The organism is Pseudomonas sp. Sample_22 (genome assembly GCF_004307635.1).
In the GTDB taxonomy this organism is placed as follows: Bacteria; Pseudomonadota; Gammaproteobacteria; order Pseudomonadales; family Pseudomonadaceae; genus Aquipseudomonas.
The window spans coordinates 1-57671 of record NZ_RCNY01000049.1 but is presented as its reverse complement, the minus strand read 5'-3'; the positions used below and the strand labels follow the sequence as shown (position 1 = coordinate 57671).

Annotated in this window: 49 protein-coding genes and 2 pseudogenes (1 of these 51 running past the window's edge); 28 read left to right on the top strand and 23 right to left on the bottom strand. The window is 58.9% G+C overall.

Features of this window, described 5'->3' with window-relative positions:
- Both D8U73_RS12800 and D8U73_RS12795 read left to right on the top strand, forming a co-directional pair.
- A protein-coding gene (locus D8U73_RS12800) for a fumarylacetoacetate hydrolase family protein (RefSeq protein ID WP_130904662.1) crosses the window boundary here: on the top strand, positions 1 to 123 show its end. The gene continues 1059 nt to the left of window position 1, outside the view; 123 of the gene's 1182 nt are visible here — the last part of the coding sequence; the start codon falls outside the window, past its left edge; it ends in the stop codon at positions 121 to 123.
- Between the two features lie 48 nt (positions 124 to 171).
- Positions 172 to 1959: an IlvD/Edd family dehydratase gene (locus D8U73_RS12795; RefSeq protein WP_130904661.1), complete on the top strand. Its 1788-nt coding sequence runs from the start codon at positions 172 to 174 to the stop codon at positions 1957 to 1959.
- A 53-nt stretch (positions 1960 to 2012) separates the two neighbouring features.
- On the opposite strand, the gene D8U73_RS12790 is transcribed toward D8U73_RS12795, so the two are convergent.
- Together D8U73_RS12790 and D8U73_RS12785 are read right to left on the bottom strand one after the other, a co-directional pair.
- Positions 2013 to 3011 (bottom strand): bile acid:sodium symporter family protein, encoded by a 999-nt coding sequence (locus D8U73_RS12790; RefSeq protein WP_130904660.1) that lies wholly within the window; start codon positions 3009 to 3011, stop codon positions 2013 to 2015.
- Positions 3012 to 3156: 145 nt separating this feature from the next.
- Positions 3157 to 4017 (bottom strand): hypothetical protein, encoded by an 861-nt coding sequence (locus D8U73_RS12785; protein ID WP_130904659.1) that lies wholly within the window; start codon positions 4015 to 4017, stop codon positions 3157 to 3159.
- Positions 4018 to 4410: 393 nt separating this feature from the next.
- On the opposite strand from D8U73_RS12785, the gene D8U73_RS12780 reads away from it, so the two are divergent.
- The 7 genes from D8U73_RS12780 to katG all read left to right on the top strand — a co-directional run bounded on the left by D8U73_RS12780 (position 4411) and on the right by katG (position 15292).
- Positions 4411 to 4893, top strand: coding sequence for a hypothetical protein (locus D8U73_RS12780; RefSeq protein ID WP_056853348.1), 483 nt, complete (start codon positions 4411 to 4413; stop codon positions 4891 to 4893).
- Positions 4894 to 5176: 283 nt separating this feature from the next.
- The gene (locus D8U73_RS12775; RefSeq protein ID WP_130904658.1) at positions 5177 to 9280 is read left to right on the top strand and encodes a bifunctional nitrate reductase/sulfite reductase flavoprotein subunit alpha; all 4104 of its coding nucleotides are present in this window, start codon (positions 5177 to 5179) and stop codon (positions 9278 to 9280) included.
- Positions 9281 to 9463: 183 nt separating this feature from the next.
- Positions 9464 to 10315 (top strand): putative selenate ABC transporter substrate-binding protein, encoded by an 852-nt coding sequence (locus tag D8U73_RS12770; protein ID WP_130904657.1) that lies wholly within the window; start codon positions 9464 to 9466, stop codon positions 10313 to 10315.
- Positions 10312 to 11109: an ATP-binding cassette domain-containing protein gene (locus tag D8U73_RS12765; protein WP_130904656.1), complete on the top strand. Its 798-nt coding sequence runs from the start codon at positions 10312 to 10314 to the stop codon at positions 11107 to 11109. The genes D8U73_RS12770 and D8U73_RS12765 overlap by 4 nt, the downstream gene beginning before the upstream one ends.
- Positions 11103 to 11930 (top strand): ABC transporter permease, encoded by an 828-nt coding sequence (locus D8U73_RS12760; RefSeq protein ID WP_130904655.1) that lies wholly within the window; start codon positions 11103 to 11105, stop codon positions 11928 to 11930. The genes D8U73_RS12765 and D8U73_RS12760 overlap by 7 nt, the downstream gene beginning before the upstream one ends.
- Complete coding sequence (gene phnE, locus D8U73_RS12755; protein ID WP_130904654.1) at positions 11927 to 12694, top strand: phosphonate ABC transporter, permease protein PhnE; 768 nt, start codon at positions 11927 to 11929, stop codon at positions 12692 to 12694. The genes D8U73_RS12760 and phnE overlap by 4 nt, the downstream gene beginning before the upstream one ends.
- A 342-nt stretch (positions 12695 to 13036) precedes the next feature.
- The gene (katG, locus tag D8U73_RS12750) at positions 13037 to 15292 is read left to right on the top strand and encodes a catalase/peroxidase HPI (RefSeq protein WP_130904653.1); all 2256 of its coding nucleotides are present in this window, start codon (positions 13037 to 13039) and stop codon (positions 15290 to 15292) included.
- Between the two features lie 79 nt (positions 15293 to 15371).
- Here the strand turns inward: katG and D8U73_RS12745 are convergent.
- The 3 genes and pseudogenes from D8U73_RS12745 to D8U73_RS12735 form a co-directional block, all read right to left on the bottom strand.
- A pseudogene (locus D8U73_RS12745) lies at positions 15372 to 15731 on the bottom strand (hypothetical protein).
- 462 nt (positions 15732 to 16193) lie between these two features.
- A complete protein-coding gene (locus D8U73_RS12740) occupies positions 16194 to 16589 on the bottom strand; it encodes a hypothetical protein (RefSeq protein ID WP_130904652.1) in 396 nt (131 codons plus the stop codon).
- A 316-nt stretch (positions 16590 to 16905) separates the two neighbouring features.
- Positions 16906 to 17193: a barstar family protein gene (locus tag D8U73_RS12735; RefSeq protein ID WP_130904651.1), complete on the bottom strand. Its 288-nt coding sequence runs from the start codon at positions 17191 to 17193 to the stop codon at positions 16906 to 16908.
- A 124-nt stretch (positions 17194 to 17317) separates the two neighbouring features.
- Between D8U73_RS12735 and D8U73_RS12730 the strand changes: the two are divergent.
- From D8U73_RS12730 to D8U73_RS12720, 3 genes and pseudogenes are all read left to right on the top strand, one after another.
- Positions 17318 to 17722: pseudogene (locus D8U73_RS12730) on the top strand (transposase); the annotation flags it as partial.
- 312 nt (positions 17723 to 18034) lie between these two features.
- A complete protein-coding gene (locus D8U73_RS12725; protein ID WP_130904650.1) occupies positions 18035 to 19726 on the top strand; it encodes a molecular chaperone HscC in 1692 nt (563 codons plus the stop codon).
- 6 nt (positions 19727 to 19732) lie between these two features.
- On the top strand, positions 19733 to 21100 hold the full coding sequence (locus D8U73_RS12720) for a J domain-containing protein (RefSeq protein WP_130904649.1): 1368 nt from the start codon (positions 19733 to 19735) through the stop codon (positions 21098 to 21100).
- A gap of 120 nt (positions 21101 to 21220) precedes the next feature.
- Here D8U73_RS12720 and D8U73_RS12715 read toward each other — a convergent pair whose 3' ends face one another.
- Positions 21221 to 21370, bottom strand: coding sequence for a hypothetical protein (locus D8U73_RS12715; protein ID WP_241668513.1), 150 nt, complete (start codon positions 21368 to 21370; stop codon positions 21221 to 21223).
- 309 nt (positions 21371 to 21679) lie between these two features.
- On the opposite strand from D8U73_RS12715, the gene D8U73_RS12710 reads away from it, so the two are divergent.
- Positions 21680 to 23860, top strand: coding sequence for a TonB-dependent siderophore receptor (locus tag D8U73_RS12710; protein ID WP_056853330.1), 2181 nt, complete (start codon positions 21680 to 21682; stop codon positions 23858 to 23860).
- Positions 23861 to 24074: 214 nt separating this feature from the next.
- Positions 24075 to 24518, top strand: coding sequence for a GNAT family N-acetyltransferase (locus D8U73_RS12705; RefSeq protein ID WP_130904648.1), 444 nt, complete (start codon positions 24075 to 24077; stop codon positions 24516 to 24518).
- Positions 24519 to 24617: 99 nt separating this feature from the next.
- Here the strand turns inward: D8U73_RS12705 and D8U73_RS29170 are convergent, their stop codons facing one another.
- Positions 24618 to 24764 (bottom strand): hypothetical protein, encoded by a 147-nt coding sequence (locus D8U73_RS29170; RefSeq protein ID WP_177434465.1) that lies wholly within the window; start codon positions 24762 to 24764, stop codon positions 24618 to 24620.
- Positions 24765 to 25431: 667 nt separating this feature from the next.
- Here D8U73_RS29170 and D8U73_RS12700 point away from each other — a divergent pair.
- Positions 25432 to 26262: a type 1 glutamine amidotransferase domain-containing protein gene (locus tag D8U73_RS12700; RefSeq protein WP_130904647.1), complete on the top strand. Its 831-nt coding sequence runs from the start codon at positions 25432 to 25434 to the stop codon at positions 26260 to 26262.
- A gap of 173 nt (positions 26263 to 26435) precedes the next feature.
- On the opposite strand, the gene D8U73_RS12695 is transcribed toward D8U73_RS12700, so the two are convergent.
- From D8U73_RS12695 to D8U73_RS12665, 7 genes are read right to left on the bottom strand one after another with little or no spacing between them, the layout of a single operon-like run.
- Complete coding sequence (locus tag D8U73_RS12695) at positions 26436 to 27803, bottom strand: ATP-binding protein (RefSeq protein WP_130904646.1); 1368 nt, start codon at positions 27801 to 27803, stop codon at positions 26436 to 26438.
- Positions 27800 to 28462 (bottom strand): response regulator, encoded by a 663-nt coding sequence (locus tag D8U73_RS12690; RefSeq protein WP_056853326.1) that lies wholly within the window; start codon positions 28460 to 28462, stop codon positions 27800 to 27802. Before D8U73_RS12690 ends, D8U73_RS12695 begins: the two co-directional genes overlap by 4 nt.
- A gap of 11 nt (positions 28463 to 28473) precedes the next feature.
- Complete coding sequence (locus tag D8U73_RS12685) at positions 28474 to 29118, bottom strand: tetratricopeptide repeat protein (RefSeq protein WP_130904645.1); 645 nt, start codon at positions 29116 to 29118, stop codon at positions 28474 to 28476.
- On the bottom strand, positions 29115 to 29924 hold the full coding sequence (locus D8U73_RS12680; protein ID WP_130904644.1) for an SDR family oxidoreductase: 810 nt from the start codon (positions 29922 to 29924) through the stop codon (positions 29115 to 29117). Before D8U73_RS12680 ends, D8U73_RS12685 begins: the two co-directional genes overlap by 4 nt.
- On the bottom strand, positions 29911 to 30585 hold the full coding sequence (locus tag D8U73_RS12675; RefSeq protein ID WP_130904643.1) for an iron-containing redox enzyme family protein: 675 nt from the start codon (positions 30583 to 30585) through the stop codon (positions 29911 to 29913). The genes D8U73_RS12680 and D8U73_RS12675 overlap by 14 nt, the downstream gene beginning before the upstream one ends.
- Positions 30582 to 32063, bottom strand: coding sequence for an AMP-binding protein (locus D8U73_RS12670; RefSeq protein WP_130904642.1), 1482 nt, complete (start codon positions 32061 to 32063; stop codon positions 30582 to 30584). Before D8U73_RS12670 ends, D8U73_RS12675 begins: the two co-directional genes overlap by 4 nt.
- The gene (locus tag D8U73_RS12665) at positions 32053 to 32730 is read right to left on the bottom strand and encodes a thermostable hemolysin (protein WP_130904641.1); all 678 of its coding nucleotides are present in this window, start codon (positions 32728 to 32730) and stop codon (positions 32053 to 32055) included. The genes D8U73_RS12670 and D8U73_RS12665 overlap by 11 nt, the downstream gene beginning before the upstream one ends.
- A gap of 199 nt (positions 32731 to 32929) precedes the next feature.
- Between D8U73_RS12665 and D8U73_RS12660 the strand changes: the two genes are divergently transcribed.
- Positions 32930 to 33472, top strand: coding sequence for a cytochrome b (locus D8U73_RS12660; protein ID WP_130904640.1), 543 nt, complete (start codon positions 32930 to 32932; stop codon positions 33470 to 33472).
- Between the two features lie 98 nt (positions 33473 to 33570).
- Here the strand turns inward: D8U73_RS12660 and D8U73_RS12655 are convergent, their stop codons facing one another.
- Both D8U73_RS12655 and D8U73_RS12650 read right to left on the bottom strand, forming a co-directional pair.
- Positions 33571 to 34401 (bottom strand): alpha/beta hydrolase, encoded by an 831-nt coding sequence (locus tag D8U73_RS12655; RefSeq protein WP_056853319.1) that lies wholly within the window; start codon positions 34399 to 34401, stop codon positions 33571 to 33573.
- A gap of 176 nt (positions 34402 to 34577) precedes the next feature.
- Positions 34578 to 35276 carry a TetR/AcrR family transcriptional regulator gene (locus tag D8U73_RS12650; RefSeq protein WP_130904639.1) on the bottom strand — a complete coding sequence of 233 codons (699 nt, stop codon included), beginning with the start codon at positions 35274 to 35276 and terminating at the stop codon, positions 34578 to 34580.
- 168 nt (positions 35277 to 35444) lie between these two features.
- Here D8U73_RS12650 and D8U73_RS12645 point away from each other — a divergent pair, with 168 nt between their 5' ends.
- Positions 35445 to 35873 (top strand): hypothetical protein, encoded by a 429-nt coding sequence (locus tag D8U73_RS12645; protein WP_056853317.1) that lies wholly within the window; start codon positions 35445 to 35447, stop codon positions 35871 to 35873.
- Here D8U73_RS12645 and D8U73_RS12640 read toward each other — a convergent pair.
- Both D8U73_RS12640 and D8U73_RS12635 read right to left on the bottom strand, forming a co-directional pair.
- Positions 35840 to 36811 carry an AEC family transporter gene (locus D8U73_RS12640; protein ID WP_241667856.1) on the bottom strand — a complete coding sequence of 324 codons (972 nt, stop codon included), beginning with the start codon at positions 36809 to 36811 and terminating at the stop codon, positions 35840 to 35842. The genes D8U73_RS12645 and D8U73_RS12640 overlap by 34 nt on opposite strands.
- An 87-nt stretch (positions 36812 to 36898) precedes the next feature.
- Entirely contained in the window at positions 36899 to 37909 is a 1011-nt protein-coding gene (locus D8U73_RS12635; protein ID WP_206663021.1) for a mandelate racemase/muconate lactonizing enzyme family protein, read from the bottom strand.
- A 359-nt stretch (positions 37910 to 38268) separates the two neighbouring features.
- Between D8U73_RS12635 and D8U73_RS12630 the strand changes: the two genes are divergently transcribed.
- Together D8U73_RS12630 and D8U73_RS12625 are read left to right on the top strand one after the other, a co-directional pair.
- Positions 38269 to 39003, top strand: a complete 735-nt coding sequence (locus D8U73_RS12630; RefSeq protein WP_130904637.1) for a FadR/GntR family transcriptional regulator — start codon at positions 38269 to 38271, stop codon at positions 39001 to 39003.
- A 325-nt stretch (positions 39004 to 39328) separates the two neighbouring features.
- Positions 39329 to 39523, top strand: a complete 195-nt coding sequence (locus D8U73_RS12625) for a hypothetical protein (RefSeq protein WP_130904636.1) — start codon at positions 39329 to 39331, stop codon at positions 39521 to 39523.
- Positions 39524 to 39639: 116 nt separating this feature from the next.
- Here the strand turns inward: D8U73_RS12625 and D8U73_RS12620 are convergent, their stop codons facing one another.
- The 4 genes from D8U73_RS12620 to D8U73_RS12605 form a co-directional block, all read right to left on the bottom strand.
- Positions 39640 to 41298, bottom strand: coding sequence for an arylsulfatase (locus tag D8U73_RS12620; RefSeq protein WP_056853312.1), 1659 nt, complete (start codon positions 41296 to 41298; stop codon positions 39640 to 39642).
- A gap of 344 nt (positions 41299 to 41642) precedes the next feature.
- Complete coding sequence (locus tag D8U73_RS12615; RefSeq protein WP_056853311.1) at positions 41643 to 43355, bottom strand: arylsulfatase; 1713 nt, start codon at positions 43353 to 43355, stop codon at positions 41643 to 41645.
- Positions 43356 to 43632: 277 nt separating this feature from the next.
- Complete coding sequence (locus D8U73_RS12610) at positions 43633 to 44079, bottom strand: hypothetical protein (protein WP_130904635.1); 447 nt, start codon at positions 44077 to 44079, stop codon at positions 43633 to 43635.
- 191 nt (positions 44080 to 44270) lie between these two features.
- On the bottom strand, positions 44271 to 45230 hold the full coding sequence (locus D8U73_RS12605) for a LysR family transcriptional regulator (protein WP_130904634.1): 960 nt from the start codon (positions 45228 to 45230) through the stop codon (positions 44271 to 44273).
- A gap of 153 nt (positions 45231 to 45383) precedes the next feature.
- Between D8U73_RS12605 and D8U73_RS12600 the strand changes: the two genes are divergently transcribed.
- From D8U73_RS12600 to D8U73_RS12585, 4 genes are all read left to right on the top strand, one after another.
- A complete protein-coding gene (locus D8U73_RS12600) occupies positions 45384 to 47420 on the top strand; it encodes an alkyl sulfatase dimerization domain-containing protein (RefSeq protein WP_130904633.1) in 2037 nt (678 codons plus the stop codon).
- A 275-nt stretch (positions 47421 to 47695) separates the two neighbouring features.
- Positions 47696 to 48964 carry an outer membrane protein transport protein gene (locus tag D8U73_RS12595; protein WP_130904632.1) on the top strand — a complete coding sequence of 423 codons (1269 nt, stop codon included), beginning with the start codon at positions 47696 to 47698 and terminating at the stop codon, positions 48962 to 48964.
- 57 nt (positions 48965 to 49021) lie between these two features.
- Complete coding sequence (locus tag D8U73_RS12590; RefSeq protein WP_056853503.1) at positions 49022 to 49450, top strand: hypothetical protein; 429 nt, start codon at positions 49022 to 49024, stop codon at positions 49448 to 49450.
- 14 nt (positions 49451 to 49464) lie between these two features.
- The gene (locus D8U73_RS12585) at positions 49465 to 49923 is read left to right on the top strand and encodes a glycine zipper 2TM domain-containing protein (protein WP_056853306.1); all 459 of its coding nucleotides are present in this window, start codon (positions 49465 to 49467) and stop codon (positions 49921 to 49923) included.
- A 16-nt stretch (positions 49924 to 49939) separates the two neighbouring features.
- Here D8U73_RS12585 and D8U73_RS12580 read toward each other — a convergent pair whose 3' ends face one another.
- Positions 49940 to 50815, bottom strand: a complete 876-nt coding sequence (locus D8U73_RS12580; protein WP_130904631.1) for a LysR substrate-binding domain-containing protein — start codon at positions 50813 to 50815, stop codon at positions 49940 to 49942.
- Positions 50816 to 50979: 164 nt separating this feature from the next.
- Here D8U73_RS12580 and D8U73_RS12575 point away from each other — a divergent pair, with 164 nt between their 5' ends.
- The 5 genes from D8U73_RS12575 to D8U73_RS12555 all read left to right on the top strand — a co-directional run.
- A complete protein-coding gene (locus D8U73_RS12575) occupies positions 50980 to 52371 on the top strand; it encodes an FAD-dependent oxidoreductase (RefSeq protein WP_130904725.1) in 1392 nt (463 codons plus the stop codon).
- Positions 52372 to 52617: 246 nt separating this feature from the next.
- Positions 52618 to 53784 (top strand): 2-aminoethylphosphonate--pyruvate transaminase, encoded by a 1167-nt coding sequence (locus tag D8U73_RS12570; protein ID WP_130904630.1) that lies wholly within the window; start codon positions 52618 to 52620, stop codon positions 53782 to 53784.
- Positions 53785 to 54055: 271 nt separating this feature from the next.
- Positions 54056 to 55396: an MFS transporter gene (locus tag D8U73_RS12565; RefSeq protein WP_130904629.1), complete on the top strand. Its 1341-nt coding sequence runs from the start codon at positions 54056 to 54058 to the stop codon at positions 55394 to 55396.
- 39 nt (positions 55397 to 55435) lie between these two features.
- Positions 55436 to 56263: a phosphonoacetaldehyde hydrolase gene (gene phnX / locus D8U73_RS12560; RefSeq protein ID WP_130904628.1), complete on the top strand. Its 828-nt coding sequence runs from the start codon at positions 55436 to 55438 to the stop codon at positions 56261 to 56263.
- Positions 56264 to 56338: 75 nt separating this feature from the next.
- The coding region (locus D8U73_RS12555) for an aldehyde dehydrogenase family protein (protein WP_130904627.1) at positions 56339 to 57671 on the top strand (1333 nt) is incomplete at its 3' end.

Sequence of the window (57671 nt, the reverse complement as noted above, 5' to 3'; positions counted from 1 at the left end):
AGCAGCCCGTTGCTCGGCAGCCTGCACAACCTGGTAACCCACAGTAGCGAGGCCGCGCCGTGGACCTTTGGCGTCAGCGCCCTGCTGCGCAACCTCGCGTCCCGGGGTCTGCTCGCACGCTGAAACCGCAACAGATTGTCGATTCATCCAATTACAAGAGAGACATGAATCATGAGTGACACCCCGAAACGTCGCCTGCGCAGCGAGCAATGGTTCAACGACCCTGCCCACGCGGACATGACTGCCCTGTACGTCGAACGCTACATGAACTACGGGATGACCCGCGAGGAATTGCAATCGGGCCGTCCGATCATCGGCATTGCCCAGACCGGCAGCGATCTGACCCCGTGCAACCGTCATCACCTGGAACTGGCGCAACGGGTCAAGGCAGGCATCCGCGATGCCGGTGGCATTCCCATGGAATTCCCGGTGCATCCCATTGCCGAACAGTCGCGCCGTCCGACCGCGGCGCTCGACCGCAATCTGGCGTATCTGGGGCTGGTCGAGATTCTGCACGGCTACCCGCTGGACGGCGTGGTGCTGACGACCGGTTGTGACAAAACCACTCCAGCTTGCCTGATGGCCGCCGCGACGACCGACTTGCCCGCCATCGTTCTGTCCGGCGGCCCGATGCTCGACGGTCACCACAAGGGTGAACTGATCGGCTCTGGCACCGTGCTGTGGCACGCGCGCAATCTGATGGCTGCCGGGGAGATCGACTACGAAGGCTTCATGGAAATGACCACTGCGGCGTCGCCGTCGGTCGGCCACTGCAACACCATGGGCACGGCCTTGTCGATGAACGCCCTGGCCGAAGCCCTGGGCATGTCGTTGCCCGGTTGCGCGAGCATTCCGGCACCGTACCGCGAACGCGGACAAATGGCCTACGCCACCGGCAAGCGCATCTGTGAACTGGTGCTGCAGGACGTGCGTCCGTCGCAGATCATGACCCGCAAAGCCTTCGAGAACGCGATTGCCGTGGCTTCGGCGCTGGGCGCCTCGAGCAACTGCCCGCCGCACCTGATCGCCATCGCCCGGCACATGGGCGTCGAGTTGAGTCTCGACGACTGGCAACGCATCGGCGAAGACGTGCCGCTGCTGGTCAACTGCATGCCGGCAGGCAAGTACCTGGGCGAAGGCTTCCACCGCGCAGGCGGCGTGCCATCGGTGATGCATGAACTGCAAAAAGCCGGGCGCCTGCATGAAGACTGCGCCACCGTCAGCGGCAAGACCATCGGCGAGATCGTCAGCAGCAGCCTGACCAGCAACGCCGATGTGATCTATCCGTTCGAAACCCCACTCAAGCACCGCGCCGGTTTCATCGTACTCAGCGGTAATTTCTTCGATAGCGCGATCATGAAGATGTCGGTGGTGGGCGAAGCGTTTCGCAAGACTTACCTGTCCGAACCCGGCGCAGAAAACAGCTTCGAAGCGCGAGCCATCGTGTTCGAAGGCCCGGAGGACTATCACGCACGGATCGACGACCCGGCGCTGGACATCGACGAGCGCTGCATCCTGGTGATTCGTGGGGCCGGCACCGTGGGCTATCCCGGCAGTGCCGAGGTGGTGAACATGGCCCCGCCAGCGGCGCTGATCAAGCAAGGCATCGACTCCCTGCCCTGCCTGGGCGACGGTCGCCAGAGCGGCACTTCGGCCAGCCCGTCGATTCTCAACATGTCCCCGGAAGCCGCGGTGGGCGGTGGCCTGGCGTTGCTCAAAACCAACGACCGCCTGCGGGTGGACCTCAATGCCCGCTCGGTCAACCTGTTGGTCGATGAAGCCGAAATGGCCCGCCGCCGCGCCGAATGGACACCGAACATCCCGGCCTCGCAAACCCCGTGGCAGGAGCTCTACAGGCAATTGGTCGGGCAACTGTCCACCGGCGGCTGCCTGGAACCGGCCACCCTGCACATGCGGGTGATCGCCCGCAGCGGTGGCGAGCCCCGGCATTCACACTGACCGGCCGACGCGTGACCGGCTAACCTCGCCAACAGCGGGTTAGCCGGATGCAATCAAGGATCGACCTGCCCCATCAACTCGGGCACCGATTCCGGGCGATTGGCGAAACGCTGCGCGAGGACCGCGCAGACCATCAATTGAATCTGATGGAACAACATCAATGGCAGGATCAGCACACCGATGGTGCTGCCGGCGAACAGCACCTGCGCCATCGGCACACCGGTGGCCAGGCTTTTCTTCGAGCCGCAGAAGAGGATGGTGATGCGGTCTTCCTGACTGAAGCCGCAGACTTTGCCCAGCACGGTAGAAGCCACCAGCACCAGCCCCAGCAACACACAGCAGGCAACCACCAGTCCGGCCAGATCACGCAACGGGATCTGGTGCCAGATGCCTTCGATCACCGCTTCGCTGAACGCGCCATAGACCACCAGCAAGATCGAACCTTGGTCGATAAATTTCAGCCAACCCTTGTTGCGTGCCACCCAGGCGCCGATCCAGCGGCGGGCGATTTGTCCGGCAACGAACGGCAGCAACAGTTGCACGCTGATTTTCAGGATGGCATCGACTGTCGAACCGCCATCGCCGTGCACGTCCATCAGCAACGTCACCAGCAACGGTGTGAGGAAGATCCCGAACAGACTCGACGCCGCCGCGCTGCAAATCGCCGCAGGGATATTGCCGCGGGCCAACGAGGTAAAGGCAATCGCCGACTGCACCGTGGCAGGCAGCGCACAGAGGTAAAGCATGCCCATGTACAGGTTGTCGCCGATCAACGGCGATAGGAATGGCTTGAGTGCCAGGCCGAGCAACGGGAACAGCACAAACGTCAGGCCGAACACCAGCAAATGCAGGCGCCAGTGGCCGGCGCCGGCGATGATCGATTCCCGCGACAGCTTGGCGCCGTGCAGGAAAAACAGCAGGGCAATGGCAATGTTGGTCAACCAGCCGAAGCCGACCGCGACCTGACCGCTGGCCGGTAGCAAACTGGCGAGAATGACCACACCGACCAGGGTCAGGGTGAAGTTGTCGGGTAAAAAGCGCGGGCGGGTCATCGGGATCATCCGGGTTGGCCAGGAACGTGATCTCGACTCTACCCCTGCGGCGAATTACCGACTAACGCTAATAAGCCAGTACATATCGCCTAAAGGACAAATCAGTCGGTCGAAAAGGCTAACTCGCGAATACCGGACTGATTTTTCACCGAGTGGACTGAACAATCGCTTTGAGCTTGTCCAGCGCGTCACTGGCGTTCTTTTCATCCGAGTCTTTCTTGTCGAACCAGCTGGTGCCGTTCTGCAGAATCTCGGCGAGGATCGGGAAATACAGTTGTTTTTTCTTCGCCAGCTCCACGGGATCGGCCGCCGTCGCTTGATCCAGCGCGGTTTGCAGCGTGTTGCGCTGGGACAGCCATTGCGGTGTGGCCTTCTCTTCGGGGCTCATGTTGTCCATGAAACTCAAGGCAGCCTTGGCTCGTCCGACCGGGTCATTGGCGAAAGGATCCCGCCAGTTCTTCTGCTGATCTTCCGGCCCGACGTAGTAGCCAGTGGCGAGCTGGGCCTGCTGGCGCATCACGTCCTGCGCTGCGGCTTGCTCTTGCTTGGTGAACTTCCCGCCTTCATTGGTGGCGACCGCATACAACGAGCGCCGGTCAAGGTCGCCCATCAGCGCATTACGGTCGGCCATGCTGTTGTCGTAGGGCTTGCCGCTGCCCGACATCTGCGCATATTTTTCATCCATGCGCTTGCGGGCATCGAGGGCGACGTCGGCGAAGGTTTTGTCCCTGGAGCTGGAAATCGCACCGGGCTGGGCCACACCAAGAATCAACGCATCGGCGTTCATCCCCGCGCGCACCGGAAAGTACCGCGCGTTGCTGGCAATCGCATCGCTGTAATCAGTGGCCGCGCTGGAAAAGCTCACCGCGTCATCATTCTGCGTTTGATCCGGCGCTGCGCTGCTGTCCGCCACTTTGCCCCGGGCACTCGTCGTGCTGGTGTTGGCGGCAGAGGTATAGGCAGCGATCAAGGCGCTGGACGAGGACGAGGACGCAGTGACGTTCATGATTCTTCCCTGTTAGTGAGGCTCAAGTGCGGGCACCTCGGCGGGTGTCATTGTATATCGGCACGTCAGGCCGATCTTTATACCTTGGTGTTAAATCAACACACCGTTGTCTGGTGGTCAGCACCCGGTTTTATCCATAAATTCCTGCCGCCCGAAACCTGCACCATCCCCGGCATGACAATGAGGCGTTTTTTTTCCAGAAAAACGTGTCGCACTTTGTACAGCCGGAACTAAAATCTGAAGTAGCGGATGCGAGTTCATGTGACGCAGAGTCTTGCTGAAGTGGAGGTATACGACAACGGCCAAGGGATTGCATAGTCACGCCTTGCGCTGCAGTTCAATGCGCTCTACGACCATGCCTTTACTGCCTGCTTCGACAACGGACACTCATCCATGGACATAGCTCCACAATTCATCATCCATGAAACGGCACACTGGATACTCAACCATCACATGTCGTCAAAGCTCCCTGGCTATCTGGTGCTGGGGACGCGATACAACACCAGTTCACTGGCTGAACTTCCCGAAGCCGCGTTGATTGAACTCGGCAGCCTGCTCGGCAAAGTGCAGAAGATCCTGCAGACGCAACTGCAACCCAAATGGCTCTATATCAGCCGCTTTGGCCATGACCCGGCATTCCCCATTCATTTCCATTGCATCCCGGTCTATCACTGGGTCGAAGAATTGTTCTGGCAGGATGATCGCTACAGATTACTGAAGAACTTCGGTGCGGGTGCCCACGCTCATACACTGACCGATGGCGCCGAGCTGACGCTGTTCATCTGGCGCGAATTTGGCGAGAGCCCGGAACCGCCAAACATCCCGGGCCCGAGCGTCGAGCAAATCATTGACCGTTTGCGCCTGTCATTCCGGTAAGGACTGCGAAGGCCCGCCTTGGGCTGGTGCACCATTAAGTGCATCGCCATATAAAAGTGCACGCAGCACCCATGCCGATTTACCCTTTCCTGCCTTGAACCCCTGATTCGGCGCGGCCCCGGACATTCTGGCGCGCTGTTTGCTAAGTACCTCAAACGCAGTCAACGCTGATTGCACCTATACGACAAAGGCGCCGTGTAGCCCCCGTTTTTTACGGAGGGCCGCATGGCGCCTTTTGCGTTTGCGCACCGCTCAGGTGCCGGTAGAGATTCGAGGGGCGAGGATGGCAAATAAAACCGTGCGCAGTGTGTGTCCCTATTGTGGCGTGGGCTGCGGCATCGTCATGCACGTCGAAGACAACCGAGTGGTCAAAGTCACGGGTGACAAAAGCCATCCGGCCAACTTCGGCCGGCTGTGCACCAAAGGCACGACATGCGGCAAGGCCATTGCCGAATCGGGGCGCATGGAAAATGCCTACCTGCGCCAGGAACGCAGTCGAGATCCGGTGCGTATGGCAATGGATTCGGCCATCACTGAGACAGCGACAAGTCTGCGCACCATTCTGGATAACCACGGTCCCGATGCGCTGTCGTTCTATGTGTCGGGGCAAATGTCGCTTGAAGCCCAGTACCTGATTACCAAACTGGCCAAGGGTTTTGTCCGCACCGCCAATATCGAGTCCAACTCGCGCTTGTGCATGGCCAGCGCCAGCAGCGGCTACAAGCTGTCGCTCGGCGCCGACGGGCCGCCGGGTTCCTATCAGGATTTTGACCGTTCGAATCTGTTTTTCGTGATCGGCGCCAACATGGCCGACTGTCATCCGATCCTGTTCCTGCGCATGATGGATCGAGTCAAGGCCGGCGCCCGACTGATCGTGGTCGATCCACGGCGCAGCGCCACGGCGGACAAGGCCGATCTGTATCTGCCGATCAAACCCGGCACCGACCTGGCCTTGCTCAATGGCCTGCTGCACCTGCTGGTGAAAAACGGCCACACCGACCCGGCCTTCATCGCCACCTTCACCGAAGGCTGGGAGGCGATGCCCGGTTTCCTAGAGGACTATTCGCCGGATGCCGTCGCAGAAATCACCGGCCTGCCCGAAGCGGACATCCGTCAGGCTGCGCAATGGATCGGCGAAGCCGCCGAGTGGATGAGCTGCTGGACCATGGGCCTGAACCAAAGCACCCACGGTACCTGGAACACCAATGCCCTGTGCAACCTGCACCTGGCCACCGGCGCGATCTGCCGCCCGGGCAGCGGGCCGTTTTCCCTGACCGGTCAACCAAATGCCATGGGCGGCCGCGAGATGGGCTACATGGGACCAGGCCTGCCCGGCCAGCGCTCTCTGCTGGTGGAGGCGGATCGCGCATTCATCGAGGATTTGTGGAACATCCCCCACGACAGCCTGCCGCGCGCAGCCGGTGCCGGCACCGTGGCGATGTTCGAACAGATGAGCGCCGGGCAGATCAAGGCCTGCTGGATCATCTGCACTAACCCGGTAGCGTCCGTGCCCAATCGCCAGAAAGTGATCGAAGGCTTGCAGGCCGCTGAACTGGTAATCACCCAGGACGCCTTTCTCGACACCGAGACCAATCGCTACGCCGATATCCTTCTGCCGGGTGCGTTATGGGCCGAGGCGGAGGGCGTGATGATCAACTCCGAACGCAACCTGACGCTGATGCAACAAGCCGTGCAGGCGCCCGGCGAAACCCTGCCCGACTGGCAAATCATTGCCAGGGTGGCGTGCGAAATGGGCTTCGCCGAGGCCTTCAGCTACACCGATGCCAATGAGGTGTTCGAAGAGATCAAACGCGCCTGGAATCCGCAGACCGGTTACGACATGCGTGGCGCCAGTCATGCCCGTCTGCGCGAACAGTCGTTGCAATGGCCGTGTGCCGACGCCAGCGCCGATATACGCAACCCGATCCGCTATGTGAATGACGGCGTAAGCCAGGCACTCAAGCTGGACGCCGACGGCAGCCGACCCGCCATCGTGTTCCCGAGCGCGAACGGCAAGGGCAAGTTCTTCGCCCGCCCGCACCTGTCACCGGCAGAGATGCCCGATGAAACCTTTCCCTTCGTGCTCAATACCGGTCGCTTGCAGCATCAGTGGCACACCCTCACAAAGACCGGCAAAGTCGACACCCTGAACAAACTCAACCCTGGGCCGTTCATCGAGATTCATCCTGAAGATGCCGCTCGCCTGGGCATCAAGGACAAGGACCCGGTCGAAGTGCGCTCGCTGCGCGGCCGCGCAGTATTGCCGGCGGTGGTGACCGAACGGGTGCGCGAGGGCAATTGCTTCGCGCCTTTCCACTGGAACGATGTGTTTGGCGACAACCTGGCCATCAACGCAGTCACCAGCGATGCCGTCGACCCGATCTCCCTGCAACCGGAATTCAAGTTTTGTGCCGTTGCCCTGCAACGAGTCGAACTGATCAACCATCAATTTCTCGATTCGCCTGCACCGGCCACCGCCCCACTCCCCGCTTGCACACTCTCCGAGGAACTCGTCATGTCGAGCATCGAGACCTTCGCCGATCTCGCGGGCATTCGCAGCCTGCCCTCCCCGTCACTCAGCGATAACGAACGCACCTACCTCGCCGGTTTTGTCAGTGGCCTGCAATCCACCGCGGGCCGCCAGATCGCTGGCGTACCGGTCATGCCGGCCAACGCGCCACTGGCTGCGACTACCCGGCTATGGCTTGACGGTGTGCTGGGTGGGTTGTTCAGTCGCGTCGAACTGGCCGACAGCCCGGCGCCAGCGACCCCGGTTGCGGCAGACCGCACACCCGCGCTGACCCTGTTGTGGGCCTCGCAAACCGGCAATGCCGAGGCACTGGCCGAGCGCTTTGCCAAGCGCCTGCGTGACGACGGGATAGCCGTGGAGCTGAGCCCGATGGCTGACTTTCCAGCCAGCAAACTGGCGACTACCGCCAACCTGGCGCTGATCAGCAGCACCTTCGGCGATGGCGACCCACCGGACAATGGCGAAGGTTTCTGGCACACCCTCAATAATGCCCAACTGCGCCTTGAATCCCTGCGTTTTGCGGTTTTGGCTTTGGGTGACCCGAACTACGACCAGTTCTGCCAGCACGGCAAGCAACTCGATCAACGCCTGCAGGAGCTGGGCGCTACCCGCCTGATCGAACGGGTCGATTGCGACACTGAGTTCGAAGAGCGTGCCGACAACTGGCTCGCTCAATTGCACAAAGTCCTCAAGCCTGCGCCTTCGGTGATCGACGAGCCGGCCATTATCGTAGCGCCCAGCACGGTCGAGGCACCCTGCAAGACCCGACCGCATGCCTCGCGACTGCTGACCAATCTTCACCTCAACCGCCAGAGCAACAACAAGGAAACCCGCATGTTTTCCCTGGACCTGGCGGACTCTGGCCTCAGCTACGAGGCGGGCGACGCACTGGGGGTCTACCCGCGCAACTGCCCTGAACTGGTCGACGAATTGCTCGAACTGACGGGCATGAGCGCCGACGCCACCGTCACCCTCGACAAGCTCGGTGAGGTGCCGTTGCACCAGGCCCTGACCGAGCATCTGGAAATCGCTCGCCCCAGCCAGGAAACGCTGGCATTGATTGCCGAACGCAGTGCCAATTCCGCACTGAAACAACTGCTGGGCAGCGAGCGCAAGGCTGAGCTCAAAGACTGGCTGTGGGGCCGGCAACTGGCGGACGTGCTGCAAGCGTTTCCGGTCGATTGCTCGGCCAGCGAACTGCTCAGCACCTTCAAGCGCCTGCAACCGCGCCTGTATTCCATCGCGTCCAGCCCCAAGGCGCACCCGCAGGAAGTGCACCTCACCGTCGCCGCCGTGCGCTATGGCAAACGCAAAGGCGTGTCCTCGACGTTTCTTGCCGACCGCGCGCAAAACGGCCATGTGCCGGTTTTCGTCCAGCCGTCCAAGCACTTCCGCACGCCGGTCGATGGTGATGTACCGATGATCATGATCGGCCCCGGCACCGGCGTGGCGCCCTTTCGCGCCTTTCTGCAGGAGCGTCGGGCACGAGGTGATCAGGGCCATAACTGGCTTTTTTTTGGCGAGCAACATGCCGCCAGCGATTTCTACTACCGCGACGAATTGCAGGGCATGCAGCGCGATGGTTTGTTAACCCGATTGAGCCTGGCGTTTTCCCGCGATCAGGCGCAAAAAATCTACGTGCAGGACCGCATTCGCGAACAAGGCGCCGAACTGTGGCGCTGGTTGCAGGAAGGCGCGCAGGTGTACGTCTGCGGCGATGCCAGCCAGATGGCCAAGGACGTCGACCGGGCCTTGCGCCAGGTTGCGCAACAGCATGGCGGACTTGGCGCGGACTGCGCCGCCGATTACTGGCGGCATATGAGCGAGCAAAAACGCTACCTGCGGGATGTTTATTGACGTTTGATCGCTGGCGTCTGGCGGTCCTTTCAGCTCGCCGGACGGCCTGATCAAACACACTGAATGCAAAGCAGGAGTTCATGCTCACCCTCCGTTTCGGCTACCCTCACACTGCGCCATGCCACTCACCGCCCATGCGGGACGCAGCGCCTTTTTTTGTAGTGAATGAAACGGAGAACTTTCATGCTCATGCGTACCCTGGCACTGGCCGTCGGCTTGACCCTGTCCATCAGCAGCTTGCTGGCGCAGGCCGCCGACACCCTTAAAGTCAGCGCCATTCCTGACGAAGCCCCCACCGAATTGCTGCGCAAGTTCAAGCCACTGGGCGCTTATCTGGAACAACAGTTGGGTATGAAAGTCGAGTTCGTGCCCGTCAGTGACTACCCGGCGGTGGTCGAAGCGCTGGCCACGGACCGCATCGACCTGGCCTGGCTTGGCGGGTTCACATTCGTCCAGGCCCGTTTGAAAACCGGCAACGCCATTCCCCTGGTCCAGCGTGAACAGGACGCGCAGTTCACCAGCAAATTCATCACCGCGGACCCGGCCGTCAAATCCCTCGCCGACCTCAAGGGCAAGACCTTCGCCTTCGGATCGGTGTCGTCCACGTCCGGCAGTCTGATGCCGCGCTACTTCATGCTCAAGGACGGCATCAAGCCGGAAACCTGGTTCAGCCGCGTCGGCTATTCCGGCGCCCATGACGCCACGGTTGCCTGGGTCCAGGCCGGCAAAGTCGATGCCGGCGTGCTCAACGCCAGCGTCTGGGAAAAACTGGTTGCTGCCGGCAAAGTCGATACCAACAAAGTCAAAGTGTTTGCCACCACGCCCACCTATTTCGATTACAACTGGACCGTGCGCGGCACCCTCGACCCGGCGCTGGCCGCGAAAATCAAGGCAGCGTTCCTGGCCCTCGATCCGGCAAAACCGGCGGACAAGGCCATTCTCGACCTGCAGGCCGCCAGCCGTTTCATCGAAACCAGCCCGGATAACTACAAGGGCATCGAGGAAGCCGCGCGCGCTGCCGACCTGCTCAAATGACCCTGCAGCTGACCCGGGTCAACCTGACCCATACCAATGGCATCCACGCGCTGCATAACGTGGACTTGCACATCGCGGCGAGCGAACAGGTCGCCATCATCGGCCCGTCCGGTGCGGGTAAATCGAGCCTGCTCAATCTGCTGGGCACCGCCCTGCAACCGAGCAGCGGCGAGCTTCAACTGCTCGGCGAACGTGCGTGGCAACTGTCTGCCCGCCAACGCCAACGCTTGCGCGCGCGAATCGGCCTGGTCCACCAGTCGCCGCCGCTGCCGCCGCGCCAACGGGTGGTCACGGCGGTGCTGGCCGGCAAGATTGGCCAGTGGGGCCTGGGCAAAAGCCTGATGAACCTGCTGCATCCGCTGGATGTCGCCGGCGCACGGGCGGCGTTGGCCAGGCTGGACCTGGGCGACAAGTTGTTCGCCCAATGCCAGCAACTGTCCGGCGGCCAGCTTCAGCGCGTGGGCATTGCGCGCGTGCTGTATCAGGCGCCCGAGGTGTTGCTGGCCGATGAGCCGGTGTCGGCGATGGACCCGGTACTGGCCGAACACACCCTGTCAGTGCTGTGCCGTCATGCACGGGAACACAACGTCACGCTGGTCGCCAGCCTGCATGCAGTGGAACTGGCCCTGGCGCATTTTTCACGGATCATCGGCTTGCGCGACGGACAGATTATGTTCGACCTGCCGGCCAGCGCCGTCGACCGCGAACTGCTCGACAGGCTCTACGCCAACGAACAGTTGCTTTCGCCTCCGGTCCCACCGGTCCCTCTGGTTGTGCAGATTCCTCGATGCTGAAACGCGATACCCGAGACCCGGCCGCCCGACCGCGTCTGCTGCTGACGCTATCGGTCATTGCCTTGCTGTGGCCAGGCATTCACTTCAGTGAACTGGATTTGAGCGTGCTGGTGGCCAGCGACAGCCAAAGCGAGATGGGCCGTTTTGTCTCGGCGTTCTGGCCACCGGCCCATGGCGAAGAATTCTTCCAGTTGCTCCTGCAAGCCACCCTGCAAACCCTGGCCATCGCCACCGCAGGCATGGCCCTGGCGCTAATGCTGGCCGTGCCCGCCAGCCTGTTGGCCAGCCGGGCGTTGTCGTTGTCGGCGGCGTCCCGCGCAGGGCGTCCCGATTCCTCGGGCCAATGGCTGCGCTGGCCGGTGCGCGGCTTGCTGATCTTCCTGCGCAGCGTGCCGGAGATCGTCTGGGCGCTGTTGTTCGTGCGTGCCGTGGGCCTCGGGCCGACGGCCGGGGTCCTGGCCATTGCCATTACCTACAGCGGCATGTTGGGCAAGGTCTACGCGGAGATCTACGAGTCGGTGGACCAGCGCCCCGCCCATGCGTTGCTGCAAGCCGGCAGTGGTCGCCTCGCGGCCTTCGTCTACGGGATTGTGCCCAATGTCGCGGCGGAGCTGTTGTCGTACACGGTGTACCGCTGGGAATGCGCGATCCGCGCCTCGGTGGTGATGGGGTTTGTCGGTGCCGGGGGCCTCGGCCAGCAAATGGACCTGTCGTTGCGCATGTTCGCCGGCGGTGAAGTCGCCAGTCTGTTACTGACGTTCCTGGTGCTGGTGCTGTTCGCCGATCAACTCAGCCGTTTGCTGCGCTGGAGGCTGGCATGAATCGCTTGATCAACCTGGCGCTGTTGCTGGGCATCGTCGCCGCGGCCATCGCCTCTTTCGTCTACCTGGGCATCGACCTCGGCGAACTCGGCGCCACCGGCAATTTCGGGCGCATGGCCGATTATGCCCGGCGTTTCCTCAGCCCGGACTTGAGCCCAACTCACCTGCAAGCCATCGGTCATGGCGCAGTGGAAACCATCGCCATGTCGGCTTTGGGCACCTTGCTCGCGGCGGTATTCGGCCTGATGTTGGCATTGCCGGCGGCGGGACGGTTCGGCTGGCCGTTGCAGAGCGCGTCACGCCTGGTGCTCAACGCCCTGCGCGCAGTACCGGAACTGGTGTGGGCGGCGTTGATGGTGCTGGCCGCCGGGCTCGGTCCCAATGCCGGCACCCTGGCGCTGGCCCTGCACACCACTGGGGTACTCGGCCGGCTGTTCGCCGAAGCGCTGGAAAACACCCCGGCGCAACCCGCCGAAGCGATCCGCCTGCAAGGTGGCAACGCGATATGGGCGTTCTGTTACGGCACGCTGCCCAACCTGTGGCCGCAAATGGTGGCCTACATTCTGTATCGCTGGGAAAACAACATCCGCATGGCCAGCGTGCTCGGGTTCGTCGGTGCCGGTGGTCTGGGACAGATGCTGTACGTCAGTCTCAGCCTGTTTCAAGAGGCTCAGGCCAGCACAGTCATCCTGGCCATGCTATTACTGGTATTCGCTGTCGATACGTTGAGCAGCTGGAGCCGTCAACGCTGGGTCAAGGCCTGACGGCTTTTGCAAAACGCCTCGCCCCTGAAAGATTTCGCCTATCGGCTGCCAATACTGCGGCTATTAGCTGACTTCCCAAGGGGCGACTAGCATTATCTAACGCCGGTGCCATCTGGCCGGCCAAGACCTGATAACGAGATAAGAACGAGTCTGCAACTGACTGGGCGTACCGTGGGTCATCCTGTCGGCAATTGCGTTGCCTGTGTTCAGAATACCCGCATGGCCAGATCGATCAGAAGATCGCATTGCACGGCCGCAAGCCTGAGTCATTGATTTCAATCACTGCTGTCCGACCACAACCGGGGCGGTCAGCTGAATGACACGACCGAGGGTAGCTCACACATGGCAACTGAATCGAAATGCCCGTTTCATCAGGCCGCCGGCGGTGGCACAACCAACCGCGACTGGTGGCCGAATCAACTGAATCTGAAGATCCTGCACCAGCACTCGTCCCTCTCCGATCCCATGGACGAAGACTTCAACTATGCCGAAGCCTTCAAGCAGCTGGACTTTGCAGCCGTCAAAAGAGACCTGACGGCGCTGATGACCGACTCGCAAGATTGGTGGCCCGCCGACTTCGGCCACTATGGCCCGCTCTTTGTGCGCATGGCCTGGCACTCCGCCGGCACCTATCGCACCGGTGACGGGCGCGGTGGTGCCGGCTCGGGCCAGCAACGCTTTGCACCGCTCAACAGCTGGCCGGATAACGTCAGCCTCGACAAGGCTCGCCGCCTACTCTGGCCGATCAAGCAAAAATACGGCCGCAACATTTCCTGGGCCGACCTGATCGTGCTCACCGGCAACGTGGCGCTGGAGTCGATGGGCTTCAAGACGTTTGGTTTTTCCGGTGGCCGCCCGGACGTCTGGGAACCGGACGAAGATGTGTATTGGGGTTCGGAAAGCAAATGGCTGGCCGGTGATACCCGTTACGGCAAAAACGATCAACCGATGCAGAAACCCGGTGAAGGCCCGCTCGTTGCCGAGCCTGGGGAAAACGAAGACAGCCGTGTCGAGCCTGGCCGCAATCTGGAAAACCCGCTGGCCGCTGTGCAAATGGGCCTGATCTATGTGAACCCGGAAGGCCCCGAAGCCAATCCGGATCCGGTCGCCGCCGGCCTGGACATTCGCGAAACCTTCGGTCGCATGGCGATGAACGATGAAGAAACCGTGGCCCTGATCGCCGGTGGTCACGCCTTCGGCAAAACCCACGGCGCGGGTCCCGCGGACAATGTCGGGGCCGAGCCCGAAGCGGCCGGCCTGGAAGAGCAAGGGCTGGGCTGGCGGAACAAGTTCGGTACCGGTAAAGGCCCCGACACCATTACCAGCGGCCTGGAAGTCACCTGGACAACGACCCCGACCCAATGGAGCAACAACTTCCTGGAGAACGTGTTCGGCTTCGAGTGGGAACTGACCAAGAGCCCTGCTGGCGCGCATCAGTGGAAGCCAAAAAATGGTGCAGGCGCTGGCATCATCCCGGATGCCCACGATCCGTCCAAACGGCGTGATCCCACCATGCTGACCACCGACCTGGCGCTACGCTTCGACCCGATCTACGAGCCGATTTCGCGGCGCTTCCTGGAGAACCCCGACCAACTGGCCGACGCCTTTGCCCGCGCCTGGTACAAACTGATCCACCGTGACATGGGGCCGCTTTCGCGCTACCTCGGCCCGGAAATGCCCAACGAAGAACTGCTGTGGCAAGACCCGATTCCAGCAGTCGATCATGAGCTGGTCAACGACAGTGATGTCGCTGCGCTGAAGAGCAAACTGCTGGCCTCGGGACTGTCGGTGTCGCAGCTTGTTTCCACAGCCTGGGCGGCGGCGTCGACCTTCCGCGGCTCCGACAAACGCGGCGGTGCCAACGGCGGGCGCCTGCGTCTGGCGCCACAGAAATTCTGGCAGGCCAATCAGCCGGAACAACTCTCGGGTGTGCTGGAAAAACTCGAAGGTATCCAAAAGGAGTTCAACGCCGGCGGCAAGAAAGTCTCGCTGGCTGACCTGATCGTGCTGGCCGGTTGTGCCGGGGTCGAGCAGGCAGCGAAAAATGCCGGACACACCGTCACGGTGCCTTTCACACCCGGGCGGATGGACGCGAGCCAGGAGCAGACCGATGTCGAGTCTTTCGGCTTCCTTGAACCCATCGCCGATGGCTTCCGCAACTACCTCAAGGGCCGTTACACCATCCCGGCGGAAAAGTTGCTGATCGACAAGGCGCAATTGTTGACGCTCACCGCACCGGAAATGACTGCGCTCATTGGCGGCATGCGTGTGCTCAACACCAACGTCGGCAAAACCGCCCACGGCGTTTTCACCAGCCGCCCGCAAGCGCTGACCAATGATTTCTTCATCAACCTGCTGGACATGGGCGTGGAATGGAAACCGGTGTCGGAGGCCAATGAGGAATTCACCGGAACAGACCGCAAGACCGGGCAACAGAAATGGACCGCGACGCGGGTCGATCTGGTCTTTGGCTCCAACTCTCAACTGCGGGCGCTGGCCGAAGTTTATGCCAGCGCCGGCGGCCAGGAGAAACTGGTCAAGGACTTCGTGGCAGCGTGGACCAAGGTGATGAACCTGGATCGGTTCGATTTGAAGTGAAATAGCGAAGCACTTATGAGCCACCCCGGCATTGAAGGTGTCGGGGTGGTTTTTTTTTGGTCCTTCGTCAATTAGCGGATCATTGCGGCGGGTCAATCTGATCCAGTACACGGTTCGCCGTGATCTCCGCCAGCATGATGCTGTTGGAAATGCCCAGCAGCGCATTGCGGTCGCCACCCTCCAGATGATCGACCAATTGATGCACCATCACATCCACCGAGGCCAGCGTCTCCACCAGATACACCATCAGGGTTTCAGTCTTGACTTCGGGGTCTACCGTAAACAGCGTGCTGACTGTGCGCGGCGTGGCTTTGATGTCGGCCGTCTAGGGGAAGTGGGAGTTGAGCGCGCGCTCGGCGGCATCGTTGAGAGTCTTGGAATTGGGTTCGTAGGGTGACGTGGGATCGGTTTCTGGCGGATTCGGCGTGGGTTTGATCATGATGAAACTCCTTGTGTATTTAAAGGAGTCATCACCCTTGCTACCAAACGAAGGGTGGTGACCATACGAAGGTTGGTAGACCGGCACACAAGGCAAACCCGGCGCGCCCGAAGGCGCCCTGCGCATGGCCACCATAAAACAGGTGTCGAAAAGCACCTGCAAAAGGTGACGCTGTGCGCCTTGTGGTGGCCGGGCTACCAAACCCGATCGCTGTTTTTTCAGCGACCGGCAAACAATAGAACCCAGCCCCAAGACGCACAAGCCGGCGGATTCTGGCGTAATCGTAGGCAACGGCGCAAGGTTTTGTAGCTTTCAGGAAAAAAGCCTGAGGACGCTTAAACACAAACCCCACATCGACGTTTAAAAACGCCAAACACTCACCTGTAGGAGCGAGCCTGCTCGCGAAAAGAGCCAGAGCGGACGGTGCCGCTCCAGCCGGAGCCCCCGTGGACCTGCCTCGCGTCACGGATTGAGTTTCAAATGCGCATTGACCCGCCCGCTTTTTGGATCAACAAACCAGAACTCATTATTAGCTACTTTCACCTGGCTGCATTCCGTTGGGTAGCCTTTGGGTATGACGCAAACAACACCCTCGTTAAGTGTCCAGCGTTCCTTCTCGGGAGGGTCAGGTGCCATTTGAAAAATGTCCGTTCCATCGGGCGAAAACAAAATCGAATACGGACGACTGCCCTCCCGAGTGGTGCCATACAGCTTCTTGTTCATTAACGTGCCGTGGATTTGCTCGTCATTTAACGTGACGGCGTTTGCCGGCACAGATGGCGGTTGATAAGCGCTACTGCTTGCGCATCCGGCGAGAAAAATCAACGAGGCGATCATTCCGAACTTTAAGAAAGTCATGCCGCACCTTCCTTGTATTTGCCGAAAAAATTTTCGGTAAATCAAAGCTTAGTCAACGCGTTTGACCCACCCCGATACAGGCGCCCAACGGTTGACGGTGAGGTGCACTCTTCTACTTTTTGTTGGCATTCGTTAGGTATGGGGCCGATAGTGGGTGTTGTAGACAGGCAGCGATCGGCCCAGAGTGTGTAAAAACAGATGGTGCCGGCAGCCAACGGCAGTGAGCCAAGAATCTCGGTGCGGGATCTACTGAAAATTTTCCTGAGGAAGGCTGGCGGTTTACGCGGCTCCGGCCAAATGTCGACCTAAAAATCGTTTAGTCGAACTCCACATCTGGTGCGAGTTCTGGATACTCGATCTTCATGTCTTCAAGGATTTTTTGCATCAGCTTCGCATCCTCCGGTAAACGTCTGGATAAAGTATTCCACCCTGAGATTTTCAAGTGTATGGGCATTTCCACAAGTCCCGTAATTGCATCCCAGAAAGCATCCCAATTACAGCCGTACCAGCCAGGGAATTCGAGTGCATCTTTCAAGATGGAATGGAGTTCGTCAGAATTCGTCACCTCACTTAAGTCAAACTTTACAACCTGTAAGCGGGTCATCGTCAGCACCTCAAAAATTGTTCGCCAGTAAGAGGGGTAACTGAAGTCCGCCTCTGTCAGGGAGCCTATGCCGGTATACACCTTTGCTATGATTTTCCGAGGTGTTTAACTCCAGGAATCGTCAATGAAGCGCTTCATCCAAGGCGAACATCGCGGTCAAAGCACCTTACTTCCCGAGAGTCTTGACGACTACGTCAGCGATACCAACCCGGTGCGCGTAGTCGACGTCTTCGTCAACGAACTCGACCTGGCCAAACTTGGTTTTGACGGTGTCATACCGGCAGTGACGGGCCGGCCAGCTTATCACCCCGCGATCTTGTTGAAGATTTACATCTACGGCTATCTGAACCGGGTTCAGTCGAGTCGACGCCTGGAGCGGGAAGCCCAACGCAACGTCGAGCTGATGTGGCTGACCGGGCGTTTGATGCCGGATTTCAAGACCATCGCCAACTTCCGAAAAGACAACAGCAAGGCCACCCGAGGCGTCTGCCGCCAGTTCGTTGTGCTGTGTCAGCAGTTGGGACTGTTCGTGAAAAAGCGTGAAAAAGGGGACAGATCTATTTTTTGTAAAAAAGGGGACAGATCTATTTTTTGTAAAAAACAAAAAAAGGGGACAGATCTATTTTTAGAATAATAAATTAGTCCCCTTTTCTGCGGGTTCGCTTCGGCGCCATTTCCGATTGCTGACGGTCCCCATTTTTCCTCGAGTCGGGTTAAAGCTGCCGCCAGCACTGCCGATAACTCCAGCCATGGATTTTCGTACCGCTGGTACGACTGTGACGACTGACCTTGCGACCAAAGTGCTCTGCTGATCGGCCGCGTCATTTAAGGAAAAGTGATTGTGATCATAGGTATCGATCTGGGCACAACCAACAGCCTCGTGGCTGCCTGGGACGGCGAACATGCCCGGATACTCCCCAATGCCCTGGGTAACCTTCTCACGCCTAGCGTCGTTGGCCTCGACGACCACGGCCAACTGGTCGTCGGGGATATTGCCCGCGAGCGGTTGCACACCCACCCGCACCTCACCACGTCTCTGTTCAAGCGCTACATGGGTAGCTCCCGCGAAACGCTACTGGGCGCACGCGCTTACCGCGCGGAAGAGCTCTCGGCGATGCTGCTGCGCAGTCTCAAGGCTGACGCCGAACGTGCCTTGGGCGAGCCTGTTAATGAAGCGGTGATCAGCGTGCCTGCGTATTTCAGCGATGCTCAGCGCAAGGCGACGCGCATTGCTGGCGAACTGGCCGGGTTGAAAATTGAAAAACTGGTCAACGAGCCCACCGCCGCAGCCTTGGCCTATGGTCTTCAACAGCGAAACGAAGCGACCTTTCTGGTGTTCGACCTCGGCGGTGGCACCTTTGATGTGTCCATTCTGGAACTATTCGAAGGCGTGATGGAAGTCCGCGCGAGCGCGGGAGACAACTTCCTTGGCGGTGAAGACTTCGATGACCTGCTCGTGGAGCATTTCATCGCAAAAATCGGCACCGCTGACCTGCCAGACACCAGCCTCCCTGCCATCGCACAGCGGTTGCGGCGTGAAGCTCAACGGGTTCGCCATGCCTTGGGGCCGGCGCAGGCGGCACGCTTTACCCTTCGCGAGCAAACGCGTGAGTGGAGCATTGAACTGACTCAAGGCGAGCTTGCTGACATCGTTCGTCCCCTGCTGGACCGCCTGCGTGCGCCGATCGAACGCGCAATGCGTGATGCCCGCATCAAGGTCGCGGACCTGAACGAAATATTGTTGGTGGGCGGCACGACACGCATGCCGCTGGTGCGCAAGCTGGTCGCATCCTTGTTCGGGCGAATCCCGGCGATGCAGCTCAACCCGGACGAAGTGGTCGTGCAAGGTGCGGCCATTCAGGCGGCGCTTCAGGCTCGCCATGCCTCCCTTGAAGAAGTGGTGCTCACCGATGTCTGCCCCTACACCTTGGGCATCGAGACGTCGGTACAGCAAGGTGGCGGTTTCCAAAGCGGTCATTACTTGCCGATCATCGAGCGCAACACGGTGGTGCCGGTAAGCCGGTCCCGTACCGTGTCCACCCTCAGTGACAACCAGAGCGTGGTCAAACTGGGTATCTATCAGGGCGAAAGCCGGCTGGTGAACAACAACATTTTCCTGGGGGAGTTGGAAATTCCGGTGCCGCCGCGCAAGGCCGGTGAAGTCACCCTGGATGTGCGCTTCACCTACGACAACAACGGCTTGCTCGAAGCTCAGGTGCATTTGCCGATCAACGGCGACACTCGCCGGCTAGTGATCGAGAACAACCCTGGCGTCCTGCCTGCAGAAGAAATCGCCCGGCGGCTGGTCGCCCTAGAATCGCTGAAGGTGCACCCACGCGATCAGCAGATCAATACCCTGTTGCTGGCACGACTGGACCGTTTGTATCAGGAAAGCCTCGGTGATGGCCGGGAGCATATTGCCGGGCTGGCGAACTATTTCCAGCAAATGCTCGACACCCAGGACGAGCACCGGATACGCGCAGCGCGCAGCGATATCACTCAGCGCCTTGCTCATTTCGAACGAGAGGGTTAAGCCACCATGAGCCATTGGCAATTGCTCAATCTTACCCCGGACGCGGACGAACGCAGCATCAAGCGCGCTTATGCGCGGCTGTTGAAAAATCACCGCCCGGACGAAAATCCCGATGAATTTCAGCGCCTGCGTGAAGCCTATGAAACCTCACTGGCTGAGGCTCGCTGGCGCGCGCAGATTGAAGAGGAGGTCGTTGATGCCCCGTTAGCCATCATCGCGCCTACCGCAGAATACTCCACACTGGTCAGCCCCTTGGAGTCCGTCGACACCCTGATCACCGTCAGTCCTCCAGAACCGTCCCTGGAGCAAATGCAGCAATGGTTGGCCGAGGGTAAAGACCGCCAGGTAATGGACGCCTTGCGCCACTGGCTTGCCAGCGACTGGCTACTTCCCTTCGAGCGCCGCCAGCAGTTTGAGGAGAGCATATTGGATTGGCTCGAATCTGCCTCGCAATGGTCGCCATCCTTTTTCGACGACGTCTGCCAGGCCATGGGGTGGGACGAAGCCCAGGGTAATTTGCCGTGTGAATACTGGCGCTGGGATCGCCTGATCCGGCGATGCGAAATGCAGGTCATGGAAGAATCCGTGCGCCGTGACCTTGCCAGGTTCGACGCCGATAATATTCATGGGCAGGCCGCCGCCTTACTATTCAAACCCATGAGCGATAGCCGACGTCGTGGATTGGCCGACTACCTCACCAGCCTCGACTGGCAACGTTTTACTCAGATTGCGCAATCCATCGAATACCAGTACCCAGAGTTGCCTCAACGTCTCGGGCTAAAAACACTGGACAACTGGCGGGATTGGTTGCCGCCCGAGAGCTTTCGAGGGGTGTACCTTTTCCTGTGGCTCGCGTTGGCGGTTATTGTTATGCCTTCGGTGTTTGCCGAAACTGCAAAAAGGGATGGGCTGGCCGGTCTGCTTGTCATCCCGCTGTTCATACCGCTCGTGATTTGGTTGGGGATGAAGGCTTACCAGATCTGGTCCCTGGTGGCGGTGTCCGCGGGGTCGCTGGATGTGCTGCTCAGCCGCCGGTTACTCCCGCGCCGTTGGTACAGGCGAGGTGCCGGGCTGCTGTTGCTGCGCCATGTACTCCCCACTGCCGTGCCCGCAGCCCTGGCATATGCGTGGGCCAGTCATGTGCCGTGGATACGCTGGGTCAGTCCGCTGGTAGTGTTCCTGGGCACGCTTTATTTCACGAATATGGCACTGCGCGGCGGGAAGGTCTCGATGTGGACTGCAGCGCTACGAGCGATTAGACACAAGGTCGGGCAGTTACTCTTGCGAGTATTGCAGCGCGAAGTCTTCGTGGTCTTGATCATCATGCTGGTGATGGGTGTTTCGACCTATTCGCGTATGAAACCTGGTTTTTAGAAGATGAGGTTCCGTGGCATTGCGCAGGCAAGACGAGTTGCTAAACGTCTGTAGGAAGCTATTGGCCCGAAGCAATTCGACGCATAGCGATTGTAAAGAGTTGAGAGCCGTTGAATCGCATCAAGTCGACAAGGCAACCCGCCCTACCCCGGCGAACTCGACTTCCACTTGCACCCCGGCCGACCCCCAGTAGATGCCGGTCCAGCTACCACTGGCCACCAGGTCACCGTCTCGCAAGGGGTTGCCCAGTGCGGCAGCGTGACGCGCCAAATTCCGGGCCGCTAATGGCCCGGGGGCGAACCAGCCGAGGGCATCCGCTACCTGATGCTGTAGGAAAAAGGGAGGAAAAAGGGGACAGATCTATTTTGAGAATAATAAATTCGTCCCCTTTTCTGCACACATTTTGGGAGGCCTTCCCGAATTTTTCATGCCCGCATAGAAATCAGCAAATGTGAAAATTTTGTTAACTAACTGACTCGTAAAGCTTTCTTCAAGACACTCGATCTGACATGCTAATGCGAATAGTTCTTACACGCACTCGCATCAGATTCGTTTTGTATCACTTGGGGAAGCAGATTGATGTCGTTTCACACCATTCACCGCCGTTCGAACCTTTCTCCTAACCTGTTGGCACTGGCTATCTGCATGGCCAGTATCACCACCGTCTCAGCGGAAGAAGCGCTTCAGACAACGTCCGAAAATGCCGCCCCGTCCAGCACTCTAGAGCTCGGCGCCACCGAAATCGGTGCCACTCAACTGGGCAGCACTACGGAAGGTACCGGCTCCTACACCACTGGCCCCATGCAAACCGCGACCAAGCTGCCGCTGACCATGCGTGAGACCCCTCAGGCGGTGACCGTCATCACCCGGCAACGCATGGACGATCAGGCCATGACCAGCATCAACGATGTGGTGAAGGCCACACCAGGCCTGTTTTTGGACTTTTCCAGCGGCCCCGGCCGGCAGACCTACTCGGCGCGTGGTTTCGACATCGATAACCTCATGTATGACGGTATCCCGAGTGGCTACCAAGGTTGGACGGTCGGCGCCCAGCCGAACCTGGCGATGTTCGACCGGGTCGAAATTGTGCGCGGTGCGACCGGGCTGGTCACCGGTGCAGGAAACCCTTCGGCGGCCATCAACCTGATACGCAAGCGGCCCCTCGCCGAGCAGAAGGTCACCTTGACCGGTGCCGCCGGCAGCTGGGACGACTACCGTGGCGAGATCGACGCTTCCAGCCCGCTTAACGACAGTGGCACCTTGCGCGGGCGGGTAGTCACTTCGTACCGCGACGCCAACAGCTTCATTGATGATGTCGAGGAAGATCACGGCCTGTTCTACGCGGTCACTGAAGCAGACCTGAGTGATGACACCACCCTGACCCTGGGTTTCTCCCACCAGAAAGACAAGACCAACTACTTCTGGGGCGCCTCGATGATCGGCCTCGACGGCCACCACCTGAACCTGCCGCGCTCGTACAACCCGGGTACCGACTGGGAGAACAAGGATCAGGAGATCAACACCATTTTCGCCGAAGTGCGTCAGCGCCTGGCCAATGACTGGAATCTTCAGGTCAACGCCAACTACTCTGAACAGAACGCGCTGTTCACCGGTTCTTACCAGTCGCGCTGGGTCAACAACACGCTGGCCCGAACCGTCTACCAGTCGGCCCACGATGAAAACCAGGCCGGCGTGGACGCCTTTGTCAGTGGCCCATTCGAAGCGTTCGGGCGGACACACGAGCTGGTGGTGGGTGCCAGCAAGCGCATCTACGACATGACCACCCACAACTACGACCCGTACGACACCAACTGGCCGATCAACGCCGGCAAGCCAAACTTTGTCCACACTGACAATAGCCGCGAAGTCACCACCCAAGACGGCGTGTACATGACCACTCGCCTAAGCCTGGCCGACCCGCTGAAGCTGATCCTTGGCGGACGTCTGGATTGGTATGATTACGACAACCGTGACGGCGATGGAGACTACAAGGTCACCCGCAACGTCACCCGTTATGCAGGCTTGATTTACGACCTGGACGACCATCATTCGGTCTACGTCAGCTACAGCGATATATTCACTCCACAGAGTTCTAAAGACACCTCCGCGACCCCCGTCAAGCCGATCGTCGGCAAGAACTACGAGGTCGGCATCAAAGGCGAATACTTCGACGGTGCGTTGAATGCAAGCCTGGCCTTGTTCCGCGTCGACCAGGAAAACCGCGCAGTGCAGGTGTTCGTGGAAAACTGCCCACAGTCTTCCTGCTATGAGGCCTCAGGCGAGATTCGCAGCCAGGGCATCGACTTTGAATTGCAAGGCGCTCTTACCGAAAATTGGCAGATCGGCGGTGGCTATACCTACGCCCGCGTGCACACCATCAAGGATGACGCCAACCCGCAGACCGTGAACCAGCGCTTTGACACCGATACCCCTGAGCACCTGTTCAAGCTGGCCACCACCTACCGCTTCCAAGGCCAGCTGGAGAAACTGCGCGTCGGCGGCAACGTCTCCTGGCAGAGCCGTATGTACAACGACATCGAGTTGCTCGATGGCAGCAGCTACCGGCTCAAGCAGGGTGCCTACGCCGTTACCGATCTGATGACCGGTTACCAGGTCAACCAGAACCTAGACCTGCAACTCAATGCCAACAATATTTTCGACCGCAAGTACTACTCCTCCATCTCCAACTCTGTTAGCTATGGTGGCGACAGCTACGGTGCCCCGCGCAATTTGATGCTGACCGCCAAGTACAGCTTCTGAGTTATCTAGGCGCCGGGATGCGCCGCGCTGCAAACAGCACAGAAAGGGACGCACGTTAAGCCTGCTCCCTTTCTGTGCGGTGGTCGTAAGTTGAACGTGATTTTTGCCGTCACTACCACTTGAAAGCGGTCGATAACCCCGAACATCACAAAGCCGGATTTCCGCGTCATATCACGCGGTAAATCCCCATGCTCAACACGCAGGAGGCGTTCAGATGACCCTCATTTTGAGGCAAGCCCACGTTACCGATCTTCCTTCGATATACCGGGGAGAGCAGGACTACATTCGGTCTTGGGAGCCCACTCACGAAGATACCTGGCGGCTCCAGTTGGAGTGTCACCTCACTCGATGGGTTGAAAACTTCGATCGATTGACGGTCGCGATCATTGACGAGCAGTTTGCCGGTTACTCGTTGTGGACACCCGAACAAGATTACGCGGAGCTCTGCACCATCAACGTCAGCCAGGTCTACAGGCGGAACGGCGTTGGCCTATCGCTGCTCAACGCTTACGCGGCCACCGCTAAGCAAAATGGATTTGCTTATCTGCGTTTAAGCGTGCGACCCGATAATCCAGCCGCACTCATGTACCAGAGAGCAGGCTTCTCATGCATGGGAACCGATTCCCATGGTTACCTCCGGTATGAGCGACTGAGCTGATCAAGGCTGTGATTTGCTCAGTTGCCAGAGTAGGCGACCGTCCACTTTTACCCGTTCTCTGCCGAGTATGGTGCTGGTGAATTCCGAGGCAATCGGTGGTCAGAATGAAAAAAATGAAAAAGGGGACAGATCTATTTTTAGAATAATAAATTCGTCCCGCTCGGCGGCGTCGTTGAGCTTTTTCGAGTCGGATTCGTAGGGGGAAACTGGATCGTTTTCCGGGGGATTGGGCGTCGGTTTGATCATGATGAAACTCCTAGAGAAATGGAGCTGACACCATTCGCTGCGAAACGAAAATTAGGTGGCAACTGTACGCGGGTTCGCAGACCAGGACTCTAGGAACCTGGCAGACCCGAGGGTCTCCCACGCACAGCCGCCATGACATGAGAGGCAGACCTGACGATCTGCTCAGGGACGGTAGACGATGTGCGCCTAGAGATTACCGGGCTGCGAAACCCGATCACTGATGTGCAGTGACGCGAATCAAGTTACCGAGCAGCCCCAAGACGCACAAGCCGGCGGATTCTGGCGTAACCGTAGGCAACGGCGCAAGGTTTTGTGGCTTTCTGGAAGAAAGCCTGAGGACGCTTAAACACAAACCCACAACGACGTTTAAAACGCCAAACAACGCGCCCGCAGGAGCGAGCCTGCTCGAGATCGAAACAATTGAAAAATGTATTGTCTACGCGTGCATATCAATGTTTTTCGCCCCCTCCTGCTGTTCATTTCATTTGCGAATAGGTTGAAGCTGCCATTACTGCGACGGCCAACACAACCCAGCACTGATTGTCGGCGCCAACGTTTCCTACAATTGATTACTCAATGTAATAAGTGAAATTCAATTATTGGTCTCTACCATCGCCAGATCTAGCAATAAGATGACTCCATCAAACCATCCCTGCTGGAGCATCCCGTGAAAAAAACCATTATTGCCGCCCTGCTCGCCGCTGCCACTAACTATGCCAATGCCGGCACGGTATTGGTTGTCCTGTCGGATCAGGCTCAACTGGACCTGAAAGACGGTAAGGTCATGCAAACCGGTTTCTTCCTGAACGAATTAATGCAACCGGTGCAGACTTTCATTGCCGCGGGTCAAACCGTTGTATTTGCCACCCCTAGCGGCAAGGCGCCAACGGCAGACGAGAAATCCAATGATGTGAACTTCTGGGGCGGCGATGAAAAGGCCCGTCAGGAAAGTCTCGCACTGCTGGCCACGCTGAAGCTGACCTCGAAGAGCGACTCGCCGGCAATCAGCTTCGCGCAGGTTCAGAAAATCGGCTACGACAAGTTCGATGCCGTATTCGTGCCTGGCGGCCATGTCCCGATGCAGGATCTGCTCAAGGACAAGCAACTGGGCCAACTGCTGACCAACTTCCATGAAAAAGGCAAAGTCACCGGCTTCACCTGCCATGGCACCATAGCCATGTTGTCGGCGATCCCGGACGCGCGCGGTTTTGTCTCTGCGCTGGAATCGGGCAAGCAGCCGGCAGCGCCAGCCAACTGGATTTACAAGGGCTACAAAGTCACCGCCTTCACCGACGCGGAAGAAGAGCAGGCCAAAGGTTTCCTCGGTGGCGGTCATATGAAACTGTTCCCGCAGGATGGCCTGACGGCAGCCGGTGCGAACTTCTCCGAAGCCAAGCCATGGAGCGAGAACGTGGTCGAGGATCGCGAAGTCATTTCCGGCCAGAACCCACAGTCGGCCAAGGCAGTCGCCGTGGCCATGCTGGCGAAAATGAAGTAATCCCAGCCTGGTTGCAGGTGCTGCGGGTCGATCAGCTTTGGCTCCAGCACCGCCGTCTCTCCCGACACGCTGGAAGCTTGGGTGTCGGAAGACGACGTCCGCATTGTTCGCTCAAGCCCAAGGGTTCGCACCGCACCGGAGAGAAATCGGCCATCGGAACATGAAAGGCCGGGTCAGAAACGACAAATCTCCAATGTTGCGCGCAGTCCTGCTGGGATACGATTCTCTAATCTGATTTGCCCTCCCAAGCGTTCCGCAATCGTCTGAACGATAGCCAGTCCCAAACCTGCACCCTGGTCGTTTCCGCGACTGTAAAAACGCTCGAAAAGTCGCTCGCGATCTTCTTCGTTGATTCCCGGCCCCTCGTCTTCGACGCTGAGTTCGTAGTGATTGTCCTTTTTGCTCAACCTCACCGTGATCACGCCATGCAGCGGGGAGAAATTCGCCGCATTGGTGACCAGGTTGTTCAAGGCAATATCAATGACAGCGGGGTCTACTCTCACAGGCTGGATGTCGGCGGTGACATCGAAAACCAGTTCGAGCTCCTTGCTCAACAACCAGGGGGTCAACTGAACCAGGCTCTCACGAACGGTGGCAACCAGATCGATCGGCGCGGGTGTTTGCGTGCCTGCCTGGGGTTCGATGCGGGCCATCGTGAGCAATTGATTGACCAGCCGACTGGTACGGTCCACGCCAGCGATGAGGTGTTCAAGTGAGGTGCGACGATCAGCTTCGCTCCCTGCCTCCAGAAGGTTCTGCGCATGGACCCTGAGCACGGCCAGTGGCGTGCGCATTTCGTGGGCGGCGTCAGCGACGAATCGTCGCTCACGCCCCAGCACTTCCTGAATCTGCGCGAGCATTCGGTTGAGCGCTGCCTGCATGGGTTCAAGCTCCGTGGGCAACGGCGTAAATTGCAAGGGCTCGAGCGAGCCAGGGTGCCTGGCCCGTAATGTCGCGGCCATGTTGACCAGCGGCTGCAAGCCCCAGCCAATGGCCAACCAGATCATGGCAGCCAGCATCAGGCTTCCCAGAATATTGGGCCACAACGTATGGCGCACAATTCGGTCGACCAGGTCCGAGCGGACGTCGTCTCTCTCCCCTACCCAGATGCGCAAACCGTTTTGCTTGTCTTCGAGCAGAAAGGCACGCCAGCGGCGATTGCTCAAGTCGACGACATCGCTGAAGCCTGGCGTCCTTGGCGGTGGGTTGAAAGACGGCGCGCTAGCGGTGTGTACCAGTACTTCGTTACTGGCGTTCCAGACTTGAAAGGCAATCTTCGTCTCGTAGGGATGGCCGTCGACCCTTGGCACCGCTTCGCTCAGGGCCTGATTGAAAGCCTGGTACAAATCAGCATGTTCTTTGCCGGTCATGGGCATGCGCATCACGCCTTGCAGCAGCCGGGCGTTCTGGGCCAGTTGTGCGTCATAGACTTCGGCGATTTCGTGGTTGCTGTCGTGCAGGTTGAGCAGGCTGATCACGGCCAGGCCGGCCAGCATCAGGCCGATGATCAGCGTCAAGGTGCGCCGCCTGATCGAAGTCATCCGCGCTCCTCCACCAGATAACCGACACCACGGATGGTGCGGATCAGGTCGGTGGAGAATTTCTTGCGCAAATGATGGATGTGAACTTCCAGCGTGTTGCTTTCGGCTTCCTCGCTCCAGCCGTACAGCAGTTGCATCAAATGGTCGCGAGTCATCACCCGCCCGGGCGGCGAAAGCAGTTCGTGCAGCAGTTGGTATTCCTTGGGCGTCAGGGCCACGGGCTCGCCCTTATAGCTGACCTGCTGAGTGCCGGGATTAAGGCTGATGCCCGCGTGCTCGATCGTCGATTGCGCGCGCCCGGCGCTTCTGCGCAAAAGCGCACGCAGGCGGGCTTTCAATTCCGCCAGGTCAAAAGGCTTGATCAGGTAATCATCGGCCCCGGCATCCAGCCCGGCGATACGGTCTTCGGTGGCATCGCGCGCGGTAAGGATCAGCACCGGCAGGTTGGAGCCACTGTCACGCAAACGCCGCAATACCTGCAGACCGTCCATGCGCGGCAGGCCGAGGTCGAGCACCACCAGATCGAAGGTTTCGCTGAGCAGCGAATGCAATGCGCTGCTGCCGTCCTGCAACCAGTCGACGGTGTAACCCTCGCGACCCAGGGATTGAGATATCCCCTCGCCGAGGGCCACGTCATCCTCTATCAGTAATAAACGCACATGGACTCCTGTCAGCCAAGTTTCTTGTTTATGTCCACCAACAGTGCTTCGATTTCCTTGCGACGCCCGGCATCGGCGGTTTCGCGTCCGGGTCTAGGCGCCGCCAGCAGTGCTTTTTGTAGCGCAGCCTTGGCTTCAACGTAACGCTTTTGACGGTAGAGGTGATCACCCCAGAAGTACAGGCTATCGATACCATTTGGGTTCATGCGCAGGGCCAGTTCGAGTAACTCCCCGGCTTTGTCCGAGTCGCCAAAACCGATGGGCCATCCCGGTACACGATCATACAGCGCGCCGAGGCTGGTGTAGGCTGAGCCCTGCAGCGCTTTGGGGTCAATCGCCAGTGCCTTTTCCAGATCGGCCTTGGCTTCCTTGACCTTGCCCAGCGCCCCCAGCCCTCCCTGGGCACCGGCCCAACTGCTGGTGACGATGCCGGACCAAATCCACGCTTCAGCAACCGATTGGCGCTCCTGAGTGAAGCGTGAGGCTTGTGCAGCGAGCTTTTCGAACGCGGCGGTTCGCTGCCCTTCCGGCACTTCGTACTGAATATGTGCCCAGCTTTGCTGGATATCGTTCAGGCGCTGCTGATCGGCAGCGTCCAGCGCCCAGGCGCCCTGGCTGAAGGCGCCAAGCAGCAGGCATGCGATGATGTATTTCATGGTTTGAGATTCTCCTGGTCTGTTTTCTGGCTCAAGCGGCGGATCAGCGGCAATTGCTTGCGCAAGCCACGGTCCACCAGGTGCGGTAGCAAACTGTTGAGGTGCACGAAAAAACGTTCCGGCCATCCCAGGTACAAGTCGCGACGGTCACCGGCAATGGCATGAATCACCGCGGTCGCCACGGTACGCGGATCGTCGACATTGGCCTTGAGCGCATCGTTCAGCGCCTGGGCTGCCGGACTGTTCATGCTGGTGCGGGTGGCTCGCGGGGCAACGTAGAGGACGCTGACCCGCGTGTCGGCCAGCTCCCGGCGCAGGGCTTCGGAAAACCCGCGCAGGGCAAACTTGCTGGCGCAATAATTGGCGTATCCGGCGTAGCCAATGGAGCCATACGTCGAACCGACGTTTACCACCATGGCGCTGTCAGCTTGCTTGAGCATCGGCAGCAGGATTTTGGTCAGACAGATCGGCGCGCTGATGTTCACCGCCAACATCGCGTTGATCTCGTTGTCATCGAGTTGTTCGAGCATGGCGAAATGATTGACGCCGGCGGCATTGATCAACAAGTTGATGCCGCCCATGCTTTCGGCTTCTGCCTGTACCTCCCGGCGCTCGGCGGCGACGGTCAGATCGGCGCCTACCCAGCACAGATTATTCGGGTAGCGTTTAAGCAACGCATCCAACGGCTCCCTATGTCGAGCCACCGCCAGCACATGGGCACCACTGGCACACAGGGCGGTGGCGATGGCCAGGCCGATGCCACCGCTGGCACCGGTCAACACGACTCGAGCTTCAGACAGGCGCATGGCGGTTCTCCCCGTCGCCCGGCAAGCCACGGAACATGTCGGCGTATAGCTTATAGACCACTTTCGAAGCATGAATGACGGCGGCCTGGTCATCCGGATCATCCAGGGTGTCCATCAGTCGCCGGTAGGTCTGCATGTGCTCGATATCCAGAGAGCCGTGGGAACTGAGGTAGCTGAAGGCGCTTTCCGGCAGGTCCAGGCGTTCGCGAATGCTGCTGGCGGCGTGGGTGGCCAGCGCAATGCTGGTGCCTTCAAGCACATTGACCATGCCGAACAGTCCTACCGGGTTGTCTCGGGCAATCAGGTCGTAAAGGAAACCGACCATCAGTTCGATAGGCAAGGACGGGCGGCCGTCGCGCACGGCATCCCTGTCACCGCCACAAGCCTCGATGTCATCGAGTATCCATTTTTCATGACCGTACTCATCTTCGATGTATTCGCATACCGCTTCACGCAGCCATTCCAGGCGCAATGGCAGGCGTGCACCGCAGGCCATCATCAACGGCACGGTATGGCGTACGTGGTAATAGGCCTGCGTCAGAAAGGCCCGGTAGCTTTCGAGGCTGACGTTGCCCTGCAACGCATTGCGAATGATCGGCAGGTTGAACAACGTCAAGCGTTCTTGGTGAGTGGCTTCTTGCAGGGTTTCAAAAAAACTCATGGCGCGGATTCCTCGGAAAATGCAGATTCGCTCAGTTGCGCCCGGTAACGCTCGACGATGGCGTCCCGGCGGGGTCGACCATTGGCTGTCAGCAAGCCATTGGTGGCGGTGAACGGTTGGTTAAGGCGAGTCCAGTGGTGGACCCGGGCGTAATCGGGCAAAGCCTCGTTGGCCTGGGCCACGGCGGCGGCCAGTTGTTCGTCAGTGCAGTCGGGATGATGGGGCCAGAGCAGCGCATGGTTGCGTGGCATGGCTTCGCCGTAGACGAACGCCTGGGCGATATGGCGGCGCTGGGTCAATTCGGCCTCGACCCATTCGGGGTTAACATTGCGCCCGAAACTGGTGACGAATTGATGCTTCTTGCGGCCCTTGATGTATAGAAACCCGTCGGCGTCGAACTCACCGAGATCACCGCTGGGCCACCACTGGGCGGTATTCGGTGCGTCCCCCAGATAGCCCAGCAGGGTCGCCCCCTTGATCAACACTTCGCCGTCGTCGGCCAGGCTAATCTGCACATGGGACAATGGCCGCCCGACACTGCCGAGACGCCGTGCTTGCGGACGATTGAGACACACCACCGACGCACACTCCGACAACCCGTAACCTTCGTAGACCGCAATGCCCACACGCTCGGCATGCCGCAGCAAATCTTCGCAAACCCGGGCCCCTCCCACGGCGGCAAAACGCAAATGCCGGGGATCAAAGGCTTTCTGCTCGGCAGCGCTGACCAGCATTAGCAGCAGCTGTGGCACCAGAATCAGACTGTGAGGGCATCGACTGGCCAGGCATCCCAGCAGCAGCGGTACATTCACACCGCTGGCGCCTTGAATACCCAGTGACTCCTGGCTTGGCAGACTCAAGGTGGCACCCGCGTACAACGCGGCATAACAACCAATGTTTTCCAGCAAAATGGCCAACGGCAGCAGGGCCAGGTGGTGTTGCGGATCGGTAGGCTTGCTGGCTTGGTCCAATTCGCGGGTGACCCGCAGAATACTCTCGGCGCTCAAGCACACACCTTTGGGGGTACCTGTCGTGCCCGATGTGAACGTCAGTTTGGCAGTGCCCTCAGGCAAACGGCTCGGGCTGTTGAAAGCGCGACACCAGAACTCGCCACTCTTCTGGTAGCCCGCTGCTTGCAGCTCCTCTTGCAATGAAGGCTCGGCGATCACCCGTTCGGCCTGGCTTTGTTCCAGGCAATGTTGCCGTTGCGCCGGGCTGAAAAACGGCGGCAAGGCCACACAGGTCAAGCCTTCAAACAAGGCGGCCAAGTCCCAGAGCATGGCGTCGATGCCATTGCCCAGTGCCAATGCAAGCACTTTGACGTGCTCATCGCGCAAGCGCTGCTGGCGATGAACAACCTCTGCATACAGCGTGGCATAGTCCAGCTTTTGCTGATCGTCCCATAGCGCGGTGGTATTGGATTTTCGCTCGGCATGGTTGCGCAGGGTCAGTTTGAAACGTTCCACTTCAGGCGACATGACAGGCCCCCTCCATGGACGTTGGCAAGCCCAAGCGGCTAAACAGACCTGTGTTGCTTAAATGAACGAACCCGGCCCGAATGTTGCCAACGTGGACCCAAGGTTTGCTTTCGTAGTAACTGCCCCAGGCGTGGCGGTCCTCGCCCAGCCGCGCAGGGTCGGCGGCACACAGCGTCACTGGCTTCAAACCCAAGCGATGAAAACTGTTTACCAGCCCCAGGTTTCCAGTAAATGCCACCCACTCAAGACCGCCCATGGCCAGCAGATAAGTCATCGCGATAATGCTCAGCCGAGCACTTCCTGTGCTGCTGGCCGCCAGATTGCCCACCTCGACGATACCCGAACGGACTATGGCCTGATCCGCGGCAGCACTGATCAGCGGATCAATCGCTTCATCCAGATAACCCTCGAGAAACAGCGGTCCGTCGCTTGCCAGACGTACACCCACCACCGCATGCAGCGCGCCGAGCGCATCGCTCATGCCAAACAATTGCGGCATGAAATGGCGAATGTCGGCACCATGGGCCTGGCGAAAACGTTGCTGGATGAAACTTTCGAAGGTGCACCGTTGCGGGTCGTCGGGCAGTGCTCTGACCAGACGCATCTGCGGCGTTTCGGCTTGGCCGAAATGCAGCGGCAACTGAACATTCCAGTTGAAATCGGACATTGAAAGACACCTCCCCCGGATCAATTTGGGAGAAGTATCAAACGCATTTCTTAACGAAGTCTGAAGGTGAAAAAAGTTTGACCAAAATCGTCTTCAGATTGCCTTAAGGCTTGGCGGGCAGTGTGACAGCCGTCGGCTCGATAGCCGAACCCACGCTGTTCAATCGAGTTGACAGTTTATTACCTGCATGAGGCCAAAAATGACTGGCGATAAAACAACACAACGCTACACAAGGCTGTCGATCACTTTGCACTGGCTGATGCTGGCGCTCTTCGTCGGCGTATACGTTTGCATCGAAACCAAGGGATTGTTGCCACGGGGCAACCCTTTAAAGAGTTTGTTTCTCGGGTTGCACGGGCTGTTCGGTCTTGCCATCTTTGCCCTGGTCTGGGTCCGTCTGCTCGGGCGACTGACACCACGCCCACCCATCACGCCAGCGTTGCCCGCCTGGCAAACCGCTATTTCTCACCTGATGCATCTGGCGCTGTATGTCCTGATGATCGCCACGCCATTGCTAGCCTGGCTGATGCTGGCAGCAGGCGGCAAACCGATGCCGTATTTCGGTTTTTTCCTGCCAGCACCGGTGGCGGTCGATCCTGACCTGGCCAAGCAATTGAAGCAATGGCACGAGCTGCTCGGCAGCGCCGGTTATTGGCTGATCGGCCTGCATGCGGCGGCGGGGTTGTTTCATCATTACTACGTGGGCGACAACACATTGACCCGTATGCTGCCAAGGCGTTGATTGCCCTTGAGCCCCGGACATTCAATCAAAATCCGAACGCCTTCGATTTCAACTCCACAAGAGGCCGGGGCAGGTTTTCCACCCGCCCCGCCCTTCGCCTAGCCTTTTACGAACGCCAGCAAATCAGCATTGATTGCATCGGCGTGGGTGGTAGGCATTCCGTGCGGGTAGCCCGAGTAAATTTTCAGGGTGCTGTTCTGCAATAGTTTGGCCGACAGGAGCCCGGAGTTTTCGTAGGGCACGATCTGGTCGTCATCACCGTGCATCACCAGCACCGGTATCGTGATGCTCTTGAGATCGTCGGTAAAGTCGGTCTGGGAGAAGGCTACGATTCCGTCGTAATGCGCCTTCGCACAGCCCATCATGCCTTGGCGCCACCAGTTGCGAATGATGCCCTCGGACGGTGTTGCACCCGGGCGGTTGTAACCGTAGAAAGGTCCTGCTGGAACGTCATGGTAGAACTGCGCGCGATTGGCGGTCAGTTGCGCCTGCAAGTCATCGAAAACCGACTTCGGCAAGCCTCCAGGATTGCCTGGGGTCTGAACCATCAACGGTGGTACGGCGCCGATGATTGCGGCCTTCGACACACGGTCTTCGCCATGGCGCGCGATGTAGTGGATGACTTCGCCACCGCCGGTGGAGTGTCCTACATGGACAGCGCCTTGCACCCCAAGATGGTCGACCACGGCCGCGACATCGTCGGCATAGTGATCCATATCGTGCCCGTCCCAGACCTGTGTGGATCGTCCGTGGCCGCGCCGGTCGTGTGCAATGACCCGGTAGCCGTTTGCCAGGAAAAACAGCATCTGCGCATCCCAGTCATCCGCACTGAGTGGCCATCCGTGGTGAAAGAACAGCACCTGGGCATCACGTGGCCCCCAGTCTTTGTAAAAGATCTCAACACCGTCCTGCGTCGTCACATAACCCATGCTCGCATCTCCTGTATGAAATGGAGGTCACGATCGGCATCGTGTCCTGTTGCATCTGCACTGCTTCGCCGCCCAATCACTTCAGGTTTGAAGTCAACTTCAAGGTCAATGGTTTTGCCAGGCGGAATATGAGCATAGGCGAACTGGCAACAATCAGCGCATTGGCGCCTTCAAGACTACCCACGGCCTTTGACGATTGAGGATTCAGACCTGATCGCAGGATTGGCCCTGCGCTTTTGTCGCGCTTGCTCGCCCTCCACCAGCGCCTGACGCACCAGCGCCCTCGCCGCCCAAGCGGCGCAGTCGAGTGATTCCTCGATGCTTGCACCGCTGATATCACGCACGGCAATCATCGCCTCGGTGCCCATGACGATCGACAGCGCCTGCTTCAGTCGTTTGCGTGCCCGGGGTGAAAGCGTGTCCTTGAGTGAGTCGACGATCGGCTCGATGTAGCTCATCCGCCGGCCCGGCCTTAACGGCTCGTGCGTCTCACTTTCCAGCCACACGGTCATGAAAGAACGCTCCATCACGTGCAGGCCGATTTCGTCCTCGATCAACAGTTTGTTCAACGCGATCGCCGCAAGCCCGACGGCCTTCACCGGATCGTCTCCCGGCTGCCAGAAATGCTCCAGCGGCTTCATCTCACGATCGGCCGCGGTCTCACTGATCAGGGCCTCCATGGAAGGAAAATAGCGATAGGCCGTGGCGCGCGAGACCATTGCGCGCTCGGCCACCTGTGCGACTGTCGGGTTATGGCCCTCGTCGCGCATGGCAATGGCGGCATCGATCAGCGCTTGGCGCGTGCGGTGTTTCTGGTTGGCGCGGCCTTGGGAATCGATGTCGCTGACGGACGGGCTTGACTTCGGTTTCGGCATGGAATAAATGATACTCCGTCTATTCATGAGACTAGAGTCTCATAATAGGCAGAAGGCACGGGATATGCCAACAACCCCGAGCACGGCACGACCGCTGCGCCGGGCAGAACGACTTCACATCGATATCCGGCAACTGAGCGCGCCTCAGGCGCGCATGAGGTGAGTGTCATGAATTTCAATCCCCGTTCGCGGACCTGGTTTCGGCTGGCTGCTCTCTATTTTGCCTTTGGCGTGTTGATGGGTGTGACAATGGGCGCAACCGGCGACCACTCGCTCTTCGCGGTACATGCCCATGTCAATTTGTTGGGATGGGTGTCAATGGCCCTGTTCGGGCTCATCGGTGCGATGCACCCCTCAATGACTGAAGGACGCATTGCTGCAGCGCAATTGTGGACCTACAACGTCGGCGTGCCGGTCATGCTCGGCGCATTGACCCTGCGCCTCAAGGGCTTCGCCGCAGTGGAGCCGTTGATTGCCATCGCCTCGGTGCTGATTGGCTGCAGCGTGCTGCTTTTTGTCTGGCTGGTGTTCTCGCGAGTCGGTGTATCGGCCCAACACCCAAATCAGGTTGCGGCCAGCCCACCATCAATCAGGTAGATGGCGAAAGAAAACGTCACGATCGACAGCACCGTACTGACCAGGATGGAAGTCGCGGCTTCACTCTGATAGGCGCCGGTCTGGTTGGCGAACATCGCCGGGATCGTCGCCGACGGAAGCGCGCAGAGCAGGATCATTTGTTGGGCGTAGAGCCCATGGGTGCCCAGCATCACAGTGGCAGCGAACATCAACACCGGGTGAATGAGCAGCTTGAGTCCAAGATTGCCCCAGACTTCACCCGACATCTTCAGTTTTTCGGAGGACATGATCAGTCCCAGGCACAACAGTGACACCCCAGGCGTCGCCTTGCCGAGCAGATTGAGTGACTCCGCAGCAATTGGCGGCAGTTTGAACTGCAGCAGCGAGATCAGGATGCCAAGGGCTGGCGCCCACATCAGCGGACGGCGCACCGCTCCCGAAAGGCTCGATACGAACGCCTGGGTGCCGCTGCCTTTTCCATCGGCGATGGTGAGCAGCATGGTGGTCAGCGGGATCATTACCAGGCTCGCAACCAGGTTCAGCACGAGCACTGAATAAATGCTCCCGGCGCCGTACATCGTCGCGAGGATGGGAATGCCCATGAACGCTGCATCCGGATAACCGTTGACGAAGCCCTTGAGCGTTGCAACCTTGAGGTTGCGCGTGGTGAACCAGCCGATCGCCAGCGCTATGGTGTACATGCCCATGATGCCGATAAACGTCGCCACGACAAATTTGAAGTCGAACAGCTGTTCACGAGGCGTGCTCGCCATCCCGACAAACAGCAGCGCCGGGAATATCCAGCCCAGCACCAGCCGGCTGATCAGCAGGCTGTCCGAATGGGTAAGCCGCCCGCGCTTGCCGGCGATATAGCCGAGCGCGATCACAAAGGCGACGGGCAAAATCGGCCCTACGATTCTGTCTAACATGTGCTCAATCCTCGTATTTGTTTTTATCAAGAATGTCGTCGTGACTGATCGAGGCCGACACGGCTACAGCCGTATGGGCATCGAGCCATCGTGGCAATGACCTGGCGGTCCTTGCGATCAGGGTTTGAAGCGATAGTCGCGGATGACGTCCTGGTCCGGTTCGATTCCGAGCCCCGGCCCCTGCGGCACGTCGATGCGGCCGTTACGCGGAATAATGGCGTCGCCATAGAGTTGCGCTTCGAGATCGAAGTAACGCCATTCGACCAGTGACTTCGCACCGCCGAGAGCGGCACTGCCATGCACGGCGGCCAGCAGGCCGGGGCCGTCATAGAAGGCGTGGACCATTACCGTGACGCCGTGGGCATTGGCCAGCGCATAAACTTTTTGCAGTTCGGTGATGCCACCCATTTTTGCCGGGCTCGGCTGAATGAAGTCGACCGCGCCAGCCTCCAGCAGATGCTGGAAGTCCATCAGCGTCGAAGCATTCTCACCGGCCGCAACCGGGATGCCGCCGTGCTGACGAACCCTCGCCAGCCCCGAATAATCTTCCGGCGGCCACACCGGTTCTTCGATCCAGCGCAGGTTCAACGGGCGAAGTTTCTCGGTCATATCGAGCGCTTCGCGCACCGACCACGGGGCGTTCACGTCGAGGGTCACTTCCACGCCAGGGCCTGCGGCTTCGCACGCGGCGCGGATGACATCGGCATCCACCTCATGCAATTTCAGATGACGGAAACCGCTGTTCACCGCACGCTGCACATTGATCCTGATCAGCTCAGGGTCGGCATAGCGGATCAAGCTTGCATACGCCGCCAGCGAAGTGGCCTCGCTGCCCCCCAGCAGTTGGAAAATCGGTTGACCGGCCGCTTTGCCGGCGATATCCCACAAGGCGATATCAATCGCCGACAAGCCATAAATGAACGCACCACTGCGACCGAAGACGTGAAACTTCCTCTGCAAGTCGCCCTGCAATTTCTCGCGTCGCGTGACATCCGCGCCGATCAGCTCAGGCGCGAGGATTGTGTCGATCACGATTTTCACTGCTGGTATTGCGGTGAAGCCGAAGGTTTCACCCCAGCCGACGATACCGTCATCCGTGGTGACTTTAACCACGAGGGAATCGACCATCTGAAGATCTTTCGGGCCCCATACGCCCCCGGCCGATTTGCCCCCCGTGGTGAAGGGAATTCGAAGCGGAATGGTTTCAATGCTGGCAATTTTCATAAGGCTGCGCCTCGGGCAGGTTGCAAAAGTGGCGCGGCGAGTTTCGGAGTTCGTCCGCGTCAGGGTTGAGAACAACGTATATGACGTCCTGTTGTCCCTCAACTGAACAACTATCGCTTTTTCACACGCACTCACAAAGAACAACATAACTTATTGTTTTAATTGGTTTTAATGATTGATGTCGTTGGCGTATTTCAGTTGTTACTGACTGGAACAAGTCTTCTCATGTAGATTAAGAAGACAAGTGAAAGGGATGAATGAGCATGAGTGAAATGAATGTGCAACCCGTCGCGCGGCGACCTCATCTTGCCGAGCACATTGCCCGCTCGTTGAGTGACGAGATCGCTTCTGGACGCCTGCGGCCAGGAGACCGTTTGCCGACGGAACAATTTCTCTCGCAGAACTTCGGCGTCAGCAGGAATGTCGTTCGCGAAGGGATCGCGACGCTTCGTGCTCAAGGGCTGATCCAGTCGCGCCAGGGCGTTGGTGTCTTCGTGTCGGCCGCGGCGCACTCGCCGCAGCCTTCACCTCAGCGCGAGCGCGCGCCGTTGCTGGACGGCGATAATACGATCCGCAATATGTTCGAAGTGCGCGCCGTACTGGAAAGCCAGGCTGCTGCACTCGCGGCGTCGCACATGACCCCACACAAGCTGAAAACGATCCAGGCTGCCGTTCTGCGGATGCAATATGAAGGCGAACCGACGCTGGAGACGGTCAATGCCGACCTCGACTTCCATCGAGCTGTGGCCGCAGCATCGGGCAACGACTATCTGGAGACGATGATTCGTACCGTGCTCGAGCCGATGCGGGCTCTGATCACCATGAACTTCGCTCGGCGGGGCCCGGTGTTCAGCAATATTCCGCATGCGGCACGCGGTGAGCATGAAGACCTTGTGCAGGCGTTGACCGACCGCAATGCGGCGGCGGCACGCCAGATCATGGGGCAGCACATCGTCAACGCCGCCTCACGATTCGGCTACGAAATTGATTTCTTTTAATGTGGACGGCCGGACGGCGGTTGTTTCGTTGTCCTACAAGAACAACATCCGAGAGCGCAGGTGCATTTGCCGGGTGCATCACAGTTGCGTCGCAGATATCAACTGAGAATCGACTCGCGACTTGCGAGCCGCTATTACGCTGTTCAAAAGCCCGGACCAGCGGTAAAGACCTGTCATGAAATGAAAAAATGCTGTCGCCCAATGCAAGATCGGAAGCCACACCGTCAATAATATCTTCTTCACAGAGCAACCCCCGTTATTCGAAGGCATGCAGAGTCAGCGAACTACTGACCTGCAGTCTTCAGTCCTGTGGAGAAAAACAAAAATGCGTGTAAGAAAATTTGCTGCCAACCTGAACGCCGTGATGGTAGGCCTGACCCAAGTCAGTACGGTACTTGGCAACCCGATCAGGGGAGATGAGGAAGGAAAGGATAAAGCGTTGATTACGCCGGACCAGGACGCCTTTTATCCAGATTACACAGCCCTTCTTCAATGCTTTGGCGAGCGGGAAGATGAGTGAGCAGGCAAATTGTGAAACAGCCGCGTAGCTTTTGACTCGACCTGTGATTACCAATCCGCGGCACTGGCCGCCCGTGGCGATCTCGGATGAGATCGCCACTTTTGCTGCAGGTTTAATCAATTGCCGTTTGGCAGCGACAAGTTGATCCCTTCTTTCTTCAGCGCATCACGCACGTATTGGAATTTCTGGTACTGCGACAATTCCATCGGCCCGTCGTAACCCATGCTTTGCAACTTGCGTGGTGGGTATTCAACGTAGGTTTTCATCAGTTTCATAATCGCTGCCGAGATCGGCACCATGGTCCAGGTCCGCTCGGTGAAGTTGTTCATGAACAGGTCATAGCGCTCTTGCGGGTCTTGCCACAAGTCAAACACCTGCGGCACGGTGGCTACGTATTTTTGTGCGCCTTTCCAGCCCAGGTTCGAGTCCACGGCCAGCCCCCCTGTTTGTGCGCCATCGTCGCCTCGCAGGTTGAATACCGCTTTGTAGTTGCCGACACGCGCCGCGCCTGGGGACAGTTCATTCTCGGTAAAGTAGAACCACTCCTTGCGCGGCGAAGGTGCACTGCCGGTGAGTACTGGCGTCATGTCGTAGCTGTCGAAGATGGTCGGCTGACCCTCGCGATCTTTCTCAGGCAGTTTCACACCGGCCACAGCGGCGAACGTCGCCATCAAATCCAGGCCGCCGAGGATCTCGTGATTTTTCGTGTTCGGCTTGATCTTGTCTGGCCAGACGGCAATCGCCGGTACGCGGTTCCCACCCTCACGCACGGTGCCCTTGGTGCCGCGGAACGGCGTGTAGCCAGCATCCGGGTAAACGTCCTGCCAGGCCCCGTTGTCAGTGGTGTAAACCACCAGCGTGTTCTTATCCAGGCCCAGCGCCTTGAGCTTGTCCATGATGCGGCCAATATGGGTATCGAGTTCGACAACCGAATCGGCATACTTGGATTTGGACATCGACTTATGAACGAACTCCGGTGCCGGCAAGTTCGGTTGATGCACTTTCATGAAGTTGACGTTGATGAAGAACGGCTTGTCGGATTTGGCCGCCGTGTCGAGAAACTCAAGGGCAGCTTTTTCGACGTAGTTATCAAAGAACGGAATGCCGACCACGCCGGGTTTACCGTCGACCACCGGCGTGTCCACGTATTGGCCATTGACCTTGAATTCCTCTACCGCTTTTTCGCCGGCCTTGCCGGACAGCGCGCCTTTGGTCACCTTCTGGAACATCTCACGGGTCTCCGGATCCATGTCGGGGAACCACGTGGGGTCGGCGTAGGTATAGGCATTGAGATGGTACAGGCCGACGTACTTCATCACGTCATAGCCCTGGGCATTGGGCAGTGCGTAGTCGGCTTCGCCCAAGTGCCATTTGCCGGTGAAGTAGGTGTCATAGCCGCCGGTCTTCAACACGGACGCCAGCGTCCATTCGGCGGCTGGCAAGCCACCGCCCTGCCCCTGAAACGCCACGGTGGTCATGCCGCTGCGATTGGGGATGCGCCCGGTTTGCATGGCCGCCCGGCCGGGTGTGCAACTCGGCTGCGCATAGAAGGAGTAAAAGGTCACACCTTCTGCCGCCAACTCATCGATTTTCGGTGTGGGCATGCCACGCCCGATCCCACCTCCGTACGGCCCCAGATCGCCGTAGCCAGTGTCATCGGAAACGATGAACAGGATATTGGTTTTTTCCGTTTGAGCAGCGTGGGCAAGCCCGTTCAATGACAACAGTGCAACAAACACGACAGACAACTTGAAACGATTCGATAGCTTATCCATTCCAGCAACCTCGTAGTTTCACAATGTTGGCCGGTGATAAGTGCACAACTGCATGGGTCCATGGTGCATTGACCACCGTGTAATTAGCCCAGGTACTGCATACAGAATCATCCCCCCTTGTTGCATGAGCCCGTACGATTCAAGGCGCACGAAGGAGTCTAGTGCGATTTTTTCAGCTCAGCGGGAGGCGTTTGCTCATACGTGGATTTCGCAAGGATGGCGGCGTCGATCTTTTTTGCGGGGATATCGCACAAGCGGCTCGGTGAACGGTGTCGTTCCTGGCTGAAAAAAACGGGCGCCTGTAAGAGGCGCCCGTCGTTTATGGCATCTGACGGATCACGGCGTTAATCGTGTCCATTATGACCCTTCTGCTTCATGGCCTTGAGAATGCCGTCCAGGTTGTAGGTTTCCGGCGCCTGCATGGGCGGGAAGTCTTTGTATGACATGAGTTCCTTCTCCCAGAGCAACTGCCCGATCGGCAACATGTTCCAGTTGTAGACATAGGCATTGCCAGGGGAGCCCAAGGCGCCGCCATAACCGGTTATGGACTTCGCGTCAGCGCCGACCGTTGTTTCAAACGGGTCGCGCTTGAGGTTGAGCAGTTGGGTCCAGTGGAACGTGGTCGCACCATACAAACCGCCTGTCGCGGTATCCGGCACCATGGTGTAGTACATCTTCCAGTTCTTGTAGCGCACCGCCGAAGGTTGCGAGCCGGTGTAGTAGAAGAATGTATCGCGCGCCGATTTGTCGGTTTTCCCCGTCAGGTAGTCAGTCTGATCCACCCCATCGAGCTTGGTCTTGACGATGCCCGGGTAGCTGCCCGCCATGATTTGCTCGTTGAGTTCATTGCCCTTCTTGCCGCCAGCGATATTGACCAGCGTCGGTACCCAGTCGAGCGAGGCAAAGATGTCAGTCAGGACGGTGCCAGGTTTGATCTTTCCGGGCCAGCGAATGACCAGTGGCGCGCGCATGCCTCCCTCCCAGGTGGTCAACTTGCCGCCCTTGAACGGGGTTGTGCCGCCGTCCGGAAAGGTAATGGTTTCCGCACCGTTATCGGTGGTGAAGACGACGATGGTGTTGTCCAACTGGCCCATGTCCTCGAGTTTCTTCAGGACATACCCAATGTTGTCATCGAGTTGCTTCATGCCGGCTTCGTTGGTGCCCCAGTCTTTTCCACCGGGCTCACCGACCATGGCGTCGTACTTGGGTGGCAGCACCGTGGTGATGTGCATGCGCGCCGGGTTGTACCAGACGAAGAAAGGTTTGTTGGTTTTCTTCGGATCGTTGCGGTCGAGGAAGTCGATGACCTTGGCGGAGATTTCTTCATCCACGGACTTCGAGCGTTCCAGCGTCAGCGGACCTTCGTCCTTGCACGTGGTGTTCTTCTGCGTACCATCACTGGAAACGCAAGACATGACCGGACGAGGTGGCGTCAGGCAGGTGCCTTCCCGCGGATCGATCGCGCCAGGCACGTCCGGCAGCCCATTGATCGGTGTGGCCTTGCACGGTGGTGCGATGCCCTGCACTTGCGGCGTCTTGTTGATGTCGACAAAACTCACGCCCTGCATCGCGTCGAGGTGATAGAGATAACCCCAGAACTCCTGGAAACCATGGGATGTGGGCAGTGCTTCGAAGTTATCACCGAGGTGATTCTTGCCGAACTCACCGGTTGTATAGCCCAGGTCCAGCAAAAACTTCGACAGTGCAGGTGTGCCTGGCCGCAGCCAGGACGGACTGCCGGGCAGTTGCGGTGGAATCATACCGGTGCGCAGCGGGTGCATCCCGGTAAAGAAAGCGTTACGTCCTGCCGTACAACTCTGCTCGGCATAGTAGGTCATGAACTTCGCACCTTCCTGGGCGATGCGATCGATGTTCGGCGTCTCACCGACCGCCAGACCCTGGTGATAGATGCTCGGCTGCATCCAGCCGATGTCGTCGGCCATGATGAATACGATATTGGGTTTCTGATCGGCAGCTTGAATCACTGTCGACAGGCTGGCGCCTGCTGCCAGACTGCTCAACGCCAATCCCGTCAGTACAAGTTTTCTGAGCTTCATGAATTTGATCCTCTCGCAGTTGATTCACAGAACTACCCGTCTCGGATACGTCGTGCTCTCATCTCTCAAGGCTCAAAAACTGCAACTACCCCAATCCCTGTACCGACGGTCATCCGCCTTTCGTGTGGGACTCTTAATAAATTGAGCTTTGACCGTAATGGCTTGTGGCTCTTGCCTTGTACATACCCAATTCAGCCCCTGCCACTAACAGGAGAGTGAGTATAGACGCGCATTTACCAAGTGCCGGCCGCAAAGGCGCGTCAGGGTTCAGGTCATTTCACCGCTTTGCCTGGGCGACATCGCCGCAAAAGATATCGACGTTGCCGTCCTCGGGCGAAGTTCGTACGACGACGGAATATTGCCCGGACAGCAACTCTGATGTTGCGATAGGCGCATTACGGTAAAAACTCCACCCGTTGGACCCGGCTTCGTTTTTTGTATTGACCTTATCGTTCATGGCGTAAGCCACTGGCCCGGGTTTCTGGCAACTGCCTTTATTGATGAAGGTGTAAATGCGCGGTGGCAGAATCGTTCCGTCCGGAACACCCGAGATGAAGAAATCGAAGTTGGTTTGATTGCCCTCGGGGGTCAACGTGGCGTTGCCGGTATGTCCGACATTGGCGTGGGTGGCCGCCAGAGGCAAATTCATGGAGTGGTTTGAAGCGGTACTGCAACCGAACAGACTTGCCACGAGAAGCGCTAACGGGACGCTGCGAATATTCATAAACAACCTCCAAAAGTGGAAGAAGTGCATGGGGGGAACATTGGGTATAGCTCATAAATAAATGGGCGGTTCTCAATAAATCCGCGTCGTGAAACTTAACTTCCGTCACTCACTGCCCCGGACGGAAAATGGAAGAATCGCAGGTAGCGACCGCCACTCTCAAGCGAAGGCTCTGCGACGGGCATTCGGACTCACGCCTGCATGATCTTGATCAACAGACTTTCACGCTGACGAACATCGGCCTCCACTTCCCTGACTTCGTTCATGTACACCTCCACCGCAGGCGGCAGCGAGCGCTCCTTGAGATGAATAAAGCCGTAGCGCGTACGCAGTGCGAGGTCTTGAACCGGTAACGGCACGATTTCGCCTGCGTTGAGTTCGCGCTCGAACGTCGACAGATTCCCCAGCGTCAGGGCATTGCTGTGCTCGACGAATTGGACGATTTGCATGGGCACATCAATTTCGATTGCCGGAACGAAGTCCCCGGTCAGCGCATCATAGGCACCCGCACAACCGAGGGTTGCCGGAAGCAAGTGGGTCGCCAATCGCAAGGGAATGCGCGATGCCACCCACGGGTAATCGAGCGTTTGCGCAAGGGTCACGCGGCGGTTTTGTGCCAGCAGCGGATGATCGGGGCGACAAAACAGCCGGCCCTCGTGCTCGCCCAACAATTGACAGGTGAGTTCTTCCCGGCCTTGCAGCGTACTGATTTCAGCGATGCCCAGGTCGACCACGCCTGTCAGCACTTGATGCGCCACCTCGCGCCACCCGGCGACATGGGCCGTCACTTTGATTTGCGGATGGCGGGCATGCATCCGCGCAATGGCGGCATAGCCGCTGATGACGCTGGGGTAAGGGCCAAAAGCGACTTTCAGCGCGCCGATATCCCCGCCCGCGAGCAAGGCGATGTCGCGCCGCAGATCCTGCTCAGCCACCAACAAGCGTTGGCTCTTCTCCCGCAGCAAATGACCAAATGCGGTCAATGCCACGCCATCGCTGCGACGATCGAACAACGTGACGCCCAGTTCGCGCTCAAGCAACTGAATGCTTTTGCTCAACGCCGGCTGAGAAACACCCAGCGCCTTTGCCGCCCGGCCAAAGTGGGCGTGCTCGATCAATGCCAGAAACTGGCGTAAACGGGTGGGCGTCATCTCATAACCTTTATGCTATCGAAACGCGTTAAACAGGAATTTTTTGGAATCAAATGAATATGCTATTCATGGTTCGGCTGGTCAAGCTGACAACGCAGAACACTCGCGTTGCCTTGACGCCCTTGAACACTTCATCTGGCGCAGGAACCTTTCATGTACAACAAGACCCTCCATCTGGCACTGGCGATCACACTTGGCGGTGGCATCAGCCCTTGCGTTTTCGCTGCCGATGCAAACGGCGCAGCTTCCGATCCGGCTCCATCGCAAAACGTGCACTTCGACAGCAAGGGCAAGGCGCCTTCGTCCTACACGGTCGACATGCAAAACACTGTGCGCAAGACACTCCCCTTTGCAGACAAGCAAGACCTTGAAGAAGCGAAAAAAGGCTTCATCGCCGCACCGCCCTACAAGAAGATCATGGCCGACGCCGGGAACGTCGCGTGGAACATGGGGAGCTACAACTTCCTGAATGAAGGCAAGGATTACGACAGCATCAATCCGTCGCTGCAGCGTCAGGCGGTGCTCAATACGGCCTATGGCCTCTATGAAGTCATTCCGGACAAGATTTACCAGGTGCGCGGCTTTGACCTGGCCAATATCACCTTCATCAAGGGCGACACCGGCTGGATTGTCTTCGACACGCTGTTGTCGAAGGAAACCGCCAGGGCCGCCCTGGACTTCATCAACGAAAAACTGGGCAAGCGCCCGGTCGTGGCGGTGGTGATCTCCCACTCCCATGCCGATCACTTTGGCGGAATCCGCGGCGTGGTCGACGAGGCCGATGTCCGCAGCGGCAAGATCCCGCTGATTGCGCCGCAAGGTTTCATGGAGCATGCCGTGGCTGAAAACGTCTACGCCGGCAACGCCATGAACCGGCGGGCGTTCTTGCAATATGGTTTGCTGTTGCCGCACAGCCCCTATGGTCATGTTGACATGGCCATAGGTAAAAACACTTCCAGTGGCAACATGGGCCTGATCGAACCTAATCGCTTTATTACCAAAGATTTCGAAACCCTGACCATCGACGGTGTGGAGATGGAATTCCAGAGCACGCCAGGCACTGAAGCACCCGCCGAGATGAACACCTGGTTCCCACAGTTCAAGGCGTTCTGGGCAGCCGAGAACATCACTGGCACCATCCATAACATCTATACCCTGCGCGGCGCCCTTGTCCGCGACCCGCTGGTCTGGTCGAAGAACATCAACAATGCCCTGTATCGCTACGGTCAAACGGCAGACGTCATGTTCGCCTCCCACAGTTGGCCACGCTGGGGCAATGAGCGGATTCAGGATGTGATGCGCGCGCAACGCGATGCCTATGCAAACCTGAACAACGCCGTGCTGCATGCCGCCAACCAGGGCGTCACCATCAACGAGATTCAAAACGTCTACAAATTGCCCGAAAGCCTGAAAAACAACTGGGCGACCCATAGCTACCACGGCTCGGAAGAACACAACAGTCGCGCCGTGATCAACCGCTACCTGGGTTACTGGGATGCCAATCCGGCGACGTTGATGCCGTTGTCGCCCAAGGACTCGGCCCCGCTGTATGTGGAAATGATGGGCGGCGCCGACAAGATCATGAGCAAGGGACAATCCTTGTTCGATCAGGGCAAGTACCGCGAAGCTTATGAAATCCTCAACAAGCTGGTGTATGCCGAACCGCAGAACAGCAAGGCCAAGGACCTGCTGGCGGACGTCTATGAGCAAGTCGGTTATCAGAAAGAAAGCGCCGGTGTGCGCAACAGTTTCCTTTCGGCCGCGTATGAACTGCGCCATGGCGTGCCCAAGGGCGTGCCGCCAAAAACCGGCGGCGCGGACATGATCCGCGGCATGAGCACCGAGTTATGGCTGGAATACCTGGGCATTGCCCTGGATGGCAGCAAAGTGGCGGATCAGCACTTCACTTTCAATCTCAAGACACCGGATAACGGCGAGCAATTTGTCGTGGAATTGAGCAACTCGACGCTGACCAATATCAAGGGGCAACAAGCCAGCAAACCTGATCTCACCATCACCGTCGACCGAGCTGATCTGGAAGGTGTCATGGCCAGGAAAACCGGATTCGATCAACTTGTTGCAGCCGGCAAAGCCACTTTCGAAGGCGATCGTAAACCCTTCGAACTGTTGATGTCGGCCATCACTCCGTTCACGCCAACGTTTGAACTCCTGCCGGGTACTCGTCAGTAAGTTGTAAGAAATAGCGTTTCATCCTGCCCAGGGTGAAGCGCTTTCGCACTCGACCGTAACTATGGCCTAACTTGGTCCGCCTTACTTGAAAAGCCAGACATCGGACTTTCATGATGCGGCGCGAGCAACTTTATTCGTCCCTTGCCCCTTCCAATGTCACGAATATGAACTAACACTTATGAGTGATCGAATCGCGCTGATTCAATGCAGTTAAAGTTATTCGACATTTGCTATTAGCCTTATTTCGAAAATGCACACTTGCCGGGATCTAATCCATGCAAACAAGAACAGGTGCAATGCCCGCCTTCACGTTACTGGCCCTGTGCAGTCAACAAGCCTGGGCCGGCGGTATCATGCTCTACGAAATCGGCACCGATAACGCCGGGTTGGCCAACGCCGGTGCCGCCGCCCGAGCGCAAGGCCCTTCGACGATTGCCAGCAACCCGGCGGGGCTGAGCTACTTGCCCGGCACGCAGATCACCGGTGGTTTGCAGGTGCTGTATGGCGACCTGAGCTTCGATCGCGATGCCGACACCAATGTGTCTGGCAGCGGCAGCGGCAATGGCCTTGATCCGATTCCCGGCGGCAGTTTTTTCATCAGTCATGAACTGGATGATCATTGGAGCGTCGGTTTCGGCCAGTACGCCGACTTCGGCCTGGCGGTCAACTACGACAACGAATGGTCCGGACGCTACTTCGCGCAGAACGCCAGCATCGGTGGATTGTCGCTGGTGCCCAGCGTGGCCTATCGCTTTAACGAGCAGTGGTCGGTCGGGGTGGGCGTAAAAGCCATGTACGGCATGTTGCAGGCACAGACCGCCATCGACCGTTCGCCGTTCGGCTTTACCGACCGCGGCGACGGCCAGTTCAAATACAAGGACAACGACTGGGGGTTTGGCGCCAATGTCGGGGTGATCTACGCACCGCAAACCGGCACCCGCATCGGCCTGACCTACACCAGCAAAGTCGATCTGGATTTCGAAGACGGGCTGAATGTGAAAGGTAACGGTCCGGCACTGGATCGCCTCAACGGCTTGAACACCCAACTCGACGTGACCGTGCCACAGACTGTCACCCTGAGCCTGTTCCAGCAACTCGACCGGCAGTGGGCCTTGCTCGCATCGGTCAACTGGCAGGATTGGTCAAAATTCGGCGACATCGCCGTGCAGGTCGACACCACGGCACTCGGCGCCCAGTCAACCACGGTCGACGCCGACTTCAAGGACACCTGGCATCTGTCGCTCGGGGCGCAATACCAGGCCACGCCACAATGGCTGTGGAACGTCGGCGTGGCTTACGACAGCAGCGCAGTGTCCGACAACAAGCGCACCGTGACGGTACCGATGGCCGAATCCTGGCGCTTCGCGACAGGCGCCACCTATGCACTGAACAAGGACACCGACGTCAATGTCAGCTGGGCCATGATCTGGATCGGCGACATGCCGGTGGACCAGACCAAAAACGTTTCGGGCAATCGAATTTCCGGTCAATTCGACAGCGCCTGGATTCAAGCCGTGACCGGGAACATGACCTGGCGCTTTTGAGTACCTTGCCACCCCCGTGGCGACGGTTGGAACGATCCCGACAGAGGTATGGCTGAGATGGCTTCCCAAGCATTGCTTCGATTCTCGAGTTTGCACCGATCTTTTTTCATCGCCGCGCTCATCGCCAGTGCATTGGCGTTAGCCGCCTGCGCCACCGTCGATGCGCAGACAACTGCCTACGTCGGGGTCGAACACCCCGCGCCGACCCTGCCCAGCGAAGTGCAGATATTACGCACCGAGCCAACGCGACCCAGTGTGCGCTTGGGCGAAATCCTGATCGATGCCAGCATCGATCCGGCGCCGCCCATCACCCAGGTCGAACAGAAGCTGCGCGAAGAAGGCGCCAAACTGGGCGCGGATGCAGTGGTAGTGGTTTATGACCAGATCCAACCCGTCGCCGCCTATGTGACCGGCCCTCTGTGGAGCCGCGACATCGATACGATTCAGGGCCGCAAACTCAAAGGCATTGCCATCAAATACCAATGACGAGGAGCACAGCAATGAAAGCAATCATGTCCTGGCTGACGGTCACATTGACGGCGATTTTGATCAGCGGCTGTTCCGCCGTGGGGTCGAACGAGGGCGGCGCGGGTGAAATGGAAATTCGCTCGGGCAAGATCGAGCAGATATCGCTGACCCAGATGCAGACCAATCACGACAGTGGCGTCGGCGCCGTTCTCGGTGGTCTCGGCGGTCTCGGTATCGGTAGCCTGATCGGCAGTGGCACCGGACGCGACGTCGCGATGGTTGCCGGTGCCCTTGCCGGTGCGGTAGGCGGCAACTATGCAGAGAAGAAAAAGTACGATCAGCCGGTCGCCGCGCAACAGATCATCGTGCGGGTGAAAAGTGGAGTGCTGGTATCGGTGACCCAGCCGATCAATCCGGCCCTGAACAAAGGCATGAACGTCTACATCGAAGGCTCCGGCAACAATGCCCGGGTAATGCCGCAAGGGGGTTAGTTTGCGGCGGTGAACATCAGTCGGCCAAGCCTTCTCTAACCATGTCCAGAAAGGTCGTCAAAATACGCCGCGAGCTCTGTGCTCGCAGGCACACCAATGTCTCGGTGAAATGCCGCTGACAGTCGGCGATCGGCAAGCCGCGAAGCCGTGAATCCGAGCCCAACTCGGCCGCGGAGACCACACCGACCCCCATGCCGATCGCCACCGCCTCGCGCGCAGCTTCACGCCCCTCCACTTCGATGGCCTTGCAGATTTGCAGACCCGCCGCGGCCATCTCCTCCTCCAGGGATAAGCGCGTGACCGAGCCCTGTTCACGCAGGACCATGGGCGTGTTGTCCAGGTCGGCCAGGCAGATGGAGTCACGTTGCGCCCAGGGATGGTCATGGGCGACGAAGGCGAGCATGGGATCGCTGCGCAGGTGCAACGTCAGCAGCCGGTCGTCTTCGATGCTGCGTCCCAGCAAGGCAATGTCGGCCTGGTGGCTGAACAACCGCTGCAACACCTCATCGGTGTTGGCGGTTTCGATCTTCACGTCGAGGCCGGGGTAACGCCTGCAGAAACGTGAAACGTAGGGCAGGACATGCACCGGCGCATCCACGGCCAGATTCAGTGTGCCCGTCGACAGCGTCCGATAGTCCGTCAGCATGTCGTGGGCATCGATACTGATATCGAACAGGCGCTGGGTCAGGCCAAACAACCGCTCGCCGACTTCGGTCAAGCGCACCAGGCGCTTGTCGCGATAGAACACCATCACGCCGTAGTAATCCTCGAGCTTGCGCACCTGGTCGGATACCGCGGGTTGCGACAGGCAGAGTTGCTCCGCGGCCCGGGTAAAGCTGCCATGCATGGCAACGGCGTGAAACGCCTTGAGCTGGGTATGGGAAATCATCATCGGCGCACCTCGCTATAGGTTCAGCTTATTCGTCCATACGTTAAATCGATTTTATTTATGAACGATGAACTGCAAGCATGATTTTCACAAGTGCCGCCCCTCGTACTCATCAGGAATGCTCTATGGAAACTGAACGTTTCGCCGTGGCCAAACGAGATGACCTCATGCGCCCCTACTGGCTGGACCAGGCCCTGAAGAATCAACCCGCTACGCCCTGCCCTGCGCTGCAACAGGACACCCGCGCCGACGTCTGTATCGTCGGCGGCGGCTATACCGGTCTGTGGACCGCCATCATGCTCAAGGAACAGAATCCCGAACTGGACGTGGTCATTGTCGAAGCCGATATCTGCGGTGCCGGTGCCAGCGGGCGCAACGGCGGCTGCGCGCTGTCCTGGTCGGCCAAGTACTTCACCCTTGAGCGTTTGTTTGGCGTCAACGAGGCAATCCGCCTGGTCAAGGAGTCTGAGCAGAGCATCTACGCCATCGGTACCTTTTGCGAAAGGTATGCGGTGGATGCCGACTACCGTCTCGACGGCACGCTCTACACAGCAACCAACCGCGCTCAGGTCGGCTCGACCGACGGGGTCATCGCGGCGCTGGAGCGCCATGGCATCAACTCTTTCTCCAAATGCGCGCTACCTGAGGTGCAACGCATGGCCGGCTCGGTCCGGCACATCGAGGGCTGGTTCTCGCCGGCGGCTGCCAGTGTGCAGCCAGGCAAACTGGTTCGGGGACTGCGCCGGGTGGCTCTGGAACTGGGCGTGCGGATTTTTGAGGGCACGCCGATGACCGGGCTGGAAGAAGGCATGCCCGCTGTCGTCAATACACCGAACGGCAAAGTGACCTGCGACCGCGTCGTGCTGGCAATGAACGCCTGGATGGCCCGCGCCTTTGCGCAGTTCTCGCGTTCGGTGGCGATCGTCTCCAGTGACATGATCATCACCGAGCCGCGACCCGACTTGCTCGAACGGATCGGTCTGACCAGCGGGGTCACCGTACTCGACTCGCGGATTTTCGTGCACTACTACCACAACACCCCGGACGGCCGGATCATGCTCGGTAAGGGCGGCAACACCTTTGCCTACGGCGGTCGCATCCTGCCGGTTTTCGACCAGCCCTCGCCCTACGCCGGGCTGTTGCGCAACACGCTGACGGAGTTCTTTCCGGACTTCGCCGATGTTGGTATCGCCGCCACCTGGAACGGCCCCTCCGATCGCTCGGTCACCGGCCTGCCTTTCTTCGGCCGCATGGGCGCGGGCGGCAACATCTTCTACGGTTTCGGTTACTCCGGCAGCGGCGTCGGACCGTGCCATATGGGTGGCCAGATCCTTTCGTCACTGGTGCTGGGCCTGGACAATCCCTGGACGCGCTCGCCGCTGGTGCAGGGCCCGCTGGGGTATTTCCCGCCAGAGCCGATCCGCTACCTGGGTTCATTGATGGTGCGTAACGCCATTCGCCGCAAAGAACACGCCGAGGACCGCAACCGGCCTCCCCGCCGACTCGATGTGCGCCTGGCAAAATTCGCGGCAGCCGCCGGCAAGGCAGACAAGGGCTGAGTCCCGCCCCCCAAAACGCTGATCCTTGACCACAAAGAACCCCGCCCGGGATTCACCGCGCGGGGTTTTGCGCTGCTTGAAAATTGCTTCGGCAGATGAGCCGACCCTGCTCAGGCCTCATGCACTCCAACTTATAAGCTCAGCTTGTTTGTGACATGTGATAAATCGATTTCAGTTATTTCTTGCCAAATGTTTTTATCAATCCATGCATCACTCCCCACAAAAACAACATCGCCGGAGAAGATCATGACCAAAGCCCAATTCCCGACAACCCAGCCACTGGCAAGCCCTGCCCTGGGTGAACCCTACCTGCTGACGCCAGGCCCGCTGACCACCTCGAAAGCCACCAAGGAAGCCATGCTTCGGGACTGGGGGTCATGGGACGGTGCCTTCAATAAGGTCACCGCGCAAGTTCGCCAGCAATTGCTCAGCATGGCTGGCGTAGAGGATGACAGCTTCGCCTGCGTGCCACTGCAAGGCAGCGGCAGCTACTCGGTCGAAGCCGCTTTGGCCACCGCCATCCCGCGTGATGGCAAAGCCCTGGTGCTGATGAATGGCGCCTACGGCCAGCGCGCCACCAAGACCCTGGAATACCTCGGTCGCGCATTCATTACCCTGGACAAGGGCGATTACCTGCCGCCCCAGCCCGAAGAAGTGGATGCCCTGCTCAAGGCCAACCCAGACGTCACCAACGTCTTCGTGGTCCATTGCGAAACCAGCTCCGGCATCCTCAACCCGCTGCGTGAAATTGCCGATGTGGTGAAGGCCCACGGCAAGAGTCTGATTATCGATGCCATGAGTTCCTTCGGTGCCGTGCCGCTGACGGTGAACGACATAACTTTCGACGTGGTGGTGTCTTCGGCCAACAAATGCATCGAGGGCATCCCGGGCTTTGGTTTCGTGATCATCCGCCGCACCGTGCTGGAAGCCGCCAAGGGGCGCGCCAACTCGCTGTCCCTCGATCTCTACGAACAATGGGCCTACATGGAGCGCACCGGCCAATGGCGCTTCACACCACCGACCCACAGTGTGGTGGCGTTCCACAAGGCACTGGAACAGCACAGCGACGAAGGTGGCGTGCACGGCCGGTTGGCGCGCTACACCCGCAACCGCGACGTGCTGGTTGCCGGCATGCGCGAACTGGGCTTCAAGACACTGCTGGAAGACCGTTGGCTGTCGCCGATCATCACCACGTTCTTCAGCCCTGAACATCCCAACTTCGATTTCACGCGTTTCTACGAAGAACTCAAGGCCCGGCAGTTCATCATCTACCCCGGCAAATTGACCGTTGCCGAGAGTTTCCGCATCGGCTGCATCGGCCAGATCGACGAATACATCGTCCACCAGTTGCTTCGCGCTATCGCTGACTGTCTTGCCGCCATGGACGTAGACATTCTGAAGCCCGCGGCCTGAGCGCTTTAAGGTCTCTGCCAATTCGAGCACAGGTGCAATGGGTAGCACCTGGGGGCAGGGATCTTTTTTAAACCATGGATTCGGTGGCGAATCGCTCGGCAGTGCCGGGCAGGAGTCAGCGACCACAGTCATTCATAACGTTTAAAGCCTGATGCCATTCTCACGGCCATCGGATCGATGGCGTGCGTCTGGACAGACTTGTGCACCGAAAACAAAAACAAAAACCGACCTAAATTGCGCTGTCTGGCACCACATACGGGATCAGAACACCATGACGAACACGACAAGCCCTCTCGCAACAGGCTGGAAATCCCTCCAGCGTTGGCGCGTGCAGATTTTCCTGATCACCTGGGTGGCGTATGCCGCCTTCTACTTCACTCGCAAAGCGTTCTCCGTCGCCAAGCTGGGTATTGGCGAAGACCCGGACTTCATGCTCGAAAAGTCCATGATGGCCAATCTCGACGCCCTCTACCTGATCGCCTATGCCGTGGGTCAGTTCCTCTGGGGCAATTTCGCTGACCGCTTCGGGCCCAGGGTCGTGGTACTTAGCGGCCTGGTCATCTCGGCCCTGGCGGCGCTGCTCATGGGCACCTACGCCACCTTGCCGATTTTCGTCTCCTGCATGTTGGTACAGGGGCTTGCGCAGTCCACCGGTTGGTCAGGCCTGTGCAAGAACGTCGGCAGTTTCTTCAGCACTGGCGAACGTGGCCGTGTACTGGGTTACTGGTGCACCTGCTACGCCTTCGGCGGTCTGGTCGCCACGCCGTTTGCCGGCTGGTGGGCTTATCAGGCCTATCACGACTGGCGCATCGCGTTCATCAGCAGTGCCCTTGTCGTGCTGGTGGTGGCGGTGTTGTTCTATTTCCTGCAACGCAACCGTCCGGAAGACGTGGGCCTGCCTGCTGTCGAAATCGAGATCGAACCCGTCAGCGGTGTCGTGGTTCCCCGCGAAAGCATGTGGGCCGGTTTACGGACCGTGATGAAAAATCGCACCGTCCTGATTCTCGGCCTGGCCTACTTCATGCTCAAGCCCGCGCGCTACGCCATCCTGCTGTGGGGCCCGGTGATCATCTACGAACGCATGCCCGAGATCGGCAAGGTTGCATCGGCCATCGTTCCCACTGCGTTTGAACTGGCAGGTCTGGTAGGCCCCATCCTCATCGGTATCGCATCGGACAAATACTTCGGCGCTCGCCGTATACCGGCCTGCGTGCTCAGCCTGGTGGTCCTCACTGTCTGCCTGGGACTGTTCGTTCCCGCCATGCAAAGCGGCAGTCTGTACATGGTGGTCGGCCTGCTGTTCATGATGGGCCTGACGCTTTACGGGCCGGACTCGATGATCAGCGGCTCGGCGGCCATCGATTTCGGCAGCAAGGACGGGGCTGCCTCCGCCGCGGGCTTCGTCAACGGCTGTGGTTCGGTGGGTGCGGTCCTTGGCGGCCTGCTGCCGGGTTACTTCGACACCATCACCGTGTTCCTGGTGTTCACCGGTGCAGCACTGCTGGCCAGCCTGATGTTGGTGCCCTTCTGGAACAGCCGGCCGAAAACACTGGAAAACCCGCTGCTGGCATCGACCCCGGTACAACCGGTCATTGTCAGCACCACACCCTGAATTCGTACTACTCACTTACCTTTCCAAGGAGCAATCATCATGCAATACCAACAACCTTCCCACCTGCAAGCCGTGGTTCTGGACTGGGCGGGCACCGTCGTTGATTTCGGTTCCTTTGCCCCCACGCAGATTTTTGTCGAAGCCTTCGCCGAGTTTGGCGTAGCCGTCTCTCTAGCAGAAGCCCGTGGCCCCATGGGCATGGGTAAATGGGATCACATTCGCACGTTGTGCAACGAGCCCGAGATTGCCGAACGCTATCGCGCGGCGTTCGGTCGCTTGCCGACCGACGATGATGTCACTGCCCTTTATGAGCGTTTCATGCCCTTGCAGATCGAAAAGATCGCCCTGCACTCGGCGCTGATTGCCGGTGCCCTCAGTACGATCGATGCCTTGCGCGACAAGGGCCTGAAAATCGGTTCGTGCTCCGGTTATCCGGCTGTGGTCATGGAAAAAGTCGTCGAGCTGGCACGCCAGAACGGTTATGTCGCCGACCACGTCGTGGCGACTGACGAAGTGCCCAATGGCCGCCCTCACCCGGCCCAGGCACTGGCCAACGTAATCGCGTTGGGGATCAGCGATGTGGCGGCTTGCGTCAAGGTCGACGACACCTGGCCAGGCATTCTCGAAGGCCGCAGCGCCGGCATGTGGACGGTTGCCTTGACCTGCTCCGGCAACGCACTGGGCCTGACCTATGACCAGTTCAGGGATTTGCCCTCGGACAAGCTGGCCGAGGAACGCGCGCGCATCATCAAAATGTTCGAAGGCTCGCGCCCGCACTACGTGATCGACACCATCGTCGATTTACCAGCGGTCATTGAAGACATCAATGCGCGCCTGGCTCGTGGCGAAACCCCTCAGGGTTGCTGACCCGTTGCCGTTTGTGCTCCTGACAGTGACCGTCCCCGGGACGGTCACACCCAAAAACAACAAGAGAACCCGATCATGATCTACGCCCATCCAGGCACTCCCGGTGCCATTGTTTCCTTCAAGTCGCGCTACGGTAACTACATCGGCGGCGAGTTCGTCGCGCCTGTCAAAGGTCAGTACTTCACCAATACTTCGCCAGTCAATGGCCAACCGATTGCCGAATTCCCCCGTTCCACGGCCGAAGACATCGACAAGGCCCTGGACGCTGCCCACGCGGCCGCCGATGCCTGGGGCGCCACGTCCGCCCAGGCCCGCTCGCTGGTGCTGCTGAAAATCGCCGACCGCATCGAACAGCACCTCGAAACCCTGGCAATCACTGAATCCTGGGACAACGGCAAAGCCGTGCGTGAAACCCTCAACGCCGACATTCCGCTGGCCGCCGACCACTTTCGCTATTTCGCCGGTTGCCTGCGCGCCCAGGAAGGCAGCGCCGCAGAAATCGACGGCAACACCGTGGCCTATCACATCCATGAACCGCTGGGCGTGGTCGGGCAGATCATCCCGTGGAACTTCCCGATCCTGATGGCCGCATGGAAACTCGCCCCGGCGCTGGCCGCCGGCAACTGCGTGGTGCTCAAGCCCGCCGAGCAAACGCCGCTGGGCATTACCGTGCTGGTCGAACTGATCGGCGACCTGCTGCCACCGGGCGTGCTGAACATCGTGCAAGGCTTCGGCAAAGAAGCCGGCGAAGCGCTGGCCACCAGCAAACGCATCGCCAAGATTGCCTTCACCGGCTCGACCCCGGTCGGCTCGCACATCATGAAATGCGCGGCGGAAAACATCATTCCGTCCACCGTGGAGCTGGGTGGCAAGTCGCCGAACATCTTCTTCGAAGACATCATGCAGGCCGAACCGTCGTTCATCGAAAAAGCCGCCGAAGGCCTGGTGCTGGCGTTCTTCAACCAGGGCGAAGTCTGCACCTGCCCATCCCGGGCGCTGGTGCAAGAGTCGATCTACGACGAGTTCATGGCCGTGGTGATGAAGAAGGTCCTGCAGATCAAACGTGGCGACCCGCTGGACACCGACACCATGGTCGGCGCCCAGGCGTCCGAGCAGCAATTCGACAAGATCCTTTCGTACCTGGAAATCGCCAAGGGCGAAGGCGCCGAACTGCTGACCGGCGGCAAGGTGGAAAAACTCGAGGGCAACCTGGCGAGCGGGTATTACATCCAGCCGACACTGCTCAAGGGCACCAACAAGATGCGCGTGTTCCAGGAAGAAATCTTCGGCCCGGTGGTGAGCATCACCACCTTCAAGGACGAAGCCGAAGCCCTGGCGATTGCCAACGACACCGAGTTCGGCCTCGGCGCCGGCCTGTGGACCCGCGACATCAACCGCGCCTATCGCA

Bases quoted from the DNA above. Each gene is read 5' to 3' on its own strand.
- D8U73_RS12760 (WP_130904655.1), top strand. From the start codon at position 11,103: ATGCTGAAACGCGATACCCGAGACCCGGCCGCCCGACCGCGTCTGCTG.
- D8U73_RS12580 (WP_130904631.1), bottom strand. From the start codon at position 50,815: ATGATGATTTCCCATACCCAGCTCAAGGCGTTTCACGCCGTTGCCATG.
- D8U73_RS12585 (WP_056853306.1), top strand. From the start codon at position 49,465: ATGAAAGCAATCATGTCCTGGCTGACGGTCACATTGACGGCGATTTTG.
- phnX (WP_130904628.1), top strand. From the start codon at position 55,436: ATGCAATACCAACAACCTTCCCACCTGCAAGCCGTGGTTCTGGACTGG.
- D8U73_RS12780 (WP_056853348.1), top strand. From the start codon at position 4,411: ATGGACATAGCTCCACAATTCATCATCCATGAAACGGCACACTGGATA.
- D8U73_RS12770 (WP_130904657.1), top strand. From the start codon at position 9,464: ATGCTCATGCGTACCCTGGCACTGGCCGTCGGCTTGACCCTGTCCATC.
- D8U73_RS12635 (WP_206663021.1), bottom strand. From the start codon at position 37,909: ATGGTCGATTCCCTCGTGGTTAAAGTCACCACGGATGACGGTATCGTC.
- D8U73_RS12740 (WP_130904652.1), bottom strand. From the start codon at position 16,589: ATGACTTTCTTAAAGTTCGGAATGATCGCCTCGTTGATTTTTCTCGCC.
- D8U73_RS12575 (WP_130904725.1), top strand. From the start codon at position 50,980: ATGCGCCCCTACTGGCTGGACCAGGCCCTGAAGAATCAACCCGCTACG.
- D8U73_RS12630 (WP_130904637.1), top strand. From the start codon at position 38,269: ATGAGTGAAATGAATGTGCAACCCGTCGCGCGGCGACCTCATCTTGCC.
- D8U73_RS12620 (WP_056853312.1), bottom strand. From the start codon at position 41,298: ATGGATAAGCTATCGAATCGTTTCAAGTTGTCTGTCGTGTTTGTTGCA.
- D8U73_RS12695 (WP_130904646.1), bottom strand. From the start codon at position 27,803: ATGACTTCGATCAGGCGGCGCACCTTGACGCTGATCATCGGCCTGATG.
- D8U73_RS12570 (WP_130904630.1), top strand. From the start codon at position 52,618: ATGACCAAAGCCCAATTCCCGACAACCCAGCCACTGGCAAGCCCTGCC.
- D8U73_RS12790 (WP_130904660.1), bottom strand. From the start codon at position 3,011: ATGACCCGCCCGCGCTTTTTACCCGACAACTTCACCCTGACCCTGGTC.
- D8U73_RS12645 (WP_056853317.1), top strand. From the start codon at position 35,445: ATGAATTTCAATCCCCGTTCGCGGACCTGGTTTCGGCTGGCTGCTCTC.
- D8U73_RS12735 (WP_130904651.1), bottom strand. From the start codon at position 17,193: ATGACCCGCTTACAGGTTGTAAAGTTTGACTTAAGTGAGGTGACGAAT.
- D8U73_RS12795 (WP_130904661.1), top strand. From the start codon at position 172: ATGAGTGACACCCCGAAACGTCGCCTGCGCAGCGAGCAATGGTTCAAC.
- D8U73_RS12710 (WP_056853330.1), top strand. From the start codon at position 21,680: ATGTCGTTTCACACCATTCACCGCCGTTCGAACCTTTCTCCTAACCTG.
- D8U73_RS12685 (WP_130904645.1), bottom strand. From the start codon at position 29,118: ATGAAATACATCATCGCATGCCTGCTGCTTGGCGCCTTCAGCCAGGGC.
- D8U73_RS12590 (WP_056853503.1), top strand. From the start codon at position 49,022: ATGGCTTCCCAAGCATTGCTTCGATTCTCGAGTTTGCACCGATCTTTT.
- D8U73_RS12610 (WP_130904635.1), bottom strand. From the start codon at position 44,079: ATGAATATTCGCAGCGTCCCGTTAGCGCTTCTCGTGGCAAGTCTGTTC.
- D8U73_RS12785 (WP_130904659.1), bottom strand. From the start codon at position 4,017: ATGAACGTCACTGCGTCCTCGTCCTCGTCCAGCGCCTTGATCGCTGCC.
- D8U73_RS12705 (WP_130904648.1), top strand. From the start codon at position 24,075: ATGACCCTCATTTTGAGGCAAGCCCACGTTACCGATCTTCCTTCGATA.
- D8U73_RS12595 (WP_130904632.1), top strand. From the start codon at position 47,696: ATGCAAACAAGAACAGGTGCAATGCCCGCCTTCACGTTACTGGCCCTG.
- D8U73_RS12660 (WP_130904640.1), top strand. From the start codon at position 32,930: ATGACTGGCGATAAAACAACACAACGCTACACAAGGCTGTCGATCACT.
- D8U73_RS12565 (WP_130904629.1), top strand. From the start codon at position 54,056: ATGACGAACACGACAAGCCCTCTCGCAACAGGCTGGAAATCCCTCCAG.
- D8U73_RS12625 (WP_130904636.1), top strand. From the start codon at position 39,329: ATGCGTGTAAGAAAATTTGCTGCCAACCTGAACGCCGTGATGGTAGGC.
- D8U73_RS12765 (WP_130904656.1), top strand. From the start codon at position 10,312: ATGACCCTGCAGCTGACCCGGGTCAACCTGACCCATACCAATGGCATC.
- D8U73_RS12615 (WP_056853311.1), bottom strand. From the start codon at position 43,355: ATGAAGCTCAGAAAACTTGTACTGACGGGATTGGCGTTGAGCAGTCTG.
- D8U73_RS12680 (WP_130904644.1), bottom strand. From the start codon at position 29,924: ATGCGCCTGTCTGAAGCTCGAGTCGTGTTGACCGGTGCCAGCGGTGGC.
- D8U73_RS12670 (WP_130904642.1), bottom strand. From the start codon at position 32,063: ATGTCGCCTGAAGTGGAACGTTTCAAACTGACCCTGCGCAACCATGCC.
- D8U73_RS12675 (WP_130904643.1), bottom strand. From the start codon at position 30,585: ATGAGTTTTTTTGAAACCCTGCAAGAAGCCACTCACCAAGAACGCTTG.
- D8U73_RS12600 (WP_130904633.1), top strand. From the start codon at position 45,384: ATGTACAACAAGACCCTCCATCTGGCACTGGCGATCACACTTGGCGGT.
- D8U73_RS12720 (WP_130904649.1), top strand. From the start codon at position 19,733: ATGAGCCATTGGCAATTGCTCAATCTTACCCCGGACGCGGACGAACGC.
- D8U73_RS12655 (WP_056853319.1), bottom strand. From the start codon at position 34,401: ATGGGTTATGTGACGACGCAGGACGGTGTTGAGATCTTTTACAAAGAC.
- phnE (WP_130904654.1), top strand. From the start codon at position 11,927: ATGAATCGCTTGATCAACCTGGCGCTGTTGCTGGGCATCGTCGCCGCG.
- D8U73_RS12665 (WP_130904641.1), bottom strand. From the start codon at position 32,730: ATGTCCGATTTCAACTGGAATGTTCAGTTGCCGCTGCATTTCGGCCAA.
- D8U73_RS29170 (WP_177434465.1), bottom strand. From the start codon at position 24,764: ATGATCAAACCGACGCCCAATCCCCCGGAAAACGATCCAGTTTCCCCC.
- D8U73_RS12775 (WP_130904658.1), top strand. From the start codon at position 5,177: ATGGCAAATAAAACCGTGCGCAGTGTGTGTCCCTATTGTGGCGTGGGC.
- D8U73_RS12605 (WP_130904634.1), bottom strand. From the start codon at position 45,230: ATGACGCCCACCCGTTTACGCCAGTTTCTGGCATTGATCGAGCACGCC.
- D8U73_RS12650 (WP_130904639.1), bottom strand. From the start codon at position 35,276: ATGCCGAAACCGAAGTCAAGCCCGTCCGTCAGCGACATCGATTCCCAA.
- katG (WP_130904653.1), top strand. From the start codon at position 13,037: ATGGCAACTGAATCGAAATGCCCGTTTCATCAGGCCGCCGGCGGTGGC.